Annotated in this window: 52 protein-coding genes and 1 pseudogene (2 of these 53 running past the window's edge); 29 read left to right on the forward strand and 24 right to left on the reverse strand. The window is 58.0% G+C overall.

Features of this window, described 5'->3' with window-relative positions; all coding sequences use genetic code 11:
- The 5 genes from miaB to lnt all read left to right on the forward strand — a co-directional run.
- On the forward strand, positions 1-929 hold the 3' portion of the coding sequence (gene miaB, locus NTD86_RS12265) for a tRNA (N6-isopentenyl adenosine(37)-C2)-methylthiotransferase MiaB (RefSeq protein ID WP_262202521.1). Its footprint begins 400 nt before the window's first position; only the last 929 of its 1,329 coding nucleotides appear in the window; its start codon lies off the left edge, out of view; the stop codon is at positions 927-929.
- Between the two features lie 172 nt (positions 930-1,101).
- Positions 1,102-2,124, forward strand: a complete 1,023-nt coding sequence (locus NTD86_RS12270) for a PhoH family protein (protein ID WP_262202524.1) — start codon at positions 1,102-1,104, stop codon at positions 2,122-2,124.
- Positions 2,117-2,578, forward strand: coding sequence for an rRNA maturation RNase YbeY (gene ybeY / locus NTD86_RS12275; protein WP_262202526.1), 462 nt, complete (start codon positions 2,117-2,119; stop codon positions 2,576-2,578). Before NTD86_RS12270 ends, ybeY begins: the two co-directional genes overlap by 8 nt.
- 38 nt (positions 2,579-2,616) lie before the next feature.
- The gene (locus tag NTD86_RS12280; protein WP_048367621.1) at positions 2,617-3,456 is read left to right on the forward strand and encodes an HlyC/CorC family transporter; all 840 of its coding nucleotides are present in this window, start codon (positions 2,617-2,619) and stop codon (positions 3,454-3,456) included.
- 21 nt (positions 3,457-3,477) lie between these two features.
- Positions 3,478-5,001 carry an apolipoprotein N-acyltransferase gene (lnt, locus tag NTD86_RS12285; protein ID WP_262202528.1) on the forward strand — a complete coding sequence of 508 codons (1,524 nt, stop codon included), beginning with the start codon at positions 3,478-3,480 and terminating at the stop codon, positions 4,999-5,001.
- A gap of 75 nt (positions 5,002-5,076) precedes the next feature.
- Here the strand turns inward: lnt and NTD86_RS12290 are convergent, their stop codons facing one another.
- Complete coding sequence (locus NTD86_RS12290; RefSeq protein ID WP_262202530.1) at positions 5,077-5,838, reverse strand: YdcF family protein; 762 nt, start codon at positions 5,836-5,838, stop codon at positions 5,077-5,079.
- A 144-nt stretch (positions 5,839-5,982) separates the two neighbouring features.
- Entirely contained in the window at positions 5,983-6,270 is a 288-nt protein-coding gene (locus NTD86_RS12295; protein ID WP_262202531.1) for a hypothetical protein, read from the reverse strand.
- A gap of 232 nt (positions 6,271-6,502) precedes the next feature.
- Between NTD86_RS12295 and leuS the strand changes: the two genes are divergently transcribed.
- The 5 genes from leuS (at position 6,503) to NTD86_RS12320 (ending at position 12,506) form a co-directional block, all read left to right on the forward strand.
- Complete coding sequence (leuS, locus tag NTD86_RS12300) at positions 6,503-9,109, forward strand: leucine--tRNA ligase (RefSeq protein WP_262202533.1); 2,607 nt, start codon at positions 6,503-6,505, stop codon at positions 9,107-9,109.
- Between the two features lie 89 nt (positions 9,110-9,198).
- A complete protein-coding gene (gene lptE / locus NTD86_RS12305) occupies positions 9,199-9,798 on the forward strand; it encodes an LPS assembly lipoprotein LptE (protein ID WP_262202536.1) in 600 nt (199 codons plus the stop codon).
- A gap of 49 nt (positions 9,799-9,847) precedes the next feature.
- Positions 9,848-10,885: a DNA polymerase III subunit delta gene (gene holA / locus NTD86_RS12310; protein ID WP_262202538.1), complete on the forward strand. Its 1,038-nt coding sequence runs from the start codon at positions 9,848-9,850 to the stop codon at positions 10,883-10,885.
- 98 nt (positions 10,886-10,983) lie between these two features.
- A complete protein-coding gene (gene arfA, locus NTD86_RS12315; RefSeq protein ID WP_003444166.1) occupies positions 10,984-11,133 on the forward strand; it encodes an alternative ribosome rescue factor ArfA in 150 nt (49 codons plus the stop codon).
- Positions 11,134-11,183: 50 nt separating this feature from the next.
- Positions 11,184-12,506 (forward strand): lytic murein transglycosylase, encoded by a 1,323-nt coding sequence (locus NTD86_RS12320; RefSeq protein ID WP_262202540.1) that lies wholly within the window; start codon positions 11,184-11,186, stop codon positions 12,504-12,506.
- A 75-nt stretch (positions 12,507-12,581) separates the two neighbouring features.
- On the opposite strand, the gene NTD86_RS12325 is transcribed toward NTD86_RS12320, so the two are convergent.
- From NTD86_RS12325 to NTD86_RS12385, 13 genes are all read right to left on the reverse strand, one after another.
- Positions 12,582-13,535: an LD-carboxypeptidase gene (locus NTD86_RS12325; RefSeq protein WP_262202542.1), complete on the reverse strand. Its 954-nt coding sequence runs from the start codon at positions 13,533-13,535 to the stop codon at positions 12,582-12,584.
- 4 nt (positions 13,536-13,539) lie between these two features.
- Positions 13,540-14,580 (reverse strand): lipoyl synthase, encoded by a 1,041-nt coding sequence (gene lipA / locus NTD86_RS12330; RefSeq protein ID WP_410016976.1) that lies wholly within the window; start codon positions 14,578-14,580, stop codon positions 13,540-13,542.
- Position 14,581: 1 nt separating this feature from the next.
- On the reverse strand, positions 14,582-15,235 hold the full coding sequence (gene lipB / locus NTD86_RS12335) for a lipoyl(octanoyl) transferase LipB (RefSeq protein ID WP_262202543.1): 654 nt from the start codon (positions 15,233-15,235) through the stop codon (positions 14,582-14,584).
- Positions 15,235-15,510, reverse strand: coding sequence for a DUF493 domain-containing protein (locus NTD86_RS12340; RefSeq protein ID WP_262202544.1), 276 nt, complete (start codon positions 15,508-15,510; stop codon positions 15,235-15,237). Before NTD86_RS12340 ends, lipB begins: the two co-directional genes overlap by 1 nt.
- An 80-nt stretch (positions 15,511-15,590) precedes the next feature.
- Positions 15,591-16,748: a D-alanyl-D-alanine carboxypeptidase family protein gene (locus NTD86_RS12345; protein ID WP_262202546.1), complete on the reverse strand. Its 1,158-nt coding sequence runs from the start codon at positions 16,746-16,748 to the stop codon at positions 15,591-15,593.
- Positions 16,749-16,834: 86 nt separating this feature from the next.
- Complete coding sequence (locus NTD86_RS12350; RefSeq protein ID WP_315974745.1) at positions 16,835-17,824, reverse strand: septal ring lytic transglycosylase RlpA family protein; 990 nt, start codon at positions 17,822-17,824, stop codon at positions 16,835-16,837.
- Entirely contained in the window at positions 17,824-18,834 is a 1,011-nt protein-coding gene (gene mltB / locus NTD86_RS12355) for a lytic murein transglycosylase B (RefSeq protein WP_262202548.1), read from the reverse strand. Before mltB ends, NTD86_RS12350 begins: the two co-directional genes overlap by 1 nt.
- A 17-nt stretch (positions 18,835-18,851) precedes the next feature.
- Positions 18,852-19,955 carry a rod shape-determining protein RodA gene (gene rodA, locus NTD86_RS12360; RefSeq protein WP_262202739.1) on the reverse strand — a complete coding sequence of 368 codons (1,104 nt, stop codon included), beginning with the start codon at positions 19,953-19,955 and terminating at the stop codon, positions 18,852-18,854.
- A gap of 31 nt (positions 19,956-19,986) precedes the next feature.
- A complete protein-coding gene (gene mrdA / locus NTD86_RS12365; RefSeq protein ID WP_262202550.1) occupies positions 19,987-21,882 on the reverse strand; it encodes a penicillin-binding protein 2 in 1,896 nt (631 codons plus the stop codon).
- Between the two features lie 15 nt (positions 21,883-21,897).
- Positions 21,898-22,365: a 23S rRNA (pseudouridine(1915)-N(3))-methyltransferase RlmH gene (rlmH, locus tag NTD86_RS12370; protein ID WP_003444191.1), complete on the reverse strand. Its 468-nt coding sequence runs from the start codon at positions 22,363-22,365 to the stop codon at positions 21,898-21,900.
- A 9-nt stretch (positions 22,366-22,374) separates the two neighbouring features.
- Entirely contained in the window at positions 22,375-22,869 is a 495-nt protein-coding gene (gene rsfS / locus NTD86_RS12375) for a ribosome silencing factor (protein WP_262202552.1), read from the reverse strand.
- 70 nt (positions 22,870-22,939) lie between these two features.
- Entirely contained in the window at positions 22,940-23,584 is a 645-nt protein-coding gene (gene nadD / locus NTD86_RS12380) for a nicotinate-nucleotide adenylyltransferase (protein ID WP_262202741.1), read from the reverse strand.
- Between the two features lie 46 nt (positions 23,585-23,630).
- Entirely contained in the window at positions 23,631-24,902 is a 1,272-nt protein-coding gene (locus NTD86_RS12385; protein ID WP_262202554.1) for a glutamate-5-semialdehyde dehydrogenase, read from the reverse strand.
- 176 nt (positions 24,903-25,078) lie between these two features.
- On the opposite strand from NTD86_RS12385, the gene NTD86_RS12390 reads away from it, so the two are divergent.
- Complete coding sequence (locus NTD86_RS12390) at positions 25,079-25,756, forward strand: DNA-3-methyladenine glycosylase (RefSeq protein ID WP_262202556.1); 678 nt, start codon at positions 25,079-25,081, stop codon at positions 25,754-25,756.
- A 104-nt stretch (positions 25,757-25,860) separates the two neighbouring features.
- Complete coding sequence (locus NTD86_RS12395) at positions 25,861-27,177, forward strand: bifunctional DedA family/phosphatase PAP2 family protein (protein ID WP_262202558.1); 1,317 nt, start codon at positions 25,861-25,863, stop codon at positions 27,175-27,177.
- Positions 27,178-27,232: 55 nt separating this feature from the next.
- Here the strand turns inward: NTD86_RS12395 and NTD86_RS12400 are convergent, their stop codons facing one another.
- The 3 genes from NTD86_RS12400 to NTD86_RS12410 are packed head-to-tail and all read right to left on the reverse strand — an operon-like array spanning position 27,233 to position 28,906.
- Complete coding sequence (locus tag NTD86_RS12400) at positions 27,233-27,823, reverse strand: LON peptidase substrate-binding domain-containing protein (RefSeq protein WP_262202560.1); 591 nt, start codon at positions 27,821-27,823, stop codon at positions 27,233-27,235.
- A gap of 10 nt (positions 27,824-27,833) precedes the next feature.
- Positions 27,834-28,550, reverse strand: coding sequence for an LrgB family protein (locus tag NTD86_RS12405; RefSeq protein WP_262202562.1), 717 nt, complete (start codon positions 28,548-28,550; stop codon positions 27,834-27,836).
- Positions 28,547-28,906 (reverse strand): CidA/LrgA family protein, encoded by a 360-nt coding sequence (locus tag NTD86_RS12410; protein ID WP_262202564.1) that lies wholly within the window; start codon positions 28,904-28,906, stop codon positions 28,547-28,549. Before NTD86_RS12410 ends, NTD86_RS12405 begins: the two co-directional genes overlap by 4 nt.
- Positions 28,907-29,092: 186 nt before the next feature.
- Between NTD86_RS12410 and NTD86_RS12415 the strand changes: the two genes are divergently transcribed.
- Together NTD86_RS12415 and NTD86_RS12420 are read left to right on the forward strand one after the other, a co-directional pair.
- Complete coding sequence (locus NTD86_RS12415; protein ID WP_262202566.1) at positions 29,093-30,775, forward strand: C13 family peptidase; 1,683 nt, start codon at positions 29,093-29,095, stop codon at positions 30,773-30,775.
- Positions 30,776-30,836: 61 nt separating this feature from the next.
- Entirely contained in the window at positions 30,837-31,478 is a 642-nt protein-coding gene (locus NTD86_RS12420) for an oxidoreductase (RefSeq protein WP_262202567.1), read from the forward strand.
- Between the two features lie 31 nt (positions 31,479-31,509).
- On the opposite strand, the gene NTD86_RS12425 is transcribed toward NTD86_RS12420, so the two are convergent.
- From NTD86_RS12425 to NTD86_RS12440, 4 genes are all read right to left on the reverse strand, one after another.
- Positions 31,510-31,797: a YceK/YidQ family lipoprotein gene (locus NTD86_RS12425; protein WP_262202569.1), complete on the reverse strand. Its 288-nt coding sequence runs from the start codon at positions 31,795-31,797 to the stop codon at positions 31,510-31,512.
- Positions 31,790-32,419: a flavin prenyltransferase UbiX gene (gene ubiX / locus NTD86_RS12430; protein ID WP_262202570.1), complete on the reverse strand. Its 630-nt coding sequence runs from the start codon at positions 32,417-32,419 to the stop codon at positions 31,790-31,792. Before ubiX ends, NTD86_RS12425 begins: the two co-directional genes overlap by 8 nt.
- Positions 32,416-33,765 (reverse strand): UDP-N-acetylmuramate:L-alanyl-gamma-D-glutamyl-meso-diaminopimelate ligase, encoded by a 1,350-nt coding sequence (gene mpl / locus NTD86_RS12435; protein ID WP_262202572.1) that lies wholly within the window; start codon positions 33,763-33,765, stop codon positions 32,416-32,418. Before mpl ends, ubiX begins: the two co-directional genes overlap by 4 nt.
- 138 nt (positions 33,766-33,903) lie before the next feature.
- Positions 33,904-35,811: a sigma-54-dependent Fis family transcriptional regulator gene (locus tag NTD86_RS12440; RefSeq protein WP_262202573.1), complete on the reverse strand. Its 1,908-nt coding sequence runs from the start codon at positions 35,809-35,811 to the stop codon at positions 33,904-33,906.
- 340 nt (positions 35,812-36,151) lie between these two features.
- Between NTD86_RS12440 and NTD86_RS12445 the strand changes: the two genes are divergently transcribed.
- The 11 genes from NTD86_RS12445 (at position 36,152) to NTD86_RS12495 (ending at position 50,853) form a co-directional block, all read left to right on the forward strand.
- Positions 36,152-37,672, forward strand: coding sequence for an aldehyde dehydrogenase family protein (locus tag NTD86_RS12445; protein ID WP_262202574.1), 1,521 nt, complete (start codon positions 36,152-36,154; stop codon positions 37,670-37,672).
- 150 nt (positions 37,673-37,822) lie between these two features.
- Positions 37,823-39,271, forward strand: coding sequence for an ethanolamine permease (eat, locus tag NTD86_RS12450; RefSeq protein ID WP_262202576.1), 1,449 nt, complete (start codon positions 37,823-37,825; stop codon positions 39,269-39,271).
- A gap of 52 nt (positions 39,272-39,323) precedes the next feature.
- The gene (locus NTD86_RS12455; RefSeq protein WP_262202578.1) at positions 39,324-40,724 is read left to right on the forward strand and encodes an ethanolamine ammonia-lyase subunit EutB; all 1,401 of its coding nucleotides are present in this window, start codon (positions 39,324-39,326) and stop codon (positions 40,722-40,724) included.
- A 2-nt stretch (positions 40,725-40,726) separates the two neighbouring features.
- On the forward strand, positions 40,727-41,536 hold the full coding sequence (gene eutC / locus NTD86_RS12460) for an ethanolamine ammonia-lyase subunit EutC (protein WP_262202580.1): 810 nt from the start codon (positions 40,727-40,729) through the stop codon (positions 41,534-41,536).
- A gap of 266 nt (positions 41,537-41,802) precedes the next feature.
- Positions 41,803-42,450 carry a DedA family protein gene (locus tag NTD86_RS12465; protein WP_262202582.1) on the forward strand — a complete coding sequence of 216 codons (648 nt, stop codon included), beginning with the start codon at positions 41,803-41,805 and terminating at the stop codon, positions 42,448-42,450.
- A gap of 12 nt (positions 42,451-42,462) precedes the next feature.
- Positions 42,463-43,275 (forward strand): zinc-dependent peptidase, encoded by an 813-nt coding sequence (locus tag NTD86_RS12470; RefSeq protein ID WP_262202583.1) that lies wholly within the window; start codon positions 42,463-42,465, stop codon positions 43,273-43,275.
- 102 nt (positions 43,276-43,377) lie between these two features.
- Positions 43,378-43,905, forward strand: a complete 528-nt coding sequence (gene ppa / locus NTD86_RS12475) for an inorganic diphosphatase (protein WP_262202584.1) — start codon at positions 43,378-43,380, stop codon at positions 43,903-43,905.
- Positions 43,906-44,139: 234 nt separating this feature from the next.
- Positions 44,140-44,895: a helix-turn-helix transcriptional regulator gene (locus NTD86_RS12480; RefSeq protein ID WP_262202586.1), complete on the forward strand. Its 756-nt coding sequence runs from the start codon at positions 44,140-44,142 to the stop codon at positions 44,893-44,895.
- 853 nt (positions 44,896-45,748) lie between these two features.
- On the forward strand, positions 45,749-46,705 hold the full coding sequence (locus NTD86_RS12485) for a DUF4007 family protein (RefSeq protein ID WP_262202588.1): 957 nt from the start codon (positions 45,749-45,751) through the stop codon (positions 46,703-46,705).
- Positions 46,698-50,024 carry an ATP-binding protein gene (locus NTD86_RS12490; protein ID WP_262202589.1) on the forward strand — a complete coding sequence of 1,109 codons (3,327 nt, stop codon included), beginning with the start codon at positions 46,698-46,700 and terminating at the stop codon, positions 50,022-50,024. Before NTD86_RS12485 ends, NTD86_RS12490 begins: the two co-directional genes overlap by 8 nt.
- On the forward strand, positions 50,017-50,853 hold the full coding sequence (locus NTD86_RS12495) for a phosphoadenosine phosphosulfate reductase family protein (protein ID WP_262202591.1): 837 nt from the start codon (positions 50,017-50,019) through the stop codon (positions 50,851-50,853). Before NTD86_RS12490 ends, NTD86_RS12495 begins: the two co-directional genes overlap by 8 nt.
- 88 nt (positions 50,854-50,941) lie before the next feature.
- On the opposite strand, the gene NTD86_RS12500 is transcribed toward NTD86_RS12495, so the two are convergent.
- Together NTD86_RS12500 and NTD86_RS12505 are read right to left on the reverse strand one after the other, a co-directional pair.
- The gene (locus NTD86_RS12500) at positions 50,942-53,200 is read right to left on the reverse strand and encodes a DNA sulfur modification protein DndB (RefSeq protein WP_262202592.1); all 2,259 of its coding nucleotides are present in this window, start codon (positions 53,198-53,200) and stop codon (positions 50,942-50,944) included.
- Between the two features lies 1 nt (position 53,201).
- On the reverse strand, positions 53,202-53,852 hold the full coding sequence (locus tag NTD86_RS12505; RefSeq protein ID WP_262202593.1) for a GIY-YIG nuclease family protein: 651 nt from the start codon (positions 53,850-53,852) through the stop codon (positions 53,202-53,204).
- Positions 53,853-54,733: 881 nt separating this feature from the next.
- Here NTD86_RS12505 and NTD86_RS12510 point away from each other — a divergent pair.
- The 4 genes and pseudogenes from NTD86_RS12510 to NTD86_RS12525 form a co-directional block, all read left to right on the forward strand.
- Positions 54,734-55,376: pseudogene (locus NTD86_RS12510) on the forward strand (IS3 family transposase); the annotation flags it as partial.
- Between the two features lie 64 nt (positions 55,377-55,440).
- A complete protein-coding gene (locus NTD86_RS12515; RefSeq protein ID WP_262202594.1) occupies positions 55,441-56,460 on the forward strand; it encodes a beta-ketoacyl-ACP synthase III in 1,020 nt (339 codons plus the stop codon).
- A complete protein-coding gene (locus NTD86_RS12520; protein ID WP_262202596.1) occupies positions 56,460-57,467 on the forward strand; it encodes an NAD-dependent epimerase/dehydratase family protein in 1,008 nt (335 codons plus the stop codon). The genes NTD86_RS12515 and NTD86_RS12520 overlap by 1 nt, the downstream gene beginning before the upstream one ends.
- Positions 57,464-57,671: the 5' portion of an MBL fold metallo-hydrolase gene (locus tag NTD86_RS12525; RefSeq protein ID WP_262202598.1), read on the forward strand. The gene runs 647 nt beyond the window's last position; 208 of the gene's 855 nt are visible here — the first part of the coding sequence; its start codon is at positions 57,464-57,466; the stop codon falls past the right edge of the window. Before NTD86_RS12520 ends, NTD86_RS12525 begins: the two co-directional genes overlap by 4 nt.

The raw sequence follows: 57,671 nt of genomic DNA on the forward strand, positions 1-57,671 counted from the left end.
AGAAATTCGACCACCTGCCAGAGCCGCGCATCGACGGCCCCAGCGCCTATGTGTCGGTGATGGAGGGGTGCAGCAAGTACTGCACGTTCTGCGTGGTGCCTTACACCCGCGGTGAAGAAGTCAGCCGCCCGTTCGACGACGTGCTCACAGAAGTGCTCCACCTGGCCGAAAACGGCGTGCGCGAAGTGACCTTGCTGGGCCAGAACGTGAACGGCTATCGCGGCCTGACCGAAGACGGCCGCCTGGCCGACCTCGCCGAGCTGATCCGCGTAGTTGCCGCCGTCGACGGTATCGACCGTATTCGCTACACCACCTCGCACCCGCTGGAGTTCTCGGACAGCCTGATCCAGGCCCACGCCGAAGTCCCAGAGCTGGTCAAACACCTGCATTTGCCGGTGCAGTCGGGTTCGGACCGCATTCTGTCGGCCATGAAGCGCAACCACACCGCGCTGGAGTACAAATCCAAGCTGCGCAAATTGCGCGCGGCGGTGCCGGGCATCTGCATCAGTTCGGACTTTATCGTCGGCTTCCCCGGTGAAACCGAGAAGGACTTCGAGCAAACCATGAAGCTGATCGAAGACGTCGGGTTCGACTTCTCGTATTCCTTTGTGTACAGCCAGCGTCCTGGCACGCCTGCCGCCGACCTGGTTGACGAGACACCAGAGGAGCGCAAAAAAGAGCGTCTGAACGCGCTGCAACACCGCCTGAACCAGCAAGGTTTTGAGATCAGCCGCCAAATGGTCGGCTCCACTCAGCGGATTCTGGTCACCGACTACTCGAAAAAAGACCCGGGCGAACTGCAAGGCCGCACCGAAAACAACCGTATTGTTAACTTCCGTTGCGACAACCCGCAGTTGATCGGGCAGTTTGCCGATGTTCACATCGATGCCGCCCAGCCGCATTCCCTGAGGGGTTCGCTGCTGAACTAACGCGGGCTTCTGCAGGCGCCAGCTTGTCTCGCGATCTTTTGATCGTTTAAAAGATCGCGAGACAAGCTCGCGCCTACAGAGGGTCAATCATTTATCGCGGCCCTTTCGCGCGTGACCTGCTAGCGTTATCCTTCAACTCATCTCAATTGCCTTAGGGCGGCTAAAAACGACCTTGAACGCACCCATCGAACCACATCGTTTTCTCCTCGAGCCTTTTGAGGCTCGCCGCTTCGCCAATCTGTGCGGACAATTCGACGAGCATTTGCGCTTGATCGAACAACGTCTGGGCATCGAAATCCGCAATCGCGGCAATCAATTCGAAATGATCGGCGACCCCAAACTGACTGCCTCTGCAGAAAACCTGCTGCGCCGCCTGTACCGCGAAACCAAGGCCACCGAGCTGTCGCCGGACATGGTGCATCTGTTCCTGCAAGAATCTGCCGCCTCGGATGACCTGGCCAACACCCCGGTGGCCGAAGCGAGCGTTTCGCTGCGCACCAAAAAGGGCATGATTCGCCCCCGCGGCATCAACCAGCAGCGCTACGTCAAAGAAATCCTCGGCAACGACATTAACTTCGGCATCGGCCCAGCCGGTACAGGTAAAACCTACCTGGCCGTGGCCTGTGCAGTTGACGCCCTGGAGCGCGAGCAGATCCGCCGCATCCTGCTGGTGCGTCCCGCCGTTGAAGCGGGCGAGAAGCTCGGCTTCCTGCCGGGTGACCTGTCGCAAAAGATCGACCCATATCTGCGCCCGCTGTACGACGCGCTGTACGAGATGCTGGGCTTTGAATACGTGGCCAAGCTGATTGAACGCCAGATCATTGAAGTGGCACCGCTGGCTTACATGCGCGGTCGCACACTCAATAACAGCTTCATCATCCTCGACGAAAGCCAGAACACCACGGTTGAGCAGATGAAGATGTTCCTGACCCGTATCGGCTTCGGCTCAACAGCCGTGATCACCGGCGATATCACCCAGATCGACCTGCCAAAAGGCACCAAGTCGGGGCTGAGCCATGTGATCGAGGTGCTCAAGGACGTGCCGGGCATCAGCTTTACTCACTTCTTGTCCAAGGACGTGGTCCGCCACCCGTTGGTGCAACGTATCGTTGAAGCCTACGGGCGCTACGAGCAGGAAGCCGCCGACAAGCTGGCCGCCCTGCCCGCCGCCAAGGACTACCGCCACGATGCTTGAGCTTGACCTGCAACGGGCGACCGACGCCGCAGCACCCAGCGACGCCCAGTTCCGTCAATGGTGCGAACTGGCGTTGCGCCAGCGCACGGCCGACTCGGAAATGACCATTCGTCTGGTCGACGAAACCGAAGGCCGTGAGCTCAATCACACTTGGCGCCATAAAGACTACGCCACCAACGTACTGTCTTTTCCGGCGGAAGTCCCTGACGAATTTCTCGATATCCCGCTACTGGGTGACCTGGTGATCTGTGTGTCTGTGGTCGAGCGCGAAGCCGCCGAACAAGGCAAGGCACTGGAAGCGCACTGGGCTCATCTGGTGATTCATGGCTGCTTGCATCTTCTGGGCTACGACCATATAGACGACGAAGAAGCCGAAGAGATGGAAGCGCTGGAACGAACGTTGCTTGCTGAACTGGGTCACCCTGACCCCTATGCAGACGACGAAACTGATTAACAACCACTGAAACAACCAAGGGATACGAGTAAATCGCTATGAGCGAAGACCGATCGAGCAACGGGCAAAAGTCATGGTTGGGTAAGCTGACCCAGGCCTTTGCCCATGAGCCGAAAAACCGCCAGGAGCTGCTTGAGCTGCTGCGCGAAGCACATCAGAACAAACTGTTGGACAGCGAAGCGCTGGCCATCGTCGAAGGCGCCATCCAGGTGGCTGACCTGCAAGTTCGGGACATCATGGTCCCGCGCTCGCAGATGATCAGCATCAAGGCGACCCAGACACCCCGCGAATTTCTCCCGGCGATCATCGACGCGGCGCACTCGCGCTACCCGGTGATCGGCGAAAGCCACGATGACGTCCTCGGCGTCCTGCTGGCCAAAGACCTCTTGCCGCTGATCCTTCAAGAGAACGGCGACAAGTTCAACATCAAGGATCTGCTGCGCCCAGCGACCTTCGTCCCTGAGTCCAAGCGCCTGAACGTGTTGTTGCGTGAATTCCGTGCCAACCATAACCACATGGCCATCGTCATTGACGAATACGGCGGCGTGGCCGGTCTGGTGACGATTGAAGACGTTCTGGAACAGATCGTCGGCGACATCGAAGATGAGCACGATGTCGAAGAAGACAGCTACATCAAGCCGCTGCCCAGCGGTGACTTCCTGATCAAGGCCCTGACGCCCATCGAGAACTTCAACGAGTTCTTTGACAGCGACTTCTCCGACGATGAGTTCGACACCGTAGGCGGGCTGGTCATGAGTGCGTTCGGGCACTTGCCAAAACGTAATGAAATCACTGAAATCGGCCCTTACCGCTTCCGCATCCTCAATGCTGACAGCCGCCGGATTCACTTGATCCGCTTAACGCCCATTGCCCGCTAAACCCTGACGCGAAGGATTGAAATGCGCTGGATAACCGCCCCCGGCTGGCCCGGTAACTTGCTGGCTGTGGTGGCCGGCGCACTGACAACCCTGGCGTTGGCACCGTTCGATATCTGGCCTCTGGCGCTGGTTGCCCTGGCCCTGTTCTATCTGGGGCTGCGCGACTTGTCCCCCAAACAGGCGCTGGGCCGTGGCTGGTGCTACGGCTTTGGTTTGTTTGGCGCAGGCACCAGCTGGATCTACTACAGCATTCATCATTTCGGCGGCGCGTCAGTTCTGCTGGCCGGCTTTCTCATGCTGCTGTTCACCGCGGCCATTGCCTGGTTCTTTGCCCTGCCCGCCTGGCTGTGGGCGCGCTGGATCCGCCGCAATGAAGCGCCGCTGGCCGACACGTTGGCGTTCGCTGCGCTATGGGTAGCCCAAGAAGCTTTTCGCGGCTGGTTCCTGACGGGCTTCCCGTGGCTTTATTCGGGTTACAGCCAGCTTGACGGCCCCCTGGCCGGGCTCGCCCCACTGGGCGGCATGTGGCTGATTTCGTTCACCCTGGCGCTCACCGCAGCACTGCTGTGCAACCTGCCGCGCCTGATCAAGACCCAGCGCAAAGCCTTTATCGGTGCTGCCGTGGTGCTGCTGGTCGGGCCCTGGTGCCTGGGCGCTGCGCTCAAGCATCACGCCTGGACCAGCCCGTCGGGTGATCCGCTGAGCGTGGCGGCCATGCAGGGTAACGTCGCACAAAGCATGAAATGGGACCCGGCAGAGCTCAATGCACAACTGGCGCTGTACCGTGACATGACCTTCAGCTCCAAGCGCGCCGACCTGATTGTATGGCCCGAAACGGCCATTCCAGTGCTCAAGGAGAACGCCGAAGGTTACTTGACGATGATGAGCCGGTTTGCCGCTGACCGGAAATCTGCGCTGATCACCGGCGTACCGATCCGCCAGGAAGTGCGCCACGAATCGCGTTACTTCAACGGCATTACCGCCGTGGGTGAAGGCGATGGCGTCTACCTGAAGCAAAAACTGGTGCCGTTTGGTGAGTACGTGCCGTTACAGGATGTACTGCGCGGCCTGATCGCATTTTTTGATTTGCCGATGTCGGACTTTGCCCGCGGACCTGCCGATCAACCGATGCTGCAGGCCAAGGGTTATCAGATTGCTCCACTGATTTGCTACGAAGTGGTGTACCCGGATTTCGTCGCTGGCCTGGCCGCGCAAAGCGATATCTTGCTGACAATCAGCAACGACACCTGGTTCGGCACCTCGATCGGCCCGCTGCAACATTTACAGATGGCGCAGATGCGTGCCCTCGAAGCGGGCCGCTGGATGATCCGCGCGACCAACAACGGCGTCACTGCGCTGATCAACCCATATGGGCAAATCACCACGCAAATCCCTCAGTTCGAGCGCGGGATCCTGTACGGAGACGTGGTGCCGATGCACGAGCTGACGCCGTATCTGCAATGGCGTTCCTGGCCGCTGGCTATTCTGTGCGCCCTGCTGATTGGCTGGGCCCTGATGACCAGCCGCATCGCCAAGACGGTGTAAACCACAAAAGCCCCCTCCTGTAGGAGCGAGCTTGCCTCGCGATCTTTTGATCTTTAAAAAGATCGCGAGGCACACTTAGCGATAAAACAACGGGTAGGCAATCTGCCCCACGGCTTCGTTGAGCAGTAACCCCGACTGCCAGACAGACTTGTACTCCGGCATCCAGCCACCCAGCGGCCGCGCATTGTCGGCACTCAAAAACCCGACAGGCGCAGGTACCACCTCGAACCCGGCTTTTTCAAAGCTCCACACCGAGCGCGGCATGTGCCACGCCTGGGTGACCACCACCACGCGCTTGATGCCCTGGGGCAACAAAATGTCAGCGGACATTTGCGCGTTTTCCCACGTGGTACGGCTGCGCTCTTCTTTCCAGCGCACCTCGACTCCCGAGTCATTACGCAATGAATCGGCCATGATCTGCGCCTCACTCGGCGGGGTGCCGAAATGCAGGCCACCGGTGACCAGCACCGGCAGGCCCGAAGCCTTGGCCAGTTGCGCCGCATAACGCTGGCGCTCCAAACCGATTCCCGTGGGCTGATCAGTGCCCCACGCCGGGTCGCCCCTCTCGCGTCCGGAGCCGAGCAGCACAATGGCATCCGCGCGCTCAGACAAACTCGACCACTCACTCGGTGCCAGCGCGGGTTCGCGCTCAATAGCCCGGGCGCTCCATTCCACCATCACCGGCAAGCTCATCAGCCATAGGCCGCCTAGCCCCACGGCAAACAATAACCCCGCCAAACGCGGACGCGAATGCCGTAGCCACCAGGCCAAGAGTAGAAACAGTAAAAGAATGCCGGGCGGCAAAAGCAGTTGTTTAACAAAATATCGAAAAGGCATCGAGCATCTCCCTGAATGCTCGAAGCCTAAGGGGGTTGAAGGGAGGCATCAACAGGGCTGGTTGAAACTTAATCACAGACCCTGCTACCTCAACCTGAAAACATGACGCACTCACTGTGGGCCCGATCTGAATCGTGTACTGGCCTACTTTCCCTTGACCCTGTCTTTGAGCCAGATGACCTTGGCTTTTTGAGGGGGTTGCTGCTCTGTACTGCTGCCTTGCAGGCGCTCATCTGCCTCACGCCCGATCCGGTTTAAATAAACGTTGATCAATTCCAACTCGGCACGACTCAAACCACGCAATTCCAACTCGGCAGGACGTTCGTTTCTCAGTTGCACTGCCGTCTTTGCTGAATCTAGAGCCACACTTAAACGATCAATCAGCCGCTCGAACACCTCCGAATTTATTGCTTTGCACTGCGACTCAACCATCCGTACACCTCATTAAGGAAGTTTCTTCCCCCCACCAACAGCGTAGCTGCGCTGATAAAACCAGCAGGCTGTAGCGACCAACGGAACGATGAGGCAATCAGGGTTTCCCTCGATAGAGTGGGGTCATGTATGCTACGGGACTTCCTGTAACCCCTGCTCCAACCTGACCGGGCATTAAAACGTCTGCGTGAGTTGAAGAGGATTAGGCCACCCTTTATCAGTACAAGTAGCCATGCACGAACAATATCAACCCCGTGAAATAGAAGCCGCCGCCCAATCATTCTGGGACAACCAAAAGTCCTTCGAAGTCAGCGAAGATCTAGGCAAGGAAACGTACTACTGCCTATCGATGTTCCCGTACCCAAGCGGCAAGCTACACATGGGGCACGTGCGCAACTACACCATCGGTGACGTGATCTCCCGTTACCAGCGCATGCTGGGCAAGAACGTCCTGCAACCGATGGGTTGGGATGCCTTCGGCATGCCTGCGGAAAACGCGGCCATGAAAAACAAGGTCGCCCCGGCCAAGTGGACCTACGAAAACATCGCCTACATGAAGAGCCAGTTGTGCAGCCTGGGTCTGGCGGTGGACTGGTCCCGCGAGATCACCACCTGCAAGCCTGACTACTACCGCTGGGAACAGTGGCTGTTCACTCGCCTGTTCGAAAAAGGCGTGATCTACCGTAAAAACGGTACCGTGAACTGGGACCCGGTCGACCAGACTGTTCTGGCCAACGAGCAAGTGATCGACGGCCGCGGCTGGCGTTCGGGTGCGCTGATCGAAAAGCGCGAAATCCCGATGTACTACTTCAAGATCACTGCCTACGCAGATGAGTTGCTGGAGAGCCTCGACGAGCTGGACGGCTGGCCGGAACAGGTCAAGACCATGCAACGCAACTGGATTGGCAAATCCCGTGGCATGGAAGTGCAGTTCCCCTACGACCAGGCTTCCATCGGCGAAGCGGGCGCACTCAAAGTTTTCACCACCCGTCCAGACACCTTGATGGGCGCCACTTATGTGGCCGTGGCAGCAGAGCACCCGCTGGCCACCCTGGCGGCGCAGAACAACCCTGAACTGCAAGCGTTCATCGCTGAATGCAAGGGCGGCAGCGTTGCTGAAGCCGACATGGCGACCCAAGAGAAAAAGGGCCTGCCCACCTCGCTGTTCGTTGAACACCCATTGACCGGTGAGAAGCTCCCGGTCTGGGTTGCCAACTATGTATTGATGCACTACGGCGACGGCGCGGTAATGGCAGTCCCGGCTCACGACGAGCGTGATTTCGAATTCGCGACCAAGTACAACCTGCCGATCAAGGCCGTTGTACGCACCAGCGCCGGCGATGAGACGCCTGCACCGTGGCAGGCCGCTTACGGCGAACACGGTACCCTGATCAACTCCGGTGAATTCGACGGGCTGGACTTCCAGGCCGCTTTCGATGCCATCGAAGCAGCCTTGGCCGCCAAGCAGTTGGGCCAGTCGCGCACCCAGTTCCGCCTGCGTGACTGGGGTATCAGCCGCCAACGCTACTGGGGCTGCCCGATCCCGATCGTGCACTGCGAAAGCTGTGGTGACGTGCCGGTTCCGGAAGACCAACTGCCAGTGGTATTGCCAGAAGACGTGGTACCCGATGGCGCCGGTTCGCCATTGGCGCGCATGCCTGAGTTCTACGAGTGCAGTTGCCCTAAATGTGGCGCGCCAGCCAAACGCGAAACCGACACGATGGACACCTTCGTCGAATCTTCGTGGTACTACGCCCGCTACGCCTCGCCGCACTTCGACGGTGGCTTGGTCGAGCGCAAGGCGGCAGACCACTGGTTACCGGTCGACCAGTACATCGGCGGTATCGAACACGCGATCCTGCACCTGCTGTACGCGCGTTTCTTCCACAAACTGATGCGGGACGAAGGTCTGGTCAGCTCCAACGAGCCGTTCAAGAACCTGCTGACCCAGGGCATGGTGGTCGCTGAAACTTACTTCCGTATGCTGGACAACGGTGGCAAGGACTACTTCAACCCGGATGATGTCGAAGTTGAACGTGACGCCAAGGCCAAGATCATCGGCGCCAAGCTGAAAACCGACGGCCTGCCGGTGGAAATCGGCGGCACGCAAAAAATGTCCAAGTCGCTGAACAACGGCGTCGATCCGCAGTACATGATCGAACAATACGGCGCCGATACCTGCCGTTTGTTCATGATGTTCGCTTCGCCGCCTGACGCCAGCCTGGAGTGGTCGGATGCCGGTGTCGAGGGTGCGCACCGCTTCCTCAAGCGCGTATGGCGTCTGGCCCACGCTCACGTTGGCCAAGGCCTGCCGGGCGCTTTGGACGTTGCCAGCCTGAATGACGAACAAAAAGTCATTCGCCGTGCGATTCACCAGGCGATCAAGCAAGCCAGCCAGGACGTCGGCCAGCATCACAAATTCAACACCGCCGTCGCCCAGGTGATGACGGTGATGAACGTGCTCGAAAAAGCTCCGCAAGCCACCGAACAGGACCGCGCTCTGCTGCAGGAAGGTCTTGAGACCGTTGCCTTGATTCTGGCGCCGATCACCCCACACATCAGCCACGTGCTGTGGAACCAGTTGGGTCACATCGAGCCGATCATCGACGCAGCCTGGCCAGCCCTGGATGAAAGCGCATTGGTGCAAGACACCCTGCAACTGGTCATCCAGGTCAACGGCAAACTGCGTGGTCAGATCGAAATGCCTGCGGCTGCCAGCCGTGAAGATGTTGAGGCGGCTGCCCGCACCAACGAAAACGTGCTGCGCTTTACCGAAGGCCTGACGATCCGCAAAGTGATCGTGGTACCGGGTAAATTGGTCAACATCGTCGCCAGCTAATTGGAACAGGCGCCCTGGCCCTGCCCGGGCGCCCACTCAAACCTTCCGGGTCGCAGCGTCGGCCCACCTGGTTTCAAGGGGAGCAACACATGATCAAACGCAACTTGCTGGTGATGGGTCTCGCTGTTCTGTTGAGCGCCTGCGGCTTCCAACTGCGCGGCACCGGCACCAATCAACTGACCCTCACCGAACTGGGTCTCAGCGCCCGTGATGCCTACGGCGAAACCGTTCGCAGCCTGCGTCAGGCGCTGGAAAACAGCGGTGTGAAAGTCACCGACAACGCACCTTACAAACTGGTCTTGAACAACGAGCAGGAAAGCCAGCGGGCTGCCAGCTACACCGGCACCGGCTCGACTGCCGAGTATGAGCTGACCAAAGTCTTGAACTACCAGATCAAGGGCCAAAACGATCTGGTGTTGCTCGAAAACAAGATTGAAGCCCACAAGTACTTCATGCAGGACACCGGCAACATCGCTGGCAGCACCCAGGAAGCGGCGCTGGTTCGCAAGGAAATGGACCGCGACCTGGTTCAGCAAGTCCTGCTGCGCCTGGAGCAGCTGACCCCGGCACGCCTGGCTGAACTGCAAGCCGTTGCAGACGAGAAGGCACGCGCAGAAGCGGCGGCCCTGGAAGCGCAACGCAAGGCTGAAGCCGAAACCCCTCAGCAGTCGCCACTCGAACTGCCATAACAGTAAGGGATACGGGGCGCTCAGGCGCCCCGTCATCTATCAAGCCCCTATGAAACTCGCCCCTGCTCAACTCGCCAAACACCTGCAAGGCAGCCTGTCGCCGATCTATGTCATCAGCGGCGATGACCCGCTGTTATGCCAGGAAGCCGCAGACGCCATCCGTACTGCTGCTCGCCAGCAAGGCTTTGATGAGCGCCAGGTCTTCAGCGCAGACGCCAGTTTTGACTGGGGCACGCTGCTGCAAGCGGGTGCCAGCATGTCGCTGTTTGCCCAACGGCGCCTGCTGGAACTGCGTCTGCCTTCGGGCAAGCCCGGTGATAAAGGCGCAGCGGCACTGATCGAATATTGCTCGCGCCCAGCCGAAGACACCCTGCTGTTGATCAGCCTGCCCAAGCTGGATGGCAGTGCGCAAAAAACCAAGTGGGGCAAGGCACTGATCGAAGGCCCAGAGACGCAGTTTCTGCAAATCTGGCCGGTTGACGCCAATCAATTGCCGCAATGGATTCGCCAGCGCCTCTCACAAGCAGGACTGGCCGCCAGCCAAGACGCCGTCGAACTGATCGCGGCTCGTGTCGAAGGCAACCTGCTGGCTGCCGCCCAAGAAGTCGAAAAGCTCAAGCTGATGGCCGAAGACGGCCAGATCACCGTCGAAACCGTGCAGGCCGCGGTGGCTGACAGCGCACGATTTGATGTGTTCGGGCTGGTTGATGCGGTGCTCAACGGCGAGTCAGCGCACGCCTTGCGCATGCTTGAAGGCCTGCGCGGCGAAGGCGTAGAGCCACCTGTGATTTTATGGGCATTGGCCCGTGAGTTGCGGGTGCTGGCCAACATTGCATTGCAATACAGCCAAGGCATCCCCCTGGATAAAGCCTTCAGCCAGGCGCGACCGCCGGTGTGGGACAAGCGTAAACCGCTCATGAGCAAGGCGCTGCAACGCTACTCCGCGCAACGCTGGGCGCAACTGCTGATGGATGCGCAACGCATTGACGCCCAGATCAAGGGCCAGGCCGCAGGGTCAGCCTGGAGCAGCCTGAGTCGATTAGCGTTGCTGATGTGTGGGCAACGTCTGAATTTACCCGCGGAATAATCCACAACGCGGTGGCTTACTGGACAACTCAAAAAAACTGGCCGATGATTTGCGCTCGTTCACATAGAGCCTTTTCTAACCCAGCGAGAGTTAACGCCATGAGCAAGCGCCCCAACAAGGCCAAGTCCATTGTTGCCCAACCCCTGTTCCGCAGCCGCCAGGAACGCCCCGCCAAGGGCAAAGGCAGCTACCGCCGCGAAGCCTTCCAGTCGAGAGACCGGGAGGCTTTTTACTTTCTGGCTGCCTGACAGCGGGGATGATAAGGTCTGCATCTGATTTGCATATCGTGGACCTGCGCATGCCTTTAAGTTCTTCACATCGTTGGCCAATGCGCCAACTGATAGCTGTATCCAGCGTCATCTTGCTAGTCGCCTGCGCAGAGAAACCTACCGCAGCCGATGCTCAGCCCCTGCCTGCCGCACCAACAGCGCCTGCCGCACCGGTGGTGATCAGCACCGCTGCCAGCACAGACATGCCCGATATCCAGCCCGCCCAGAGCTTCAGCGAATGGCTGGCCAATTTCCGCATCCAGGCACTGAATGCCGGGATCTCTCCAACGGTTTTCGATAACGCGTTCAACGGCATCACCCCCGACATGAGCGTGATCAAGGCCGACCGCAGCCAGCCTGAATTCAGCCGCCCGGTCTGGGAATACCTGGACGGCGCCCTGTCGCCTTTGCGTGTGCGCAACGGTCAGCGCCTGCTGGAGCAAAATGCGGAGCTGCTGACCCGCATCGAACAGCGTTACGGCGTCGATCGCCGGGCGCTGGTGTCGGTCTGGGGAATGGAAAGCAACTTCGGGACCTTCCAGGGCAACAAATCAGTGATTCGCTCGCTGGCCACCCTCGCCTACGAAGGTCGCCGTCCAGACTTCGCGCAAAGCCAACTGATCGCTGCACTGAAGATCATTCAGGAAGGCGATGTGACCCCCGACAAGATGCTCGGCTCCTGGGCAGGCGCCATGGGCCAAACCCAGTTCATCCCGACCACCTATGAAACCCACGCCGTGGATTTCGATGGCGACGGCCGTCGTGACATCTGGAACAGTTCAGCCGACGCCCTGGCTTCGACTGCCCACTACCTGCAAAGCTCTGGCTGGAAACAAGGTCAGCCGTGGGGCTTCGAGGTGCAATTGCCTGCCGGATTCGATTACGCACTGGCTGATGGCGCGGTGCGTAAAAGTGTCAATGAGTGGCGCAAGCTGGGGGTCACACTGCCGGCAGGTACCCAGGTGCCTGCGGGCTCCGAAGAGCTGAGCGCGACCTTGTTGCTGCCGGCGGGTTACCGCGGCCCGGCGTTCCTGGTACTGGACAACTTCCGCGCCATTCTGCGCTACAACAACTCGTCGTCGTATGCGCTGGCGGTCGGCTTACTGTCCCAGCGTTTCAATGGAGGCGGAGTTATTTTGGGCGAATGGCCAAAAGACGACCTGCCGTTGAGCCGCACCGAGCGCATCGAACTGCAGACCCTGCTGTCGCAGCGTAATTACGATGCGGGCAACCCGGACGGCATCATTGGCGCCAACACCCGCAAAGCGATCCGCAGCGCGCAGCAAGCGTTTGGATGGCCTGCTGACGGTTACCCTACGCATAGACTGCTTGAGCGTTTGCGCAGCCAATAACCCATTAATTTTGTAGGAGCTTGCCTCGCGATCTTTAAAGATCAAAAATCGCGAGGCAAGCTCGCTCCTACAGGGTCAGACTTGAGCCGTTACCACGGCCTGTTCAAGCACGAGCTGCTGCTTGTCAGCATCCAGACGCACCTGCGCGCCTATCGGCAAGGTGATGTTCGGGTCGCAATGGCCACTGCGCCAACCGGCCAGCACCGGAATGTTCAGCGGCCCCAGTTCTTGCTTGAGCAACTGTTCCAGCCGCTGGGTATCTACCCCGGCAAAATCCCCCACCAAGACCCCGCGTATGTGGCGCAACTTGCCCGCCAGGCGCAAATGGGTGAGCAAACGGTCGACCCGGTATAACGGCTCGTTCACGTCTTCGATCAACAGGATGATGCCCTGGTCATCCAGCTCAAACGCCGTGCCAAGGGTGGCGCAGATCATCGATAGATTGCCGCCCAGCAAGCGGCCACTGGCGCTGCCAGGCGCAACGGTGGTCAAGGGATAAGCCGCAGGATGCTCAAGCAACGCGGGCTGTTGCCCGCTGAGCATGCGAAACAGGGAGGATTCGGTCGGCGGCTGTTTATTGCCCAGCAGGTCCGCGTTGAGCATGGCCCCGTGGAAGGTCACAAAGCCCGCGTAACGGGTAATTGCCAAGTGCAGCGCGGTAATGTCGCTGTAACCGATAAATGGCTTGGGATGGCTGCGCAGCAGCTCAAAATCGATGCCGTCCAATAAACGCGGGGTGCCGTAACCACCACGGGTGCACAAGATCGCATCCACGCCATCATCAGCAAACGCATCGTGCAGGTCGCGTAAACGCACGGCATCTGAACCTGCCAGATAACCGTCTCTCTCCCAAACGCCTGGAAACACCTTGAGCTGATAGCCGCGGGCGTCCATCCATTGGGTAGCGCTTTGCAGATCGAGTTCTGAGGGGCCAGCCGGGGCGATCAGGCCGATCACCCCACCAGCAGGCAGCGCGGGCACCGCGCTGTGAACATTGAATGACACAGACGCGGTGAGCCGGCTATTCATGGTTTCAGGAGCCTACGAGGATGTCTTTAACCAGTTTGGCTTGCTCGTCAGCGTGGTACGAAGAACGCACCAGCGGGCCCGAAGCAACGTTTTTGAAGCCCATTTTGTAACCTTCTTCGGCGAACCAGGCGAAGGTGTCCGGGTGGACAAAACGCTGCACCGGCAGGTGACTGCGCGACGGTTGCAGGTACTGGCCCAAGGTCAGCATGTCGATGTCGTGTTCGCGCATGCGCTGCATCACTTCAATGACTTCGTCGTCAGTCTCGCCCAGGCCCAGCATCAAGCCAGACTTGGTGGGTACGTGCGGCATCATTTGCTTGAAGCGTTGCAGCAGGGTCAGCGACCACTGGTAGTCAGAACCCGGACGCGCAGCCTTGTACAGGCGCGGCACGGTTTCGAGGTTGTGGTTGAACACATCCGGTGGCTCGGCTGCAGTGATTTCCAGCGCGATGTCCATGCGGCCACGGTAGTCCGGAACCAGCGTCTCCAGCACGACGTTCGGCGAAAGACGACGGATTTCACGGATGCAGTCGGCAAAGTGCTGGGCACCGCCGTCACGCAGGTCGTCACGGTCTACCGAGGTGATCACTACGTATTTCAAGCGCAGGTCGGCGATGGCCACTGCGAGGTTTTCCGGCTCGTTGACGTCCAGTGGTTTTGGACGACCGTGGCCGACATCACAGAACGGGCAACGACGGGTGCAGATGTCACCCATGATCATGAACGTCGCCGTACCGCCCGAGAAACACTCGCCCAGGTTCGGGCAAGATGCTTCTTCACACACACTGTGCAGCTTGTGTTTACGCAGCAAGGCCTTGATGCGGTCGACTTCCGGCGACACCGGAATGCGCACGCGGATCCAGTCCGGCTTCTTCGGCAGTTCGGTGGTCGGAATGATTTTTACCGGGATACGCGCAACCTTTTCGGCACCGCGCAATTTAACGCCAGTCTCAACCTTGGAACGGGCCTCTTGCGCACGGGCCACACGTTCTGAGATATCCAGCGTCGGGATCAGGGTTTGAACAGCGTCTTGCGCAGTAGTCATATCAGTCGATTCCGCCCGTTAGGGTCGTCTGCTCAGCATAGTCGAGGTGTTTGACGAGCTGCGCACGCAGCTGGACACCTACCTCGGCAAATTCAATCGGCCCTGCATGGTCACGCAACTGGGTCATTGCCAGCCCCGCATAACCACAGGGGTTAATCCGTCGAAACGGTTCCAGGTCCATGTCCACATTCAGGGCCAGACCGTGGAAAGAGCAACCATTGCGAATGCGCAGGCCCAGGGATGCGATTTTCGCACCGTCGACATACACACCCGGGGCGTCAGCCTTGGCCGCTGCGGTGATGCCATACGTGGCCAGCAGATCGATCAGGCACTGCTCCATCCGGCTCACCAGTTCGCGTACGCCAAAGCCCAGACGGCGCACGTCGAGCAACAGGTAAGCGACCAGTTGGCCCGGGCCGTGATACGTCACTTGCCCGCCGCGGTCCGATTTGACCACCGGGATATCACCCGGCAACAACAGATGCTCGGCCTTGCCCGCCTGACCTTGGGTAAACACCGGCGGATGCTGCACCAGCCAGACTTCGTCTTGCGTGTCTGGTTTATGTCTGCGCTCGTCGGTGAAACGCTGCATCGCCAGCCAGGTGCGCTCGTAATCAAGCTGGCCCAGCTCGCGAATACCCAAGATCTGCGACATCACAGCACCATGTGCACGAAGCCCGTGGCTCGCAACTCGCTGTTGATGTTGTACAGCTGGTCCTGATCGGTCGCAACGATGTGCAACTGGATCGTGGTGTACTTGCCGTTGGTGCTTTGACGCTCGTCGACACGCTCATCATTGATCGTCGCGTGCTTTTTGACGATTGCCAGGATCTTGTCCTTGTTGCCAACACCCGTGTCACTGATCACCTTAACCGGATAATCAGTTTGAGGAAATTCGATCTTTGGCGCCTTTACTTCGGTATCGGTCATGGCGTATTGGCCTCGTAAGCCCGGAACTACAGAATGACCCCGGGCTCGATAAGCCCAGGGTCACGCAGGGGGGGGTGCAATCAGTTGAACAAGCCGTAGAAGAATAGACGGATGCTATCCCACACGCGGCGGAAAATACCACCTTCCTCGACCGGCTCAAGGGCGATCAGGTCGGCGCTGTGGATAACTTTGTCGTCCAGTTTGACTTCAACCTTGCCGATCACATCGCCTTTGGCGATAGGGGCCATCAACTGCGGGTTCATGGTCATGCTCGCAGCCAGCTTTTTCAATTGGCCTTTTGGCAGGGTCAGGCTCAGGTCATCGGCCAGACCGGCTTTAACCTGGTGCGTGGTGCCTTTCCAGACCGGAGCCTGAGCCAGCTCGGTGCCCTTCTGGTAGAAGGTCTGGGTTTCGAAGAAACGGAAGCCGTAAGTCAGCAGTTTCTGGGTTTCTGCCGCACGTGCCGCTTCGCTGTTGGTGCCAAACACCACGGCGATCAGACGCATGCCGTCACGTACTGCCGAAGACACCATGCAGTAGCCTGCTTCGTCGGTGTGACCGGTTTTCAGACCATCAACGGTCTTGTCACGCCACAGCAACAAGTTACGGTTAGGCTGCTTGATACCGTTCCAGAAGAACTCTTTCTGCGAGTAGATCGCGTAGTGAGTCGGGTCTTCGTGAATGATGGCACGGGCCAGCAACGACATGTCGTGAGCCGACGAGTAGTGATCCGGGTTCGGCAGACCTGTCGGGTTCATGAAGTGGCTGTTGGACATGCCCAGGTCGCCAGCGGTTTTGTTCATCATGTCAGCGAAAGCGTCTTCGCTGCCGGCGATGTGCTCGGACAGCGCAACGCTGGCGTCGTTACCCGACTGGATAATGATGCCGTGCAGCAGGTCGCTCACCGACACCTGGCTGCCTACCTTGATGAACATCCGCGAACCGCCGGTACGCCAGGCGTTTTCGCTGACGGTCACCGGGTCGTTCTCGCCGATCTGGCCGCGACGGATTTCCAGGGTCGCGATGTAAGCGGTCATCAGCTTGGTCAGGCTGGCTGGAGGCAGACGCTGGTCACCATTGTTCTCAACCAGCACGTTACCGCTGTTGGCATCCATCAGAACGTAGGATTTGGCGGCCAGCTGTGGCGGCGACGGCATCATCTCGGCTGCCCAGGCGGCAGGAGTGATGATCAGCGGTACAAGCAGGCACAGGCGTTTGGCAAAGGTGGTGATGTTCATCCGTCTCTCGAGTTTGCTAATGGAAACTTACCCTCGCGGGCAAAACTTTTTTGACAGCCGTTTGATGGGCTGTCGCGTGTTCAGTGTTACTGATCGGTCACAACGCTTGGCTGGCCCAGATTGGCCAGACGCACGCTGTTTTGCGTTTGTTGCACCTCACCTGCCGAGGCAATCGGCCCCATGCGCACGCGGTGAAGGGTTTGCTGATTGCGCACAATCGAGCTGATAAACACTGGGGCGCTGACCATGCCACTGAGTTTGGATCGAAGCAACTCGGCCGCATCAGGGTTGGCGAATGCACCCACTTGCAAATAGGTGCCCTGGCCCTTGTGCGCAACTGGAGGCGGAATGACATCAGACGCGTGCTGCTGGGGCGGCGGCGTCCATTGTTCAACCTTGGCCGTTGAAACCGTCGGGGCGGCTGCAGCTTGCGCCACTTGGGGCTCATTGAGCATTAAAGGTGCCGGACGGCCACGCGCTGCCCACCAGGCTTGCGGGTCAATCCCTTCAACCTTCACATGTGCAGTACCGGTTTCGGCATAGCCCAGCTTCTTGGCTGCAGCGTAAGACAAGTCAATGATGCGGTCCGAATAGAACGGGCCGCGGTCGTTGACCCGCAAAACTACGGTCCGACCGTTGTCCAGGTTGGTCACTTTGACGTAGCTGGGCAGCGGCAGGGTCTTGTGCGCGGCGCTCATGCCATACAGGTCATACACTTCGCCATTGGCGGTGTTTTGCCCGTGGAATTTGGTGCCGTACCAGGACGCCGTCCCCGACGCCACGTAGTTCTTGGACTCCTGGATCGGGAAATAGGTCTTGCCCAGCACGGTATACGGGTTGGCCTTGTACGGGCCGGTGTGCAGGGTCGGAGTCGCATCCGGGATACGCGACACGTCGACATCCCACCAGGGCGCGCCGTCTTTGTGCGCACGGTTGATGTCCAGGCCGGGCTTGGCACTGATGGTGCCCGCCGTTTGCGGGGCGCTGGTGCGGCTGCTCGAGCAGCTCACCATCAGCAGCGCGACAGCCGTGCAGGCCGCGATTTTCAGAGGTGTGCGGATCGCTAAAAACGGCATTACTTGTTGCCCCGAGCTTGAACCAGCAGGTCGGACAGTTGGTGCACTGCCATGGCATACATCACGCTACGGTTGTAACGCGTGATTGCATAAAAATTCTTCAGGCCCATCCAGTATTCAGGGCCATTTTCGCCTTCGAGACGAAACGCCGTGACCGGCATGTCGTCGCGCAGCGCATCATGACTCGACCAGCCCAGCGCTCGCAACTCCCCAACCGTTTTGACCGGCTCAATACCTTGCGTCAAGCCTTCATCCACCCGATCGCCCTGCACGTCGGCACGCGCCACCACCGGTTCGCCGGCCACCCAGCCATGACGCTTGAAGTAGCTGGCAACACTGCCAATGGCGTCGTCCGGATTGCTCCAGATATTGATGTGGCCATCATTGTCGAAGTCCACCGCATAAGCGCGAAAGCTGCTCGGCATGAACTGCGGCAAGCCCATCGCCCCGGCGTATGAGCCTTTTAGGCTCAGCGGGTCGACTTGCTCTTCACGGGCCAGCAACAGGAACTCGCGCAACTCCTTGCGGAAAAACTCGGCGCGCGGCGGGTAATCGAAACCCAGAGTCGAGAGCGCATCAATGACCCGGTAGTTGCCGGTATTGCGCCCGTAAAAGGTTTCGACGCCGATGATCGACACAATTACCTGGGCCGGTACGCCGTATTCCTTCTCGGCGCGTGCCAGTACCGCTTCGTGTTCACGCCAGAAGTCGACACCGCGGGCCACGCGGGCATCGGTGAGGAACATCGGGCGGTATTCCTTCCACTGCTTGACGCGCTCGGCCGGGCGCGAAATGGCATCCAGAATGCTCTGCTTGCGCTCGGCCTCACGAAAAACATCCATCAGCTGTTCGCCGGCAAACCCGTAGTCACGGGTCATCTCACCGACGAATTCAGCTACTTGGGGCGAGCCATCGTAGTCGCCGGCCACCGCGCTTTGCGCTGCCCCGAACAGGCCCAAAAAGCCCATCCACGACGCGTATCGAGCGGCCCAGCCACGCATTGCTTGCATTGAATTCTTCACCTTAATCAAACTTGTGCAATCCACTTTCGATGCGTGTGAATTGACATCAAAACCCCAAACGCTGACAGCAGCGTCACGAGCGAAGTTCCGCCGTAACTAATAAACGGCAATGGCACGCCCACCACCGGCAACAGCCCACTGACCATACCGATGTTGACGAAAACATAAACAAAAAAGGTCATGGTCAAACTGCCCGCCAGCAATTTGCCGAACAGGGTTTGCGCCTGGGCGGTAATCACCAGGCCGCGACCAATCAACAACAGGTAGATCAACAACAGCGCACAAATGCCCACCAGGCCGAATTCTTCGCCCATCACCGCGATAATGAAGTCAGTGTGGCTTTCGGGCAGAAAGTCCAGGTGCGACTGGGTGCCCAGCAGCCAACCCTTGCCGAATACGCCGCCCGAACCGATGGCCGCCTTGGACTGGATAATGTTCCAGCCGGTGCCCAGCGGGTCGCTCTCCGGATCAAGGAAGGTCAGGATCCGCTGCTTCTGGTAGTCGTGCATGATGAAAAACCACATGGCGATCGCGACCGGAATCGCCGCCGCCAGCACGCTGATGATCCAGCGCCAGCGCAGGCCGCCCATGAACAGCACGAACGCGCCCCCCGCCAACACCAGCAAGGCCGTGCCCAGGTCGGGCTGACGCACGATCAGGCCAAAGGGGATGCCAATCAGCAACAAACTGACCGCCACGTGCTTGAGCTGCGGCGGCAAGGTGCGCTTGGACAGGTACCAGGCAATGGTCGCCGGCATGAGGATTTTCATGAACTCCGAGGGCTGGAAGCGAATCACCCCCGGGATGTTGATCCAGCGCGTGGCGCCCATGGCGTTGTGGCCCATCACGTCCACCACCACCAGCAACATCACCCCGAGCAGGTAACAGACCGGCACCCAGCGCGCCATAAAGCGTGGCTCCAGTTGGGCGATGACAAACATCGACACCAGACCGATACCGAACGAGGTGGCCTGTTTGCTGAGCAGGTCCCAGCTTTTGCCACTGGCCGAATACAGCACAAACAAACTGCCCGCTGCGAGTGTCAGCAATAAAATCAGCAGCGGGCCGTCAATGTGCAGACGCTGAAGCAGCGTTGCACGGCGACGCATCACATCCTCACTGGAGAGGATGCGGTCAAAATTACTCATCATTGGCCGTAGCCTCCGCCTTTGAAACACTGGCGTACTCAGGTTTGAGTTTGCCGTCAGCATCCAGCAACCAGGCGTCCATCACCGCGCGCACCACTGGGGAGGCCACACGACTGCCGGCCTCACCGTTTTCAATCATGACCGAGACCGCGATCTGTGGATTGTTCGCCGGGGCAAACCCCACGAACAATGCGTGGTCACGGTGACGTTCCTGGACCTTGGAGCGGTCGTATTTTTCGCCTTGTTTGATCGCGACCACCTGGGCCGTGCCGCTCTTGCCCGCGATCAGGTACTGCGCGCCCACACCGGCGACCCGCGCCGTACCGCGTGCACCATGCACCACTTGCTGCATGGCGTGGTTGACCTTGCCCCAGTTGGACGGGTCACGCAGCACAATGTCAGGCATCGGGTTAGGGTCGACCGGCGGCACGCCTTCGATGGTCTTGGCCAGGTGCGGACGGTTCCACTTGCCCTTGCTGGCAATCAGCGCCGTGGCCTGGGCCAGTTGCAGCGGGGTCGACTGCATATAGCCCTGGCCGATCCCCAGAATCAGGGTTTCTCCCGGGAACCAGGCCTGGCGACGGGTGGCCCGCTTCCATTCGCGGGACGGCATCAGCCCGGCCGACTCTTCGAACATGTCGAGGGAGACCTTTTGCCCGATGCCGAACTGGTTCATGTAAGTCGACAGACGGTCGATACCCAGCTTGTGCGCCAAATCGTAAAAATAGGTGTCGTTGGAGCGCATGATCGCGCTGTCCAGATCGACGTAGCCATCACCGCTGCGGTTCCAGTTACGGTACTTGTGGTCGTAATTGGGCAATTGGTAGTAGCCAGGGTCATACACCCGTGAATTGGCGGTGACCACACCGCTGTCCAGCCCGGCAATCGCCACTGCAGGCTTGATGGTCGAGCCCGGCGGGTACAGGCCGCGCAAAATGCGATTGAACAGCGGACGGTCGATGGAGTCACGCAACTCGGCATAGGCCTTGAAGCCGATACCGGTCACGAACAGGTTAGGATCAAAACTAGGCTGGCTGACCATCGCCAGCACTTCACCGGTCATCGGGTTCAGTGCCACCACCGCGCCACGCCGACCGGCCAAGGCTTCTTCAGCCGCCTCTTGCAGTTTGATGTCGAGGCTGAGGACGATGTCCTTGCCAGGAATCGGGTCCGTACGCTTGAGCACCCGCAGCACACGGCCACGGGCGTTGGTTTCAACTTCCTCGTAACCCACCTGGCCGTGCAGCTCGGCTTCATAGAAGCGTTCGACGCCGGTTTTGCCAATGTGGTGGGTGCCGCTGTAGTTAACCCGGTCGAGGGACTTGATCTCTTTCTCGTTGATCCGCCCCACGTACCCCACCGAGTGCGCAAAATGCGCACCCTGCGGGTAATGGCGCACCAGTTGCGCGACCACTTCAACCCCAGGCAAACGGAACTGGTTCACGGCAATCCGGGCGATCTGCTCTTCATTGAGTTCGAACAGAATCGGCACCGGCTCAAAAGGCCGACGTCCCTGCTTGGTGCGTTTTTCAAAGAGGACGCGGTCTTCAGGCGTGAGTTGCAACACCTCAACGATGGTGTCGAGCACTTGCGGCCAGTCACCCGCACGCTCGCGGGTCATGGTCAGGCTGAAGCTGGGACGGTTGTCGGCTATCACCACGCCATTGCGGTCATAAATCAGGCCGCGGGTCGGTGGGATCGGCTGAACATGCACCCGGTTGTTCTCTGACAACGTGGAGTGATAGTCGTACTGCACCACTTGCAGGTAGTACAGCCGCGCTATCAGCACGCAGATCAGGGCAAGCACCAGCAATGCGCCGACCACGACACGGCTACGCACCAGGCGTGCGTCTTTTTCGTGGTCCTTGAGGCGAATTGGCTGGGTCATTGCGAAGGCGCTGAGCTACTTGTGATAAGGGTGCCCGGACAATACCGTCCAGGCGCGATACAACTGCTCACCGATCAGAATCCTTACCAACGGGTGCGGCAACGTCAACGGCGACAGCGACCAGCGCTGATCGGCGCGGGCGCAGACTTCCGGCGCCAGCCCTTCCGGGCCGCCTACCATAAAGTTCACCGTGCGCGAGTCGAGGCGCCAGCGGTCGAGTTCAACCGCCAGTTGCTCGGTACTCCAGGGCTTGCCATGCACTTCGAGGGTGACAATCCGCTCTCCGGGGCCGACCTTGGCCAGCATGGCCTCGCCTTCCTGACGGATGAACCGGGCCACGTCGGCATTTTTGCCACGGGTGTTGAGCGGTATTTCTACCAGCTCGAGCGCCAACTCGGATGGCAGACGCTTGGCATACTCGTGCCAACCTTCTTCCACCCATTTGGGCATACGCGAACCGACAGCGATCAAACGCAAGCGCACAGAGAACCCTTATTCCTGGTCTTTGTTGAGCTTGAGGAAGTGCTCGTGGCTGTTTTCCGGGCTGTGGTGAGCAGCGCTGGCCGAACGGCTTTGTTCTGCACCGGCCCACAGGCGCTCCAGGTCGTAGAACTGACGTGCGCTGGCAGTCATCATGTGCACGATCACGTCGTCCATATCCAGCAGGACCCAGTCGCTGTCGCCCTTGCCTTCTTCGCCCAACGGCTTGACGCCCTTGGCCTTGACGGCTTCACGGACCTTGTCGAGCATCGCGCCGATCTGACGGTTCGAGGTACCGGTGGCGATGATCATGAAGTCAGTGATGCTGTGCTTTTCACGCACGTCCAGGACCTGAATGTCCTGAGCCTTGACGTCTTCCAGGGCCGCAACGGCCACATTCACCAGCTCTTCACCGCTCAGTACGGCGCCGGTATGGGCTTCAACTGGCAACGGGGCGCTTTTGAAGGTGCCTTTGCGCTTTACTTTGCTTACATCTTTATCAGTCATATAAAACTCGTTTTGCTCGTATGTTCGGCTGCTTCAATACACGTTCAGTCGCGCCTTGAAACACGCCTTTTCAGTTCGACGCACGGTAAAGTCCGTGCGCATCGATGTAGGCCAGGACCGCGTCGGGCACCAGATAACGTACCGACTTACCGCTGGCCAGCAGTTGACGGATCTGGGTGGCGGATACCGCGAGCGGCGTCTGCCAGACGAATGCAATCTGTCCGCCGGGCCCCTTGAGGGCTAGCGGGTCGCTTACCGAGCGCGCTGCCAGCAGGTTGCGCAAGGCATCCGGCGGTTCGCTGTCGGCATCCGGGCGCTGAAGCACCAGGATGTGGCAATGCTGGAGCAACTCTTCCCAGCGGTGCCACATGGGCAGGCCGCAAAAAGCGTCCCAGCCCAGCAATAAAAACAACTGGTCATCCGCGGCCAGCTCGGCCCGCATCAGCTCCAGGGTGTCAATGGTGTAGGACGGTTTGTCCCGTTGCAGCTCCCGGGGGTCTACTACCAGCGTAGCGACTCCTGCGACGGCGCACTCAACCATCGCCAAACGGTCGAGCGCCGACACCTGCGGGGTGTCACGGTGCGGCGGCCTGGCGTTGGGGGTCAGGCGCAGCTCATCGAGCGCCATCATTTCCGCCACTTCGACCGCACTGCGCAAATGCCCGATGTGCACCGGGTCAAACGTGCCGCCCAGCACACCGATGCGCCGGGGCAACACATGACTGACCTGCACGTTCCCTACAGGGCCGTGGTCGCCCAAGTCAGCTCGGCTCCTGGCCGCGCAACTGGCCATCACCGACCACGATGTACTTCTCGCAGGTCAGGCCTTCGAGGCCGACCGGGCCGCGGGCGTGCAGCTTATCAGTAGAAATGCCGATTTCAGCACCCAATCCGTATTCAAATCCATCAGCGAAGCAGGTCGGAGCGTTGAGCATGACCGAACTGGAGTCGACTTCAGCCATGAAACGCCGGCTCTCACCCACATGCTCGGTAACGATCGAATCGGTGTGGTGCGAGCCGTAGTGATTGATGTGCTCAATCGCCTGGTCCAGCCCATCAACGATGCGGATCGACAAGATGGCCGCCAGGTACTCGGTGTGCCAGTCTTCTTCTGTCGCCGCAACCACGTCAATCAGCGCCTGGGTGCGTTCGCAGCCACGCAGTTCGACGCCCTTGGCGCGAAATTGTTCAGCCATGGCTGGCAGGAATTGCGCCGCCACAGCCTGGTCGACCAGCAGGGTTTCCATCGCGCCGCAAATACCATACCGGTAGGTTTTGGCATTGAAGGCAATACGCTGGGCCTTGGCCAGATCGGCATGGGCGCTGACATAGACGTGGCAAATACCGTCCAGGTGCTTGATGACCGGCACCCGCGCATCACGGCTCACGCGCTCGATCAAGCCCTTGCCGCCACGCGGCACGATCACGTCGACGTATTCAGGCATGGTGATCAAGGCCCCCACGGCGGCACGGTCAGTGACTTCAACCACTTGCACCACCGCCGGCGGCAGCCCGGCCTCGGCCAGACCTCGCTGGATACAGGTCGCAATCGCGCGGTTGGAGTGAATGGCCTCGGAGCCGCCGCGCAGGATAGTGGCGTTGCCGGACTTCAGACACAGGCTGGCCGCGTCGATGGTCACGTTCGGCCGCGACTCGTAGATGATCCCGACTACACCCAGGGGGACGCGCATTTTACCGACCTGAATCCCCGATGGACGGTAGCTCATGTCACGAATGGCACCGATGGGGTCCGGCAGACTGGCCACTTGGCGCAAGCCGACGATCATGCTGTCGATGCGTGCCGGGGTCAGCGCGAGGCGCTCCAGCATCGCGGGCTCGAGGCCGTTGGCCCGGCCGGCGGCCAGGTCCAGTTGGTTGGCGGCAGTCAGTTCCTCGCGGGCAGCGTCCAATGCGGACGCAGCACCTTGCAAGGCACGGTTTTTCTGCGCGGTGCTGGCACTGCCGATCACTCGGGAGGCTTCACGCGCAGCGCGACCCAGGCGGGTCATGTAGTCAAGAACGGACTCAGTCATGGTCTCAATGGTCTTGGCAGAGAGGAAAGCGGCCGATTATAGCGGTCCCGCCGTCTCACGCACAGCGGTGACAGGCGGATGGTCGAAATGGACGGCAAATAGCCTCTGTTCAGCCCGGATTAAGCACAACTTGCTATGATCTGTAACTTTTCTGCCATCTTACGACCGTCCCGACGATGCCTAACCAGCTGCCTGATGCCTTTTTCAACCGCGACGCCCAGCTTGTCGCGCGCGAACTGTTGGGCAAAGTCATTCGCCACCGCATCGACGGGGTGTGGCTGAGCGCCCGGATTATCGAGACTGAAGCCTATTACTGCGCCGAAAAAGGCAGCCATGCCTCGCTGGGCTACACAGAAAAACGTAAGGCTTTGTTTCTGGATGGTGGGCACATTTATATGTACTACGCCCGTGGCGGCGATTCGCTGAACTTCAGCGCCCAAGGCCCCGGCAACGCCGTGCTGATCAAATCGGCCTACCCCTGGGTCGACGAGCTGTCCGGCCCCACCAGCCTGGCGCTTATGCAGCTCAACAACCCCGATGCACAGGGCCGACCGCGCCCCGAGCAAAAGCTCTGCGCAGGGCAGACGCTGCTGTGCAAGGCACTGGGCCTGAAAGTACGCGAGTGGGACGCCAAGCGTTTCGATCGCGAACGATTGTGGGTAGATGACGTCAGAGAGCGACCGTCACATATCGTGCAGACCACCCGCCTGGGTATCCCTCACGGTCGTGACGAACATTTGATGTATCGCTTTGTCGACGCGGATTACGCCGCGTACTGCACCCGCAACCCGCTGCGTCGCGGGCAGGTTGAGGGGCAGGATTACCTCGTTTTAGAAAACACCGCCCTCTTGTAGAAGCGAGCTTGCCTCGCGATCTTTCAACAGATCTAAAGATCGCGAGGCAAGCTCGCTCCTACAAGGGTGTTGATCCTCTGCAAAAAACAAAAGGAAATTGAAACATGGGCCCATGGCTCGATAGCGTTACCAGTTGGCTCACCACCAACCCGCAATGGCTCGGGCTGGCGGTCTTTATCGTCGCGTGTCTGGAATGTCTGGCGATTGCCGGCATCATCATCCCGGGCACGGTGCTGTTATTTGCAATCGCAGTACTGGCCGGCAGTGGCGCCTTGTCACTGGGCCAGACCCTGCTGCTGGGCTTTTTGGGCGGCCTGCTGGGCGACGTTCTGTCTTACGCACTGGGCAGACGCTTCCACCAAAATATCCGCCGCTTGCCCTTGCTGCGTACCCACCCGCAATGGATGACCGGCGCAGAGAGTTACTTTCAACGCTACGGCATTGTCAGCCTGATCGTCGGTCGCTTCATTGGCCCGCTGCGCCCCATGCTGCCGATGGTTGCCGGGATGTGCGACATGCCAGTGCCGCGCTTTATCCTCGTCAGTCTGCTGGCGGGTGCTGGCTGGTCCATCGCGTACCTGTTGCCGGGCTGGGCTACCGGAGCGGCGATTCGCTTGCCGCTGCCTGAAGACTTCTGGCCTCAAGCCGCCATCGTTGCTGTCAGCATTGCCGCCCTGCTCGGGCTGAGCATCCACGCCAACGTGCGTCGCCAGCCCAAAGCCACGCTAATGATCGGCACCCTGAGCCTGGCACTGCTGATCGCGGTGTTCTTCGGCTATTCCCACATGACCGCGTTCGATCAGGGCATCAGCACCCTGTTGCAAGAGCATCGCAGCAGCACCATGGACACGCTGGCCGTGCTGGTGACGCAGATCGGCAACTTCCGCACGCAACTGCTGGCCGCGGCGCTGGTGTGTACGCTGCTGTTCTTCAACAAGCAATGGCGTGCCTTGATCTTCTTTGGCGGGGTCACGCTGTTCACCGCCATTGCCAACACCGCCACCAAGCACTTCTTCGCGCGCATGCGCCCTGAAGTGCTGCTCGACCCGCTGACCAGCTACAGCATGCCCAGCGGCCACAGTTCTGGCTCTTTTGCATTCTTTTTAGCCCTGGCGATTCTGGCGGGCCGTGAAAAACCGCAACGCATGCGCATTACCTGCGTGCTGATCGGCTGTTTGCTGGCCATGACCGTGGCCATGTCACGGATTTATCTGGGCGCTCACTGGCCAACGGACATCATGGCAGGCGCGTTCCTGGCCATCACCGCCAACGCCTTCGCCCTGGCCTTGACCCAGCGCTATATGGTGCTGGAGCCAGTCCCGGTCAAAGTCTGGTGGATGATCCTGCCGTCGTGCGCAGCGCTGTATGGCTTCTTCATGCTCAGCCACTTGTCCAAAGAATTGCTGCGCTACGCCTATTAAGGAGCCTGTAGAAGCGAGCTTGCCTCGCGATCTTTTGCCCCTTAAAGAACACCGTTCAATTAAGCATCTCGCCCTGCATCTCTTCGAGCAGGGCTTGAATGCCATCCAGACGCTGCTGCGGGTCGTCGACCTGCAGCAAGTCAATCTTGTCCTCTTCAGCAAAAGGCAGCAGGTACGCCAACTGGTTGGCCAATGACTGCTGACCCGTGACCTCGGTATTCATGTTCAACGCCGCGACCATCGGGTGCTCGGCCAACGTTTTGAGCAAGGCCAGGAGGTCTAGATCCTCTTCCTGCAAAGGTTGCTCCGGGATCTCATCCAGCCAGTCCACTTCGGCCACCAGCAGGTGGTCACGCTGCAACTCAGTGCTCAACACTTCAAAGCGCCGCCCGCCCTCAATGCGAATCCCCAGCAAGCCGTTTTCCTGTTTCTGGAAATCACTCACCCGCGCTTCACAGCCGATCCCGGCGATATCAGGTTCAGCGTCGCCGGTTTCACTGCCGTCCAGGATGCACACCACTCCAAACCCGGTGCCTTGCTTCATGCAACGGGCAATCATGTCCAGGTAACGGGCCTCAAACACTTGCAGGTCCAGTACGCAGCCCGGGAAGAGCACCGTACTCAAGGGGAACAATGGCAACTTCATACAACCCTCCTTACACCACGAGGGTCACGGCCAGCGGCAAAAATACCGCCGTGCCTACGCCCATTAAACTCATTGCCAATGCCGCAAAAGCACCTGCCTCTTCACCTTCGTGCAGGGCCACCGAAGTGCCCACTGCGTGGGCCGTCATGCCCAGCGCCATGCCGCGCGCCTCAGGGCTGTGGACCTTGAGCAAGTTCAACAGGGCCGGGCCGAAAATGGCCCCAATCACCCCAGTGATCAATACAAACACCGCCGCCAGTGCGGCAACGCCGCCGATCTGCTCCGCGACCAGCATGGCAATCGGTGAGGTCACCGACTTGGGCGCCAGGGTCATCAGCATCATGCGCTCAGCACCAAACCACCAGGCCAGCAGCACGCCCAATACGGTCGCCAACACCCCGCCTATCACCAGCGTAGTAAAAATAGGCCAGAACAGCTGGCGGATTCGCCGCAGATTCAAGTAAAGCGGCACCGCCAGCGCCACCGTCGCCGGGCCCAACAGGATGGTCAGGATTTCAGTACTTTTACGGTATTCGTCATAGGCCAGCCCGCAACTGACCAACACCCCGATCACCAACAGCATGCTGGCCAGCACCGGCTGCAGAAAGATCCAGCGCGTTTTCTCGTAACCGGCGAGTACCAGTTGATAAGCCCCCAGGGTAATGCCGATGCCAAACAACGGATGATGGATAACCGACTGCCAGGCGCCTTGCCACTCGACGCTCATGATCGCTCCTTGGCTGCCTGTGACTTGACCATGCGCTGCATCAATACGCCGACAAAGGCCATCGAGAGCAGCAGCGACAAGACCAATGCCCCGGCAATGGCCCAGAAATCAGCGGCAATGTCGGCGGCATAGACCATGACGCCCACCGCGGGCGGCACCAATAGCAGGGGCAAGTAACGCAACAGGCCTTTCGCCGCTTCATTCAAGGACTCGCTGACCTCGCCACACACCAGCAAGTACACCAGTAACAGCAACAGGCCGATAATCGGGCCGGGCAGTACCGCAATGAACAGGTGGTTGAGGGCGGTGCCCAGCAATTGAAACAGCACCAGCCAGGTCAGGCCGCGTAACAACATGTCATCTCTCCAGCGATCTGTTTGCGCGCCGCATTATAAGCATGACATGGCAAACCTCGCCCAAGCGCAGCAGAGTCCGCTACCACCTGTACTGAAAAACGGAATATCTGCGCATGTTTCATCTGCCCCTATAGACAGCTTTTTTTGCTTCGGCATACTCGGCAGCCTAACTATCCGGATCCCGCTATGCGCCCACTTGCTCCCCTTGCTTTAACCCTGCTTTTGACGGCCTGCGGTGATGGCGAATCGCTATTGCCGCCTGACGCACGCCTGCCCGACGGCGGCCGTTACCGGGGTGAAGTGGTCAATGGGTTGCTGCAAGGCCAGGGCCGTATCGACTACCCGAACGGCAGTTGGTACGCAGGCCAGTTCAAAAATGGCCAATGGCACGGCCAGGGCGAGTGGCACGGCAGCAGCGGCGAGGTCTATATCGGCTATTTCGAGCTGGGCCTGTTCAATGGGCAAGGCAGCCTGAGCACCCATAACAGCAGCTATGTGGGGGGCTTCAAGAACGGCCGACGCGAAGGTGAAGGCACGCTCAAAGAAGGCAGCATGAGCTATCGCGGCGAATTCCACGACGACGAATACTCGGGGCTCGGGCACCTGGAGCTGGACGACGGCAGCCAATATGTGGGCCAGTTCGCCAACGGCAAGCCCAACGGCGAAGGCAAGCGCAGCGATTCCACCGGCAATGAATTCAGCGGGCACTTCGTCAACGGCCAGCTCGAAGGCAACGGTACATTCAACAGTGCTGACGGCGACCAGTACGCCGGCGGCTTCAAAAATAACCAGTTGAACGGTAAAGGCCGCTATGAAAATGCCGACGGCGACGTCTGGATCGGCGATTTCAAAGACGGCGCGCTGTCGGGCAAGGGCGAGTTGATCGGCGTCGACGGCAGTCACTACCGCGGCATGTTCAACGAATGGCGCTTCAATGGCCCCGGCCATTTGAGCATGACCGATGGCAGCACCTACATTGGCGACTTTGCCGCCGACACGTACCAGGGCAACGGTACGCTGACCTCCAGTGACGGAACCGTCGAAAGCGGTTTTTGGATCAATGGCCAGCGGGTTCGCGACGCCAAAGGCGAGCTGCTGCCCGACTCGCTGGAACTGGGCCTGCTCAACCAGGGCGAGTTGCTGAACCAGGCGCTGCAGGCGGTCCCGCCCTCCACGCCAGCCATTGAGCTGTACAGCCTGGTCGTAGCGGGCGACGGCAAACAAAGCGTTTTCATGCGTGAAGCCGACTACGTGACTGACATGCTCGCCAGCCGTTTCGGCAGCCGTGGCCACATCACCCTGGTCAACCATCGCGACCACTTGATGGACCGCCCCATGGCCACCCGTGAAAACCTGCACCGCGCAGCCAAAACCCTGGCGGAGCGCACCGGGCCGGAAGACCTGGTGTTTATCTACCTGACCAGCCACGGCACCCAAGAGCATGAGCTGGTACTCGACCAGCCGCGCCTGGAGTTGGCTGACCTGCCCGCCGATGAACTCGCCGCCGCCCTCGAGCCGCTGAAAAACCGTGACAAGATCATCGTGATTTCATCCTGCTATTCGGGTGGTTTCATACCGGCGCTCAAAGATGACAGAACCCTGATCATGACCGCCTCTCGCGAGGACCGTGTGTCGTTTGGCTGCTCGGAAGAAGCCGATTTCACTTATTTCGGCAATGCCTTGTTCGCCCAGGCGCTGAACCAGACCGACGACCTGAAAAAAGCCTTCAAACTGGCCAAGGAGTCCATCGCAGAGCGTGAGCAGACTGATGGCTACGAAGCCTCTGAACCGCAAATGTGGGCTCCAAAAGGCGTGCTGAACCACTGGCAACGCCTGCGCCAGCAGCAAGCCAAACAGGCACTGCATTAAATCTGTTGAACAGCAAGCCCACAAAGAAGGACTAAGCTGAATGTATCAAGGGAGAACTCGCATGTACTTGACGCCTCAGCACATCTTGCTCGCGGGGGCCACCGGCCTGACCGGTGAGCTCTTGCTCGACCGCCTGCTCAACGAGCCCACCATCGAACGCGTACTAGCGCCTTCGCGCAAGCCGCTGGCCAAGCACCCGAAACTGGAAAACCCGGTGGGTGATCCTGTCGTGTTTTTGCCCCAACTCAGCGGCCCTGTCGATGTGGCCTTCTGTTGCCTGGGCACCACCATCAAGCAGGCAGGTTCGGAAGAAGCTTTCCGTGCCGTGGATCACGACATGGTCGTGGCCTTTGCCAAGCGCGCCCTGGACATGGGGGCCAAGCACCTGATCGTGATTAGCGCGATCGGCGCCGACCCCAAATCCTCGGTGTTCTATAGCCGGGTCAAAGGTGAGATGGAGCAATCATTGCGCGCCCAAGGCTGGCCGCAACTGACCATCGCCCGTCCTTCGCTATTGATCGGTGAGCGTCAGGAAGAACGCCCCGTAGAAAAAATCGCGGGCACGCTGTCCAAACTGATCCCGGGCAAATACCACGGTATTGAAGCCTGCGAACTGGCCCGCGCCGTATGGCGTCTGGCATTGGAAGAGCAGAGCGGCGTGCGGGTGGTTGAGTCGGATGAATTGCGCAAGCTGGGCAAGTAACCCGATGCGCCAAAGCCCTGAGCAGGGCTTTTCAAATACCGCCGCTGGCCTGAAACCCGATACCTATCACCGTCAACACGGACAACGGCAACAACAGCGTATCCAGCAATGCACTGGCCGGCAGGTCCAGCCCCGGATAGCTCGGGGCTTGTGCACCAAATCGCTCTGGCGCACAGCACCCGCCCTGCAGCGCATACCAATCCAGGCGCGTGCCTGAATACACAATCGGCGCGCCTGGCTTGGCGGCGTCCAGCGTTCGAACACTGGCACAACCGCCGAGCTGCAAAAGCATCAACACGCCCAGCAGCGTCTTATTCATCGCCGCCCACATGGTGCTCGCCCCAACGCGGGAGCATGTCTTGCGGGATGTTAAGCAGGTTGAGAATGCGCGCAACCATGAAGTCCACCAGGTCATCAATGGTCTGCGGCTGATGATAAAAGCCAGGGGATGCAGGCAGGATGATCGCGCCCATATTCGACAGTTTGAGCATGTTTTCCAGGTGGATACTGGAATACGGCGCCTCACGAGGCACCAGGATCAGTTGGCGACGCTCTTTGAGCGTCACATCCGCGGCCCGCTCAATCAGGTTATTGCAAGCCCCGGTAGCAATCGCTGACAAAGTGCCTGTGGAACACGGCACCACCACCATCGCCGCTGGCGCACCGGACCCTGAAGCCACCGGCGACATCCAGTCTTCCTTGCCATAAACACGAATCTGCCCAGCGGCGGCGCCTGTGTACTCGGTCAGAAAGGTCTGCATCGCCTGGGGCTTGGCCGGCAGGTTGACGTCAGTTTCTGTCGCCATGACTAGTTGCGCGGCCTTGGAAATCAGGAAGTGCACCTCGCGATCTTCCCGCACCAGACAATCAAGCAGGCGCAACGCGTAGGGCATGCCTGAGGCGCCGGTCACGGCCAGAGTAATGCGCTCCGGGCCGCTCATTGCAGCGCTTCCGCCAACTTGCCATGCAGGCCGCCGAAGCCGCCGTTGCTCATGATCACCACGTGGGTGCCCGGCTTGGCCTGGGCTTTGACGTCAGCAATGATGGCCTCCAGTGAATCGCAGACCCGCGTTGGCACTGGGCTCGATGCCACCGTCGCGGCCAGGTCCCAGCCCAGGTTCGGTGGCGCGTACCAGACCACGTGGTCGGCCAGGGTCACACTGCCCGGCAAGCCGTCGCGGTGAGCACCGAGCTTCATGGAGTTGGAGCGCGGCTCAATGACAGCGATCAGCGGTGCGTCGCCAATACGTTTACGCAAGCCATCCAGGGTGGTGGCAATCGCCGTCGGATGGTGAGCGAAATCGTCGTAAATGGTAATGCCGTGGACTTCGGCGACTTTTTCCATGCGACGTTTCACGCTTTTAAATGCACTCAAACCGTCGATTGCCATGCTCGGCACCACGCCCACATGGCGAGCCGCCGCCAGGGTCGCCAAGGCGTTGGCAACGTTGTGCTGGCCGGTCATGTCCCACTCAACCGTGCCCTGCACCACGCCTTCAAACAGCACTTCAAAGCGCGAACCGTCTTCGCTTAGCAGCCTGGCTTGCCACTGGCCGCCTTCGCCGGTGGTTTGCACTGGTGTCCAGCAGCCCATTTCGATCACACGCTGCAACGCTGGCTCAGTGGTCGGGTGTATTACCAGGCCTTCACTTGGGATGGTGCGCACCAAATGGTGGAATTGCCGCTCAATCGCTGGCAGATCCGGGAAGATGTCCGCGTGATCAAACTCAAGGTTGTTGAGGATCGCGGTGCGCGGGCGGTAGTGAACAAATTTTGAGCGTTTGTCGAAGAAGGCGCTGTCGTATTCATCGGCTTCCACCACGAAGAACGGCGTATCGCCCAAACGGGCCGACACGGCAAAGTTCTGTGGCACACCACCGATCAGGAAGCCCGGCGCCATGCCCGCGTGTTCCAGCACCCAGGCCAGCATGCTGCTGGTGGTGGTCTTGCCGTGCGTACCGGCCACGGCCAGCACCCAGCGCCCTTGCAGCACGTGATCGGCCAGCCATTGCGGGCCGGACACATACGGCAGGCCTTTATTGAGCACGTACTCAACCGCCGGGTTGCCCCGCGACAATGCATTGCCGATGACGATCAGATCCGGGGCTGGATCGAGCTGTTGCGGGTCGTAGCCTTGAGTCAATTCAATGCCTTGAGCTTGCAGCTGGGTGCTCATCGGCGGGTAGACGTTAGCGTCAGAACCGGTGACGTGATGGCCCAGTTCTTTGGCCAACACCGCCAGCGAACCCATGAAAGTGCCGCAAATACCAAGAATATGAATATGCATAGTCGACCTCGTAAATCATCGGCGAAGGGTAGGTTTTTAAGTAGCGAGCTGCAAGCGGCAAGCTTCAAGCGACAAGAAAAAGCCAGAGCGGTCGAGGTACCCGCCCTGGCTTAGCTCTACCCTGCTTTTACTTGCTGCTTACAGCTTGGCGCTTGCCGCTGCTTTAACCCCATGCTTGCGCAGCTTTCTATAGAGCGTATTGCGGCTGATACCCAATTGCGCGGCAGTTTGAGTCATGTGCCAGCGCTGTTGTTCCAATGCCGCCAGCAAGGCCAGTTTCTCGGCGTCTTCCAGTGGGCGGTCGGCGCCCGGTGTTGTCGGTTTGACCGGCACCTGACGAATGGCCACCGGCAATTCGTCGAACTCAATGACGCCGTCTTCGCACAGGGCGGCCAAGGTCCGCAGTACATTGCGCAGTTGCCGCACGTTGCCTGGCCATTGAAACTCCAGCAACGCCTGACGCGCCGTCGGGTTGATCGCAAGTGGCTGCCCATCCGCCTCCTGCGCCAGTAAAAAGTCCAGCAACTGCGACTTGTCAGTGCGATCGCGTAACGCCGGCAAGCCCACTTCCAGGCCATTGAGGCGGTAGTACAAGTCTTCACGGAAACTGCCATCCGCCACACGTTCCAGCAGCTGACGGTGGGTGGCACTGACAATCCTGACATCGACCGCTTGCGGCTCGCCGCCAATCGGTACGACGACGCGGTCCTCCAGCACTCTTAGTAGACGGGTTTGCAGCACCAGCGGCATGTCTCCGATTTCATCCAGAAACAACGTGCCACCATGGGCCTGTTGCAACTTGCCCTGCATCCCCTCTTTACGCGCCCCGGTAAAACTGCCGCCGCGATAGCCGAACAGCTCGCTTTCGATCAGGCTCTCGGGGATCGACGCACAGTTAAGCGCCACGAACGGTTTATCGGCTCGCTGGCTGGCTTGGTGCACAGCCTTGGCGAATGCTTCTTTGCCCGAGCCGGTTTCGCCGTTGATCAACAACGGCACGTCACGCTCAAACACCCGCAGCGCACGGCGGAAATCATTTTGCAGCGCCTCATCACCCAGGCAGATGCCGCCCAAGGGCGGGCGAACCGGCTCTGGGGCAGGCGCCACAAACACCGGCACCGAACGCGGCTGGCCGCGCAGCGCAGCAAACAAGCGACGGCCATCCCGGGTACGCAATGGCCAACTGGCGCTGGCGTGCGTGCTTGCGCGGGCGAACAGTTCATCACGGGCGCAATCGAACACGCTGTCCACGCCTTGCCCGAGCAAGTGGCTGCGCGTCTGCCCGAGCAGGTTCAGGCCGCTTTGATTAACCCCACAGATCACCCCGTCGCCATCAAACGCCAGCAACCCTTCACTGAACAGCCCTACCGATTCGGCCTGCACGTGAAAACGCAGCAACCATTGATGCTCGTATTGGCTGAGGAAGTAACTGCTTTCGATGGTTTTGGCCGACAGATTCACCAGCGCCATGGTGTGGAACTGGCTCTGACGCGAAGCTTCATGGCGTGCCGAAGACACGTCCAGCACGGCCAACAGTTCACCGTGCGGGTCAAATACAGGGCTCGCCGAACACGTCAGGCCGGTGTGGCGGCCGCGAAAATGCTCACCCTGATAAATACTCAGGGCCTGACGTTCTACCAGGCAGGTGCCGATGCCGTTGGTGCCTTCGCGGGCCTCGCTCCAGTCAGCGCCGAGCCACAACCCGGCATGCTCGAAGACTTTACGCTCCGTGGGCGCAGTGATGCAGTTGAGGATCACCCCGCGGGCATCGGTCAACAGCACCGCATGCCCGGCACCCGACAACTGCTGGTGCAGGCTGTTCATTTCATGCCCGGCGATGTGCAGCACCTGCTGCAAACGTTCGCGCCCTTCCAGGATACGACTGTGCTCAAGCACCGTGGGGGCGACGTTCTGCGCGGGGTCGAGGTGGTAGTCCTCCAGGCAGCGTTGCCAGGAGCGAAGGATGGAAGGGTCGCACCCCTGCGGGCGGCCCTGAATGACATTGATGACTTGTCGGGCGTGCCGATTTAAATCGGTACTGTGCATTTTTATTGTTCTCCGCTCTGTCACGACGATCTCACTGACAGACAAAAAACAACGCCTGCAACGAATGAGAACCAGTCCAAACCGAAGACCCAGCATCCTCTTGAGCACCGCTCATTGCAATCTCGAACTGACTCATCGGTCATGGGATGTGCCATTTTTGACACAAAATGTCCCGTATGTTGTACCAGCGCTGTCACACCCGCCCGTCCAACAAGCCCCTTTAACAGCACTCACCCCCCACGCCACAAGGGTTGCAACATATTGGCCCAGCCTTTGCTCCCTTATTGGGCAGCGCCATAGCGCGTCCTCCCATAAGCAAAATAAAGCCAGGAGACATTCCATGCGTTACGCACAACCCGGTACTGAAGGCTCGGTCATCACATTCAAGGGCCGCTACGGTAACTACATCGGCGGCGAATTCGTGGCACCGGTCAAAGGCCAGTACTTCACCAACACCTCGCCGGTCAACGGCAAGGCCATCGCAGAATTCCCCCGCTCCACTGCCGAAGACATCGAAAAAGCCCTGGATGCCGCCCACGCTGCCGCTGATGCCTGGGGCGCGACCTCTGTGCAGGCGCGCTCGCTGGTGCTGCTGAAAATCGCTGACCGCATTGAACAAAACCTCGAACTGCTGGCCGTGACCGAAACCTGGGACAACGGCAAAGCTGTGCGTGAAACCCTGAACGCCGACGTGCCGCTGGCAGCCGACCACTTCCGCTACTACGCCGGGTGCATTCGTGCACAAGAAGGCAGCGCGGCAGAGATTGATGGCAACACTGTGGCGTATCACATCCACGAGCCGCTGGGCGTGGTCGGCCAGATCATCCCGTGGAACTTCCCGCTGCTGATGGCCGCCTGGAAACTCGCCCCGGCGCTGGCCGCCGGTAACTGCATCGTGCTCAAACCGGCCGAGCAAACCCCACTGAGCATCACCGTGCTGATGGAGCTGATCGGCGATCTGCTGCCACCGGGCGTGCTGAACGTGGTGCAAGGTTTCGGCAAGGAAGCGGGCGAAGCACTGGCCACCAGCAAGCGCATCGCCAAAATCGCCTTCACCGGCTCGACGCCAGTGGGCTCGCACATCATGAAATGCGCGGCCGAGAACATCATCCCGTCGACCGTAGAGCTGGGCGGCAAGTCTCCGAACATTTTCTTCGCGGACATCATGCAGGCCGAGCCGACCTTTATTGAGAAGGCTGCCGAAGGTCTGGTGCTGGCGTTCTTCAACCAGGGCGAAGTGTGTACCTGCCCGTCACGCGCCCTGATTCAGGAGTCGATCTACGACGACTTCATGAAAGTTGTCATGAAGAAAGTCGAGTCGATCAAGCGTGGCGACCCACTGGACACTGACACCATGGTCGGCGCCCAGGCGTCCGAGCAGCAATTCGACAAGATCCTGTCCTACCTGGAGATCGCTAAAAAAGAAGGTGCAGAACTGCTGACCGGCGGCCAGGTGGCCAAGCTCGAAGGCGACCTGTCGACCGGCTATTACATCCAGCCGACCCTGCTCAAGGGCACCAACAAAATGCGCGTGTTCCAGGAAGAAATCTTTGGCCCGGTGGTCAGTATCACCACCTTCAAGGATGAAGCCGAAGCGCTGGCGATTGCCAACGACACCGAGTTCGGCCTGGGTGCCGGCTTGTGGACCCGCGACATCAACCGCGCCTACCGCGTAGGCCGTGCCATCAAGGCCGGTCGCGTGTGGACCAACTGCTACCACCTGTACCCGGCGCACGCCGCGTTCGGCGGCTACAAAAAGTCCGGTGTCGGCCGTGAAACCCACAAGATGATGCTCGATCATTATCAGCAGACCAAAAACCTGCTGGTGAGCTACGACATCAACCCGCTGGGCTTCTTTTAACCGCCCTACCCTGTAGGAGCGAGTTTGCCTCGCGATCTTTTAAAAGGTCAAAAGATCGCAAGGCAAGCTCTCCTGCAATCGGGCCCTTGGCCCAGCTCTTGCTTTGCTCCCTGTCAAATCTTCCCAACAATAAAGAACAGGTGAACGGAAATGCCTAGCGAACACAATGCTGCTCCGGCAGCCAACTCCTCCGTCGACTTTGAGAAAGTCGGCACAGACTACTTTCAACAACGTGAACTGAAAAAAGGCGCTGCAGGCTGGGTCCTGCTGGTAGGCCTGGGCGTGGCGTATGTGATTTCCGGCGACTACGCCGGCTGGAACTTCGGCCTGGCCCAAGGCGGCTGGGGCGGTATGTTTATCGCCACCTTGCTGATGGCCACCATGTACTTGTGCATGTGCTTTTCGCTCGCCGAACTGTCGTCGATGATCCCAACCGCAGGCGGCGGATACGGCTTTGCCCGCAGCGCGTTCGGGCCGTGGGGCGGGTTTCTGACCGGCACCGCGATCCTCATTGAATACGCCATCGCCCCCGCCGCCATTGCGGTGTTTATCGGGGCGTATTGCGAGTCGCTGTTTGGCGTCGGCGGCTGGATGATCTATCTGGCCTTCTACATCATTTTTATTGGCATCCACATCTTCGGCGTCGGTGAAGCCCTCAAGCTGATGTTCATCATTACCGCCGTGGCCGCGATTGCGCTGGGCGTGTTCCTGGTGTCGATGGTGCCGCACTTCAGTGTGGCCAACTTGCTGGACATTCCAGCCACCGAGGCCAAAGGCGCCAGCGCGTTCCTGCCCTTCGGCTACGTCGGCGTGTGGGCGGCGATCCCGTATGCGATCTGGTTTTTCCTCGCAGTCGAAGGCGTGCCGCTGGCTGCCGAAGAAACCAAAAACCCCAAGCGCGACCTGCCCCGCGGCCTGATCGGCGCCATGCTGGTGCTCTTGAGCTTTGCCCTGCTGATCCTGGTGATCGGCCCGGGTGGCGCTGGCGCCCATCATTTGATGGCTTCCGGCAACCCGCTGGTTGAAGCGCTGAGCAAAGCCTATGGCGGCTCGACCTGGATGGGCGGCTTCGTCAATCTGGTCGGTCTGGCGGGCTTGATCGCCAGCTTCTTCTCGATTATCTACGCTTACTCGCGTCAGATCTTTGCCCTGTCTCGTGCAGGCTATTTGCCGCGCAAACTGTCTGAAACCAACAAGAGCAAAGCCCCGGTACTGGCCTTGATCATCCCCGGCATCATCGGCTTTGGCCTGTCCCTGACCGGTCAGGGCGATCTGCTGATTCTGGTGGCGGTGTTCGGTGCCACCATCTCTTATGTATTGATGATGGCCGCGCACATCACCCTGCGCATTCGTCGCCCCAAAATGGAGCGTCCGTACCGTACACCGGGCGGTATTGTCACCTCAGGCACCGCTTTGGTGCTCGCTTGCGTCGCGGTGGTGGCCGGGTTCCTGGTCGATCCACGCGTGGTGATTGGCGCGGCGGTGATCTATGGCGTATTAATTGCCTACTTTGCTTTTTACAGTCGACACCACTTGGTGGCCGGTACGCCGGAAGAGGAATTCGCAGCCATTCAACAGGCTGAGCAATCCTTGCACTAGTCGCTGAGAAACCCGCCAGACGCACAGCGTCTGGCGTTAAGGAGCACCTTGTATGGCAACTTTTTCTCACGCGGTGGGTACACAGACTTACCGCTTTGACAGCCTCAAAGACGTCATGGCCAAAGCCAGCCCGGCCCGTTCCGGGGATTTTCTGGCCGGCGTGGCGGCGCAAAATGACGGCGAACGCGTGGCCGCACAAATGGCCCTGGCGGACATCCCGCTGTCGTACTTTCTGCAAGAAGCACTGATCCCTTACGAATCCGACGAAGTGACGCGGCTGATCATCGACAGCCACGATCCGCTGGCCTTCGCCACGGTCAGCCACCTGACCGTGGGCGGCTTTCGTGACTGGTTGCTCAGTGACGCTGCCGATGAACACAGTTTGCGCGCCCTGGCTCCCGGCCTCACCCCGGAGATGGTCGCCGCGGTGTCGAAGATCATGCGCGTGCAGGATTTGATTCTGGTGTCCCAGAAGATCCGCGTGGTAACCCGCTTTCGCGGCACCCTGGGTTTGCGCGGGCGCCTGTCCACCCGCCTGCAACCCAACCACCCCACTGACGACCCGGCGGGGATTGCCGCAAGCATTCTCGATGGGCTGTTGTACGGTAATGGCGATGCAATGATCGGCATCAACCCGGCCACCGACAGCATCGCTTCGATCTGCGACCTGCTGAACATGCTCGACGCGATCATCCAGCGCTATGACATCCCGACCCAATCGTGCGTGCTGACCCACGTCACCACCTCCATTGAGGCGATCAACCGGGGCGTGCCGCTGGACCTGGTGTTTCAGTCGATTGCCGGCACCGAGGCGGCCAACGCCAGCTTCGGGATTAACCTGAATGTGCTGCAGGAAGGTTACGAAGCCGGTTTGAGCCTCAATCGCGGCACGTTGGGCAACAACTTGATGTATTTCGAGACCGGCCAAGGCAGTGCCCTGTCGGCCAACGCGCATTTCGGAGTAGACCAACAAACCTGCGAAACCCGCGCCTATGCAGTCGCGCGGCACTTCAAGCCATTTTTGGTCAACACCGTGGTCGGCTTTATCGGCCCCGAGTACCTGTACAACGGCAAGCAGATCATCCGCGCCGGGCTCGAAGACCACTTCTGCGGCAAGTTGCTGGGCGTGCCGATGGGCTGTGACATTTGCTACACCAACCACGCCGAAGCCGATCAGGACGACATGGACAACCTGCTGACGCTGCTGGGCGTGGCCGGGATCAACTTCATCATGGGCATTCCGGGGTCGGACGACATCATGCTCAACTATCAGACCACGTCCTTTCATGACGCGCTCTATGCCCGAAAAACCCTGGGCCTCAAGCCTGCGCCCGAGTTCGAACATTGGCTGAGCAAGATCGGAATATTTACCCAGAACGACGGCCGGATTGAGTTTGGTCATCAACTGCCACCCGCCTTCCGCCAGGCACTGGCTCATTTGGGAGGGCGCTGAACATGGCCACAACACCCACTGACAGCCAAAACCCATGGCTGGAACTGCGCCGCCTGACCCCGGCGCGTATTGCTCTGGGCCGCACCGGCACCAGCCTGCCGACCCAGGCGCAACTGGACTTTCAATTCGCTCACGCCCAGGCGCGGGACGCGGTGCACTTGCCGTTCGATCATGCGGGGCTGAGCGACCAATTTGCTGAGCTGGGCCGTGACAGCCTGCTGGTGCACAGCGCCGCCAGTGATCGCCACAGCTACCTGCAGCGGCCCGATCTGGGGCGAAAGCTCAATGACGCCTCGGCGCAGCAGCTGCGCGACTACGCGCAGGCCAACACAGGCGGCTTCGACGTCGCGCTGGTGGTGGCCGATGGGTTGTCGGCGCTGGCGGTGCATCGCCATACCGTACCGTTTTTGACCCGCATGCAAGAGCACTTCACCACTGAAGGCTGGAGCGTCTCGCCGGTCGTGTTGGTGGAGCAAGGGCGAGTGGCGGTCGCCGATGAGATCGGTGAACTGCTGGGCGCCAAAATGGTGGTGATGCTAATCGGTGAACGCCCGGGCCTCAGCTCGCCGGACAGTCTGGGGCTGTACTTCACCTACGGGCCGAAGGTTGGTTTGACCGACGCTTATCGCAACTGCATCTCTAACGTGCGGCTTGAAGGGTTGAGCTACGGGATGGCCGCTCATCGGCTGGCGTACCTGATGCGCGAAGCCTGTCGGCGCCAGTTGTCGGGAGTCAACCTAAAGGACGAAGCGCAAGTTCAGACCCTGGACGTGACCGCGCCCAACGAGAACTTCCTGCTAAAAGACGCGTAATCACGTGACAATCCTGCTGTAGGAGCGGCCGAAGGCTGCGATCTTTTGCCCCATAAAAATCAAAAGATCGCGAGACAAGCTCGCTCCTACAGATTGATTCGATAAGAATTAATACACGCTTGGCTACAAACTCAAGCAGCACAATTCGCATCAATCCGTATAATCCCCCCCAAACCGAAATGTACGAAAAAACTACATTCGCTGTAGTTAACTACCTACCCCTCGCACAGACCTGCTGAGCCGGGTCATCAACACAGGTGCCTTACATGGATTTCAACCCTATCGACATTATCCTGCACCTCGATGTGTACCTGGACATGCTGGTAAGAAACTACGGCGTATGGATCTACGCCATCCTGTTTCTGGTGATCTTTTGTGAAACCGGTCTGGTTGTCATGCCGTTCCTGCCGGGTGATTCGTTGCTTTTCATCGCTGGCGCGGTCGCCGCGGGCGGGGGTATGGACCCTGTGTTGCTGGGCGCACTGCTGATGCTGGCCGCGATATTGGGGGACAGTACCAACTACATCATTGGACGAACGGCAGGCGAACGCTTGTTCAGTAATCCGGACTCAAAAATTTTCCGTCGCGACTACCTGCAAAAAACCCATGATTTCTACGAGCGTCATGGCGGTAAAACCGTGACCATGGCGCGCTTCCTGCCGATCTTCCGTACCTTCGCGCCGTTCGTGGCCGGTGTGGCGCGCATGTTCTACCCGCGCTTCTTCATGTTCAGCGTGTTCGGGACCATCCTGTGGGTCGGCGGTCTGGTCACCCTGGGTTACTTCTTCGGCAACGTACCGTTCATCAAGACCAACCTGTCGTTGCTGGTGGTGGGCATCATCGTGCTGTCGCTGGTACCCATGATCATCGGTGTGATTCGCAGCCGCCTGGGTCGTAGCCCTTCTAAAGCGTGATGGAGAACGCCTATGTGGTCGCTGAGTGAATGGAGACGCCAGCGGATTCTGGCGCAACACCCGGTGGCGGAGGATGTCTGGCATGACGTCCGCCAACACCTGAGTATTCTCGACGGGCTGGACGACGCGCAGGACAAGTGGCTGCGCGAAAGCAGCGTGGTGTTCCTCAAGCAAAAGCACCTGACGCCCATGCCCGGCGTCGAACTCACCGAAGAAGGCCAACTGCGGCTGGCCGCCCAAGCCCAGTTGCCGCTGCTCAATCTCGGTGATCTGGACTGGTATCAGGGCTTTCATGAGATCGTCCTGTACCCCGACGACTTCATCAGCCCCCAGCGTCATCGCGACCCTAGCGGTGTCGAGCACGTCTGGGAAGGCCATCACAGCGGTGAAGCCTGGCAACACGGGGCGGTAATTCTAGCCTGGCCGGGCGTACTGGCCAGCGGGCATTGGGAAGCCTACAACCTGGTGATCCACGAACTGGCGCATAAGCTCGACATGCTTAACGGCGCCGCCAACGGCATGCCGCCGCTGCACAGCAACATGCAGGTCAGTGACTGGACCAAAGACATGCAGCAAGCCTTCGACCACCTCAATCACTACCTGGACCACCACAACCCGGACCACGCGCCCATCGACCCGTACGCCGCTGAAAACCCGGCCGAGTTTTTTGCGGTCACCAGCGAGTACTTCTTCAGCGCACCCGACCTGCTGTACCACGTGTATCCGCTGGTCTATAAGCAGCTCAGCCTGTTTTATCGGCAGGACACCCTGGCCCGGTTACGCACGCTACAGAGTGAACACCCTGATTACCGTGCACATCACTGATACCGCCAGACGTGACGTGGTTGCAGGAATACGCCTATAATCGCCGCCACTTTTTGGCCACATCGGCCAAGCAAACTGGCCTACACACGGGGGCACCGCCCAATGAGCTACAGCAAGATTCCGGCTGGCAAAGACCTGCCGAATGACATCTACGTCGCCATCGAGATTCCGGCTAACCACGCGCCGATCAAATATGAAATCGACAAAGACAGCGATTGCCTGTTCGTTGACCGCTTCATGGCGACCCCGATGTTCTACCCAGCCAACTACGGCTTCATTCCGAACACTCTGGCTGACGACGGTGACCCGCTCGACGTTCTGGTGGTAACCCCTTACCCAGTGGCTCCAGGTTCGGTTATCCGTGCTCGTCCAGTCGGCATCCTGCACATGACTGACGATGGCGGCGGCGACGCCAAAGTACTGGCCGTACCTCACGACAAGCTGTCCCAGCTGTACGTTGACGTGAAAGAGTACACCGACCTGCCACCACTGCTGATCCAGCAGATCCAGCACTTCTTCGAGAACTACAAAGACCTCGAAAAAGGCAAGTGGGTGAAGATCGAAGGCTGGGGTGACGCAGAAGCCGCCCGCGCCGAGATCACCAAATCGGTTGCTGCCTACAAAGGCTAAGTGCCCATCGGCTGGCGTACCTGGCCTGTCTGAAGCACTCAAAACCCCGGCTCGCCGGGGTTTTTTTTGGCCTAAATAAACACGAATAAACGCATCCTGTTCATGCCTGTGGAATAAGAGCAGGATGGGGGTGAGAAATATCTTTTTAACTCTAAGAAGAGTCTTTTTCTCTCTGTTTTTTTTGAACGTATAGTTTATTTAAACGAGGCTACCTTCTCCGTAAAATCCGCTGTCATGAATACATCCGGCGATCGCCTCAGAACTCTCCTGCGGGAGTGTCATTTATCCGCTTCGGACTTCGCCGCCAACCGCCGCGTTACGCCGCAGCACGTCAACAATTGGTTCAAGCGTGGAATACCCATGGCCCGGCTGGACGAAATCGCTGAGCTATTGTGCGTAAACAGCCGATGGCTGCGCACGGGCGAAGGCATCAAACACCCAGGCACCCCAATAATCAGCCAGGCTGCGCTCAAGTCATGTCCGGATTTGACCACTCCCCCTGGCAGCACCCTGAACACTAGCAGCGACGTCGACGTTGATGTCCCGTTCTACAACGAAGTCCTGAGCAACAGTGGCTCCAGACCCACCCGTGTCGCACACATCCCCAACCATCAAGTGCGACTCAATACGACCATCTTGCAGGCCAGGGATGTCAGCCCTGAAGAGGCCATAAGCGCACCGATGATCGGCAACAGCATGGCGCCACGTATCGAAGACGGCTCAACCCTCGCCATCGACAGCAGCCTGACCCACATCGTCGACGGCGAAATCTATGCCCTTGAGCACGACGGCATGCTGCGCATCCGATACGTCTATCGCCAGCCCAACCAGGGAGTGCGATTGCGCAGCCACAACCACGAAGAGTACCCGGACGAACTCTACGATGCGGCGCAAATACAGGAACAACGCATACGCATACTGGGCTGGGTATTCTGGTGGTCCACCCTGAACAAACGCCGCCCGCCCGAGCCCTACAAACTGGCGGAATAGAGCCTCATTGAGTCAAAGGGCCAAGCTGAAAAAGGAATTTTCGCTGGGAAATGCAAGCGATTCCCAGTATGCTGCGCCCCACTCACGCAACCCCTTGCCCAGGCAAGCCGGATTGCAGGGCACGCAGCAAAAAACTGCCACGCCCCCACCAGACGCAACGTCTTGGTGCTCCCGATTTGAAGGCGAGTACGGTTTGCCAAAAACAAACCAAACCCGCCCCCGAGAAGCCGGCCACAAGCCGGCTTTTTAATTGTCCGAAATAACCCTGTACCGTCCGAAAGTCCTGCCAATACCCTGTCTATTACGGACCTTTAAAGCACTCGCTGTCCAATGCCATTTGACCTCAGCCGACGATGAAGTGGGGGGACAGGTGGGGGGACAAGCGGACGACAGGGGAATCAAATGGGTAAGCTGAATCCGAAACAAGTTGAAAACCTGACCGAACCCGGCACCTATGAGGATGGCGCCCCCACCCAAGCAATGGATTGGTATGCCCTTCAAAGCATGTGGCTTAGAGCGAAGCTGCCTCAGCAGGGCTTGGTCGCCCCCCCTATACAACAATTCAACCAACAAGTCCCATCAGCTCGACGATTAGCTATCGCACGCCTAACCGAGTAAATCGAATCACCACCCCGAAAAAATTCATACCACACGCCAAGGCAATAGTCAACCGAATTCTTGCAACCCACAGCCAGCATAGCCATAACGCAATCCTTGCGCTGACCAGAAAGCGCGCGACCAAAAGTACTGTAAATATACACAGATCGTCCTTGCCTATGCCTTCCTCGTTCCCTAGAATCGACTACAAACTTGAACTGGTGATTGTCACCAGTCTGGCCAAGACTCAAAAAAAATGCGAACCCCAAAAAATAAATTTAGTCAAGCTCAATTCTCTGGACATGAGACCTTCCCACTACGCCAGATGTGGCTAAAAAAAGCATTTGACCAAGTGGTTTGGCACGACGACGGAGCTATTTCCCCGGTCCGCAAGGGGAAGGTCTCCAAAGCCACGTTCACAGATGAAAACGCCATTGCAATATTCGGCGTAGGAAAAAACATGGTCAGTTCGATTCGACACTGGGCGCTAGCATGCGACGTTCTGTGTGAATCTGAAGCTGATCCTAGTAGTTTTGAAGTTCCTGAAATAGCAGTAGACATTTTTCATGATGATGGATTAGATCCATACGCTGAAAACCCTTCAACTGCGTGGTACGCCCATTGGTGCCTTGCTGGTCAAGGCGCTCGCTCAACCACTTGGCGATGGTTATTTAATCACGTAACGATGCCAACATTCACACGTCAAGAGCTAGAAGCACCTCTAGAAGACTTCGCGCGTAAACTTACCCCAAATAAGCGCATCTCTCCCTCCACTCTCGCGCGTGATCTAGAAACCTGTCTCCGCAGCTACGCCCCGCGTCTCGCAGGCGGCTCCCCCGAGGACTTTGCAGAGCCATTGCTTGGTGAATTAGGACTGTTGCAAGAGGTGCACAAAGGCCAATACGCATTTCGCAGAGGACCCAAAACGTCACTGCATAACGGACTGTTTGCTTACGCCCTGCTCACTTTTTGGGAAACTGCTGCAGAAGGCCTAAGCTCCATGGCGTTCGAAACTATCGCCTATGCAGAGGGATCACCTGGCCGAGTGTTCAAGCTGGACGAAGACTCAGTAGCCGAGCGATTGATAGCCTTAAGTGACCTCACTGACGGGTATTTGGCATGGACCGATACCGCAGGCCTGCGCCAGGTACACAAACAATCTGGCGACTCAGCTGAGTGGCGCCGCGAACTAATTCGAAAAGCATATGACTGACGAACGCACACAACTCTCTGAAAGAGTGCGGATATCCCGCCACTACCAACGCTCAATTCGCTTAGATGCCGACCTTGGCCGCGAGGATGCGCTAGCTGGCTATATATGCCACACCACAGCGACCACTATTCTGCGAAGCATGTCCAAGCAACTGGCGGAAACGAATCAACGCTCATTTACTTGGACTGGCCCATTCGGAGGCGGAAAATCCTCTCTGGCAGTCACCCTAGCAAGCGCACTCCATCACGATAGCGCCATACGAGAGCGAGCGAGAGAAGCCCTAAAAGTCGAGGTAATACCCCACTTTGACCGGGCATTCGCTGCAAGCGAAGGCTGGCTTATTGTCCCCTTAGTAGGCAAGCGCTCTAGCGTAGTTTTCGAGCTGAATGCTGCACTTCGTAAAGCTAAAGGGAAAAGCGTCGACAACCGTAAAATCTCCGCATCTAGCCTCATCAACGATTTGGTACAAACTGCTGAAGATCGGTCGCAAGACGGAGTTATGGTCATCCTGGATGAAATGGGCAAATTTCTCGAAGCTTCGGCTTTGGGGAATGGCGATGATGTTTACTTCTTTCAAGAGCTTGCCGAAGCCGCCGCGAGATCCAACGGAAAATTGGTGATCATAGGCGTACTACACCAGTCCTTCGCTCAATACGGCGCACGCCTTGGTAACGACACTCGTGATGAATGGGCAAAAGTTCAAGGTCGCTATGTAGATCTACCGTTCGTCGCTGCTAGCGACGAAGTTGTCGAACTCATTGGACGCGCTATCGAGTCAGATTATCGTCCCGAGTGGGTGCGGAAAGCATCGGCTGCTATCGCCGACTCTATCCGGTTACGCCGACCAGCAGTGGGAAGCATCTTCGCCGAATCCCTAGCAAACTGCTGGCCCCTCCATCCTGCAATGGCAGCATTGCTCGGCCCCATATCCAAACGACAATTCGGGCAAAACGAACGCAGCACATTTGGGTTCCTGGCCTCTGTAGAGCCGTATGGCTTCAATTCATACTTAAAAGCCACACCTCTTCAGTCCGCAACCTGGTATCGCCCCGACGACTATTGGGACTACCTTCGCTCGAATCTAGAGCCTGCAATCCTTGCATCTCCCGATGGACACCGCTGGTCACAAGCAGTGGAAGCAGTCGAGCGAACAGAAGCGAAAACCAGTAATACGTTACTTGTGGCGCTGATCAAGAACATCGCGATTATTGATTTATTCCGCAACGGATCTGGACTAGCAGCTGACATGCCTGTCCTACAAGCAATCTTCTTTCAGACTCCAACTGCAGAGGTCGAGAAGGCTCTTGAGGAGCTTTCGCGCATGCGCGTAGCTCTCTTTAAAAAGCACATTGGTGCTTGGTCAGTATTCGAAGGTAGCGATTTCGACATCGACTCAGCCATTACACAAACCCTCGCCTCTTCTCCAGGTGTCGACTACAACCACCTAGCTCACTTGATGGGCTTGCATCCAGTAGTAGCCAAGCGACACTATCATGAGACAGGCTCAATGCGCTGGATGAATATTTCTCTGAGCCGATTAGAAGAAACTGAGCGTCTGGCTAAGAAATATGTCCCAAGCAAAGGTGAGTTTGGACTTCTTGCTCTGGTTTTACCTGGTAGCAATGTAAGTCAAAAAACAGCATTGCGTCGAGCCCAAGAATGCTCTCAGCGCCAACCTTGGCCTTTTCTTGTTGGAGTCCCACGGAACTATGCGAGGATCGAAACGCTCGGCGCAGAGCTTGTTGCACTAGAAGCGGTTAAAGATCGTCACGAACTGCAGGGTGATGCAGTAGCCCGCCGCGAAGTCCATGCCCGCTTAGCCTCTGTAAGAGCGAACTTGACGGAGCAACTCCAAGCAGCCACTACAAACGCCCAATGGTTCGATGGTAGCGATGACCCTATTGACTTAGGAACACGCCTCTCACCCATTGCTTCTGATCTAGCTGACGAGCTCTATCCAAGCTCACCACTGGTCTGGAGTGAACTTGCTAATCGCGACAATCTCTCGAGTAATAGCGTTAAGGCACGCCGTGATTTAATGCATCTCATGCTTGATCACGAAGCCTCCGAAAACTTCAACATTGAAGGCTTTCCCGCTGAGCGAGGACTTTACGAAACCGTGCTTAGAAGCACAGACTTGCACCGTCAAGACACCGATGGACACTGGCGCTTCCTTCCACCTGAAGAAAACGATGATGCTCGAATTAGCAAATTATGGAGCACAACTAGAGCGCTCTTTAGTGACTCCTCAGTGCGCGTCAAAGCATCCGACATCTCAGATCTTTGGAGCAAACCGCCATTCGGTATGAAAGCCGGCATAAAACCTATCATTTTTACTGCATTCCTACTCGCTCACAAATCGAATGTTGCAGTTTACAAAGATGGGGTATTTATTCCTCGCCTAACCGACGCGGATATCGATGAATACCTTCAAGATGCGGGTCGCTTTTCGCTTCGCTGGGTCATTATCGACGAAGAAAAAACATATATTCTGAAAGGCATTGCAGAAGTCCTTGCCGATGTAGGGCAAAGCGCGAGCGCTCGCGACCCACTAGAAGCGGCCCGCGGCCTAGTTGCATTAGTATTTAACCTTCCAATCTGGACGCAACGCACACATCAGGTGAGCGAAAAAGCACGAGCCATTCGTGACACTTTACTCAAAGCGAAGGACCCACATAAAGTTCTGTTTGTTGATTTGGTTGCTCTGCTAAATACTGATGACGGCAAAGCTTACGTCAAAGCTCTTCGCAGTCCAATAATCGAGCTAGCTGGCGCTTATGAGACTATGCTTCGTCGCGCAGGAGCTTCTATGCTTGAAGCACTTGATGCTCCTGGAGATAAGCTTGAACGTCTACGCGCCCGTGCTGAGGCAGTCTCGGGAATAACCGGAGATCTTCGCCAAGATTCTTTTGCCACCCGACTGGCAAAGTATGACGGGACGATCGAAAGTATAGAAGGAATTTTGAGCCTTGCGGCCAACAAACCACCTCGCGATTGGATAGATCGTGACATCGACTCGGCAATGCTTGAAATATCGAAAGTCGCTCTTCGCTTTCGACAAGCCGAAGCCTTCGTGTCAGTAAAGGGACGACAGCCCAACAGCGAAGCATTCGCGGTTGTAATTGGGTCCGGATCAGAAACCAAAGTAATTTCTCGCTCCTTCGCGATTACTGACCGGCATCGTAAAGCTGTAGAATCCAAAGCGGAGGAAATTGCTAGTCAGTTACGCGAGCAAGGACTTGAAACCGAAGTACTACTCGCAATTTTAGCTAAAGCAGGTATGCAACTAGCTGCTGAAGAGGAAGAAAGTCATGGGTGAGCGCCACGTACTCGGGTTATCCGGAGGAAAGGACAGTGCAGCTTTAGCCGTATATATGCGCCAAACTCACCCAGAACTGGACATAGAGTATTTTTTTACAGACACAGGTAAAGAGCTACCTGAGGTCTACGAGTTTCTGGGCCGGCTCGAAGGTTATTTGGGACGACCTATAGAACGTCTTAATCCACGTCGCGACTTTGATTTCTGGCTGCGCGAGTACAATCATTTTCTTCCTTCGCCCCAGACACGCTGGTGCACACGGATGCTGAAACTCAAGCCATTCGAACAATGGATAAAACCGATGCTTGCCTCGGGAGACAAAGTGACATCCTACGTCGCTATTCGCGCCGATGAGGAATATCGCGAGGGATATTCATCTAAACAAAATAACCTGATCGTCACGCTACCATTTCGCGAAGCGGGAATCGATAAAGCAGGTGTAATGGACATCCTAGAATCTTCAGGTGTGGGCTACCCAAAATATTACGAATGGCGCTCGCGCAGCGGATGCACCTTCTGCTTCTTCCAACAAAAAATTGAATGGGTCCACCTCAAGGAGCGCCATCCTGAAGCCTTCGAAGAAGCAAAGGCCTTGGAAAAGGACGCGCTGGAGCACGGATCTCCTTTTACGTGGTCTGCAGGCGAGTCTCTGGTAGATTTAGAAAAGCCAGAGAGAGTAGCGCAAATTACGGCAGACTTTGAACTTCGCAAAGCACGCACCCGCGCAAACACCCCAATCAACCCATTGCGCCCGATAGACGTCGTAAATATTGATGATATCTACGGAGAAGACGAGGGCGGGGGCTCTTGTTTGATTTGCCACAAATAAGCATCGTTACTTAGTTTTTTCAGCATATAACACCTCATCGGGAAGGCCTGATGAGGTGTCTATTTTCAGCCTGCTACTCTTCTCTTATCTACTCCACTTCTTCGGCGTCAGCATCGTCAGAAGAGCCATCTCCGCCTCCAGGCGCTGGATCAAACATTAGGATAGGTAAGGTTACCTTCTTCCTTACAACACCATTAAGAAACTCTTGATAGCTTGCCTTGGCCTTATCACGAATGGCTGCACGAGCATCGTCTGCAAGATCAACATCAGCAATGCGATGCTCATCGCAATACTCTGCGACCTGACGTCGCATCAAAGACTGCGCAACTGCTTGACGACAGTGATCCCGATCTTGATCAACGAGCCCCTTAACCCCCTCATCCGTCGACCTCCAAAGCTCCAATATCAAATACCGATACTTAGGCCACTCAGCGGGCTGCAATTCTCCAGGAAGCACAACTTTTCGAAATGTAGGACCACCTAAAACAAGCTTTACACTTTCCTCATCGACGCTCAATTCGCCCTCAAAAACCCTAATCAGCGACTTAAGATCTTCGAGCGTTTTTGGACATAAAAACGAATTTAGCGCATCAATGTACTCTGTCAGCAACTCAGGAGTAGATTTATCTATGCTACCGAAAACACGCTCAATCGCTTCTACATAGGTGCATACGACTGATGTTTGAAAAGCGACTGTCGAAAAAACATTCTCGTACAAGCGATCGATGGCATCACGCAACGGCTTCACGACTTCCCCGTCAATGATTACCTTCTTCTCGACTTTGGGTGTCAGACTGTTTAGAAAGAAGAGTGCGCGACTCACTTTCATTTCCTCAACACGCGCCTTCCGGCTACTCATGACAGCATTGACGCGCTCTAAGGCCTCCCGAATTTCAGGGGTGTCCCAATTTAGCTCGTTATCTCCCACACGGCGCGCCAACCCTTCTCGGAAAGCGTCAAATGTTCGAACAGTAGCTTGGCCGTCGAAAAGCATCTTCTCCAGTTCTGCATCACGTTTTTCAACTAGCGCATGGTTGAGCTTAATGGTTGCCCGAGCAAATGCATCGAATGGATGCACTGCGGAAAGGAAACTGTCAATTATCGGGGTGTATAACTCCGACCATCTCTTACGGACAATATCTTTTATCTCGTCCGAGTAGTTGGATTTATTATTGATCTCCCTCTGTTCCTGAGTGAGTTCATCTTTGAGACCTAGGCGCTCATAGGCCAAATCAAGCTTCTTTTTGGGAGCCCCTACCTTACCTCGACTTTCAATGCCGTGAGCGTGGTAGCCCATGAGAAGATGGTCAGTTAGATGATAAAGATGACTTACACCGGTAAAAGCAACATCGCTTGCAATTTTTACACGATCTCGCTCTTGGTCGAGTTCGACATTCCAAATACGAAGAGCAGTGGCATCTTTTACGTCTAATCCCTTTATGTGAGAAAGCGTCGCGCGGAGGCACTCTGCTACGATATCCTGGTCGTTCAGAAGCTTGTTACGTGAGTCCGAAACACTCTTAGCCGTCTTATTCAGAGTCAAAAACACTCGACGAGCGGCACGCACTACGTCCATGTCTATATCATCACTTAACGAGCCATCCAACTCGGGAAAAGTGCAAATGAGCACTGGTAGCTGAAGTGAACTGAGGTCATAAGATCTGATTTCTTTGTCAGGCCAAACTTTGTAGTAGCGTTCATACGGGCTACGCGTAGCCTCTGCCCATCCACCTGTAAGATTGCGATAGAGTGCCAGTAGGGCCATCGCGCGATGTTGCCCATCAACTATGGCGAGAGTGCAGTTATCACGCGCAAGACGCAGCTGTGCACCCTCGGACAAGGGCGTGTCGCCACGTAGATTTTGGAAAAATTGAAACTGCTCCTCTCCCTTGGCTCCAGCAGTTATGCGTTGCTCCTTGATACCCTGGTGATCTTTAGAGTCTTCACACGTTCGTTCCACCTTACGGTAGTACTGTGCAGGAACTCGGCTGTTAGGTTTTAGCGGCAAGGCCACAGCCACGATTGGAGGGAAGAGCTTGATGAGACCAGAAGTAGACGTATCAAGCAGGTAAGGAATAAGCTCCAACGAAACTCGCGAGTCTTCAATATCTCGCTGCATAATTTCGTCAAAATCAAGTTGCTTCAAATCAAAGACTTCACGCACAGGAGCAAGCATGCTTAGCAGCTTTGCCTGACCTTGCTTTTCTGACAAGGTGACGTGAGTCAAGAGGTATCGAACCTCTACTCCGGCGCTCCTGCCATCTTCCGTGCTCACCCGAAACGTACCGATGGTTCCATCAAGGTGCACATCAAGCGCACTTGTACCTCCACTGATAAGCGTTGCCATGTCAGTTCCTTCCAAAGATCGGATAGTTGATTCGATTGAGAATATTTTCTAGGTCGTTGTGCTCGCCGGTGTCCACTCTCACCTCGGAAATGTGAACAAAAAGGTTCGTGGGATCAAAATTTCGAGCAACCACCTGATTGGCAAAACCTGCTTCTGCGACGATATCCCTACTTCCACCACCGTGAAGGTCTCTCAACTCAACAATCTTGTTGCGATGCTGCTTCAGGCGGGAGCGCAAATTCTTGGCCATACCGATATATAGCGGCGCAGTAAACCAAGGAGCAACATTTTTTAGTACGTCAGCAATGACGCGAAAGCGATCGGGGTCTGCTGCAAGCCGCTCAATCAACGAGTCCGACTTAGATGGTTCATGCACCACCTCACCAAAGAACTTCGGCTTAAGCTGTCCCCGCATCGTTACCTGATAAGGTGTTTCTTGGTAAGGACCAAAAATGAATGTGTTCAATGCAGCTTCAACCGCTGCACGGGCCTGGGCGTCTCCCTCTAGCTGAGCCGCAGTTACCTTCTTGATAACAGCCTCAATATCAGCTTTAGAAATTACAAGCTTGGAGTACCAAGCGTAAACACCTGGTACCTCTGGAGCTTGATCTATCTCTGACCAAGCAAAGGCTTGTCCAGCTTCTATCCTCATTTACACACCTATTGTTGGGCGGATCGGTGGAGGTATCCACGCCTAATGGCTGCAGCACCTGCCCTCGATATTGAGAAACGACCGGGTCCTAATTTCCATCCAGCGCTAGATGCGACTCAACCCCCTGCACCTATAAAGGTGGGCATCAGGGTAATCGATCTTGATCGAGGTGACCATGAAGTAATCCTCCATCCAGCCCTGCCGTTCGCACGATTGACTGACACCCTGAATTTGCCCCCTATATACTGGACACCAACCCTCAGCTAAATTGATGCCTCTGCAAACGAAGCCCTGTGCCGCACCGTTACCGTGTAGGCTGTGCACCGTGGTGCTCTGTATGTGACACCATATCGATTTTCAACACTCCCTAGCTTCAAATCGCGGGCATTCACAGCGATATCCGGTCGGGCTGACGACCCAGTCGATGTCCGATAAACTCGTTTCGCCGAACAGCCAATCGCGAGCGCCCCATACCAAAATAACCAGGTTCGCTAGCCACTCCCGGCAACAAGGGTAAGAGCACAATCTATTTTCGCGAGCGGTCAATCTCCACGGTATCTTTCAGAGCTTTCGCCTCCATAGTTTCCTACTCAATCCGTTGCAGCTCGCGGATATGTCTGAGCATTGTTTTCCGCTCGGGCACCGACACCTACTCACGGAGGGTGCATGCAGGATCAAACTGGGGGGACAAATGGGGGGATAGAACATGAAAAATATTATAATATCGTTTAAAATCAATAGCTTAATCACACAACAAAACCGGCCACAAGCCGGCTTTTTAATTGTCCGAAATAATCCTGTACCGTCCGAAAGTCCTGCCAATACCCTGTCTATTACGGGCCTTTAAAGCACTCGCTTTCCAATGCCATTTGACCTCAGCCGACGATGATCAGCACGCTGAGCTGCATCGTCTGCAAGCCGAACTCAAGCGCCCCCCTAAGAGCGAGGCATCTTCCAAAGGCCGCCGCGTACTTTGCCAAGCAATACGGTTACAGTCCGGCTTTATCAAGCAGCATGCGTGCGATTATTAGACTCGACGGATTTGCCTATCGCTGAAAGTCCATCCCTGAGGTTATTACGCCTGGCTGTCTGAACCGCAATCTTCTCGCGCCAAAGAAGCCCAGCGACTGCTGGGTTTGATCAAGCATTCCTGACTGGAGAGCGGCGATGTTTATGGCTATCGCAACGTCCACGAAGATCTGCGCGAAGCCGGTGAGGATTGTGGTCGGCATCGTATGGAGAGGCTGATGCGCCTTGAAGGTTTGCGCTCTCAGACAGGGTATCGACGCCGCCGAGGCAAATACGGCCGTAAGCCAGAAGTCGCCTCACCAATTTACTGAAGCGCCCCAGCTTCTGAAACGGTAACGGATCAAGCGGAAAACTTACACCACTCGGGAAGATGCTAGTAGCGATGTGTTCGATCACATCGAGATGTTCTAAAACGCAAAACGCCACCATGGTTTCAACAATCAGCTGTCAACGGTAGAGTTCGGGCAGCGTTACGCAATGAACTTACAACGTTATTACAGAATCCTGGACAACTCACTCTCTGGGTCGCAAATGCCCATCCTCTCCAACCGGAACTTGAATGCATACTTCACAGCTGCTGCCACCTGCCTCTAGACCTGTGGCCATTTTAGGTTCCGGGCATGCCCTACCCGAGCGAATTGTCACCAGCGCCGAACTGGACACCACGCTAGGTCTGGTGGAGGGCAGTGTGGCGCTTATCAGCGGTGTGGTCCAACGACATGTCGCCAGCTGCACCGAAACCGCCGCCAGCCTCGGCGCCATTGCGGCGCGCCACGCTTTACGCGCGGCAGGCCTTGAACTGGATCAGATCGACCTGGTCGTCTGCGCCAGCGGCACCATGGACCAAGGCATGCCGTGCAACGCCGCCTTGCTGCACCGCGAACTGGGACTAGGTCACTCCGGTATTCCTGCCATGGATATCAACGCCAGTTGCCTGGGCTTCATCACGGCCGTCGACACTCTGTCGTGGCCGCTGATTGCCGGGCGCTACCAGCGCATTCTGCTGGTCTGTTCGGATATCGCTTCGTGCGGGCTGGACTGGCAAGATGTGGAGGTCTGCGGAATTTTCGGCGACGGCGCGGCCGCCGTGGTGCTGGGCGCCAGCGATGGCGGGCCAAAGATACTTGCCTCCAGCCTCAAGACATTTTCCGATGGCGCGCACCTGTGCCAGATACCTGCCGGTGGCTCGCGCTTTCACCCGCGCCGTATCGACACCGCGTTCGAACCGCTGACCAGCTTTTCGATGCACGGCAAAAGCGTCTTCCGCCTTGCAGCCAAGCATCTGCCCACGCTAATGGATGAGCTGTTGTGCCAGGCCGGGCTGACGCAGACACAGATCGATTGGGTCATCCCCCATCAGGCGAGCCAGCAGGCGATGCAACATGCGACCAAGCGACTGGGCTTGCGACGGGAAAAGGTTGTCGACATCTTTGCCCGACACGGCAATCAGGTCGCCGCTTCGCTACCCACTGCACTGGACATCGCCATCCGCGACCAGCGCATCCAGCGCGGGCAACGGCTAATGCTGATCGGCACCGGCGCGGGTCTGTCGCTTGGCGGCATGGTCCTGGAGTACTGATGAGGATTCTAGTCACCGGCGGCACCGGGTTCATTGGCCGGCACATTGTCTGGCGACTGGCGGCCAAAGGCTTCGAGGTGCAGTTCAGCGGCCGCAACGCCGTGGCGGCAGCCGAGGTTATTCGCCACAGCCCGGCCTCTGTGCGCTGGATCTCGCTGGAACACGGTACGCCTGCGGCCACCTCTACGCTGATCAACGCTACGCGAGGTTGCACCGCCATTGTCCATTGCGCGGCACTGTCCTCACCGTGGGGGACGCCGCAGGCATTCGCCCAGGCCAACCTGGACTCCATCGACGAAGTGCTCCAGGCCTACCACGCCAACACGGTGAAACGCTTGGTGCACCTGTCGACACCAAGCCTGTACTTCGCCTTCCGCGATCGTCTCGGCATCCGCGAAGACGAACCACTGCCAGCACCGGTCAACGAGTACGCCCGTAGCAAGGCGCTGGCCGAAACACGGGTGCATGCGGCCGGGCTCTGCGAAGCGGTGATCCTGCGTCCGCGCGCGGTGTTTGGCCCGTGGGATGGGACGCTGATGCCACGCCTGCTGCGCGTCATGCGGCGTGGACCGATCCCGCTAATGCGCGGCGGCCGGGCGCAACTTGACCTGACCTGCATCGACAATCTAGTGCACGCGGTGGAGTTGAGCCTGACCCAACCGCTGCCGCGAGCCGTTTGCACCTACAACATCAGCAACGGCACGCCGCTGGCTTTCGAAGACTTACTGCACCGCATCGCCGAGCAATTCCGTCTGAAACTGCACACGCGGCGCGTGCCGTGGCCGCTGGTGGACGCGGTTGCACGGGCGCTGGAAACCAGCGCTCGTCTGCGTGGCGGCGATGAGCCTTTGCTGACCCGCTATGGCGTGGGCGTGCTAGCGTTTAGCCAAACACTTGATCTCAGCGCCATCAGTAACGAACTGGGCTACCGCCCCGTGATAACACAAGACGAAGGCATTCGCCTGCACGCGCAGTGGTGGCTCGCCCAACAAGGAGCGCAAGCATGAGCCGGACAGTCAGCCTCAACGTGTTGCGCGCCGGTTGGTGCCTGCATCTGGAATGCATGGCCGATCATGGCGGGCGATGGGCACCTACACGTTTTCCGGCTCTGTGTGGCCTCGTTCGCCATCCCGATGCAGGGTGGGTGCTGTACGACACCGGCTACTCCGAACACTTTTTTAAAGCGACCCAGGCGCTGCCCGAACGCCTCT

The organism is Pseudomonas sp. 7P_10.2_Bac1 (assembly GCF_025465935.1).
Lineage (GTDB): Bacteria > Pseudomonadota > Gammaproteobacteria > Pseudomonadales > Pseudomonadaceae > Aquipseudomonas.

Excerpts from the sequence above, each read along its gene's own strand:
- ybeY (WP_262202526.1), top strand. The coding sequence starts at position 2,117 with ATGCTTGAGCTTGACCTGCAACGGGCGACCGACGCCGCAGCACCCAGC.
- NTD86_RS12280 (WP_048367621.1), top strand. The coding sequence starts at position 2,617 with ATGAGCGAAGACCGATCGAGCAACGGGCAAAAGTCATGGTTGGGTAAG.
- lnt (WP_262202528.1), top strand. The coding sequence starts at position 3,478 with ATGCGCTGGATAACCGCCCCCGGCTGGCCCGGTAACTTGCTGGCTGTG.
- NTD86_RS12290 (WP_262202530.1), bottom strand. The coding sequence starts at position 5,838 with ATGCCTTTTCGATATTTTGTTAAACAACTGCTTTTGCCGCCCGGCATT.
- NTD86_RS12295 (WP_262202531.1), bottom strand. The coding sequence starts at position 6,270 with ATGGTTGAGTCGCAGTGCAAAGCAATAAATTCGGAGGTGTTCGAGCGG.
- leuS (WP_262202533.1), top strand. The coding sequence starts at position 6,503 with ATGCACGAACAATATCAACCCCGTGAAATAGAAGCCGCCGCCCAATCA.
- lptE (WP_262202536.1), top strand. The coding sequence starts at position 9,199 with ATGATCAAACGCAACTTGCTGGTGATGGGTCTCGCTGTTCTGTTGAGC.
- holA (WP_262202538.1), top strand. The coding sequence starts at position 9,848 with ATGAAACTCGCCCCTGCTCAACTCGCCAAACACCTGCAAGGCAGCCTG.
- arfA (WP_003444166.1), top strand. The coding sequence starts at position 10,984 with ATGAGCAAGCGCCCCAACAAGGCCAAGTCCATTGTTGCCCAACCCCTG.
- NTD86_RS12320 (WP_262202540.1), top strand. The coding sequence starts at position 11,184 with ATGCCTTTAAGTTCTTCACATCGTTGGCCAATGCGCCAACTGATAGCT.
- NTD86_RS12325 (WP_262202542.1), bottom strand. The coding sequence starts at position 13,535 with ATGAATAGCCGGCTCACCGCGTCTGTGTCATTCAATGTTCACAGCGCG.
- lipA (WP_410016976.1), bottom strand. The coding sequence starts at position 14,580 with ATGACTACTGCGCAAGACGCTGTTCAAACCCTGATCCCGACGCTGGAT.
- lipB (WP_262202543.1), bottom strand. The coding sequence starts at position 15,235 with ATGTCGCAGATCTTGGGTATTCGCGAGCTGGGCCAGCTTGATTACGAG.
- NTD86_RS12340 (WP_262202544.1), bottom strand. The coding sequence starts at position 15,510 with ATGACCGATACCGAAGTAAAGGCGCCAAAGATCGAATTTCCTCAAACT.
- NTD86_RS12345 (WP_262202546.1), bottom strand. The coding sequence starts at position 16,748 with ATGAACATCACCACCTTTGCCAAACGCCTGTGCCTGCTTGTACCGCTG.
- NTD86_RS12350 (WP_315974745.1), bottom strand. The coding sequence starts at position 17,824 with ATGCCGTTTTTAGCGATCCGCACACCTCTGAAAATCGCGGCCTGCACG.
- mltB (WP_262202548.1), bottom strand. The coding sequence starts at position 18,834 with ATGCAAGCAATGCGTGGCTGGGCCGCTCGATACGCGTCGTGGATGGGC.
- rodA (WP_262202739.1), bottom strand. The coding sequence starts at position 19,955 with ATGCGTCGCCGTGCAACGCTGCTTCAGCGTCTGCACATTGACGGCCCG.
- mrdA (WP_262202550.1), bottom strand. The coding sequence starts at position 21,882 with ATGACCCAGCCAATTCGCCTCAAGGACCACGAAAAAGACGCACGCCTG.
- rsfS (WP_262202552.1), bottom strand. The coding sequence starts at position 22,869 with ATGACTGATAAAGATGTAAGCAAAGTAAAGCGCAAAGGCACCTTCAAA.
- NTD86_RS12385 (WP_262202554.1), bottom strand. The coding sequence starts at position 24,902 with ATGACTGAGTCCGTTCTTGACTACATGACCCGCCTGGGTCGCGCTGCG.
- NTD86_RS12390 (WP_262202556.1), top strand. The coding sequence starts at position 25,079 with ATGCCTAACCAGCTGCCTGATGCCTTTTTCAACCGCGACGCCCAGCTT.
- NTD86_RS12395 (WP_262202558.1), top strand. The coding sequence starts at position 25,861 with ATGGGCCCATGGCTCGATAGCGTTACCAGTTGGCTCACCACCAACCCG.
- NTD86_RS12400 (WP_262202560.1), bottom strand. The coding sequence starts at position 27,823 with ATGAAGTTGCCATTGTTCCCCTTGAGTACGGTGCTCTTCCCGGGCTGC.
- NTD86_RS12405 (WP_262202562.1), bottom strand. The coding sequence starts at position 28,550 with ATGAGCGTCGAGTGGCAAGGCGCCTGGCAGTCGGTTATCCATCATCCG.
- NTD86_RS12410 (WP_262202564.1), bottom strand. The coding sequence starts at position 28,906 with ATGTTGTTACGCGGCCTGACCTGGCTGGTGCTGTTTCAATTGCTGGGC.
- NTD86_RS12415 (WP_262202566.1), top strand. The coding sequence starts at position 29,093 with ATGCGCCCACTTGCTCCCCTTGCTTTAACCCTGCTTTTGACGGCCTGC.
- NTD86_RS12420 (WP_262202567.1), top strand. The coding sequence starts at position 30,837 with ATGTACTTGACGCCTCAGCACATCTTGCTCGCGGGGGCCACCGGCCTG.
- NTD86_RS12425 (WP_262202569.1), bottom strand. The coding sequence starts at position 31,797 with ATGAATAAGACGCTGCTGGGCGTGTTGATGCTTTTGCAGCTCGGCGGT.
- ubiX (WP_262202570.1), bottom strand. The coding sequence starts at position 32,419 with ATGAGCGGCCCGGAGCGCATTACTCTGGCCGTGACCGGCGCCTCAGGC.
- mpl (WP_262202572.1), bottom strand. The coding sequence starts at position 33,765 with ATGCATATTCATATTCTTGGTATTTGCGGCACTTTCATGGGTTCGCTG.
- NTD86_RS12440 (WP_262202573.1), bottom strand. The coding sequence starts at position 35,811 with ATGCACAGTACCGATTTAAATCGGCACGCCCGACAAGTCATCAATGTC.
- NTD86_RS12445 (WP_262202574.1), top strand. The coding sequence starts at position 36,152 with ATGCGTTACGCACAACCCGGTACTGAAGGCTCGGTCATCACATTCAAG.
- eat (WP_262202576.1), top strand. The coding sequence starts at position 37,823 with ATGCCTAGCGAACACAATGCTGCTCCGGCAGCCAACTCCTCCGTCGAC.
- NTD86_RS12455 (WP_262202578.1), top strand. The coding sequence starts at position 39,324 with ATGGCAACTTTTTCTCACGCGGTGGGTACACAGACTTACCGCTTTGAC.
- eutC (WP_262202580.1), top strand. The coding sequence starts at position 40,727 with ATGGCCACAACACCCACTGACAGCCAAAACCCATGGCTGGAACTGCGC.
- NTD86_RS12465 (WP_262202582.1), top strand. The coding sequence starts at position 41,803 with ATGGATTTCAACCCTATCGACATTATCCTGCACCTCGATGTGTACCTG.
- NTD86_RS12470 (WP_262202583.1), top strand. The coding sequence starts at position 42,463 with ATGTGGTCGCTGAGTGAATGGAGACGCCAGCGGATTCTGGCGCAACAC.
- ppa (WP_262202584.1), top strand. The coding sequence starts at position 43,378 with ATGAGCTACAGCAAGATTCCGGCTGGCAAAGACCTGCCGAATGACATC.
- NTD86_RS12480 (WP_262202586.1), top strand. The coding sequence starts at position 44,140 with ATGAATACATCCGGCGATCGCCTCAGAACTCTCCTGCGGGAGTGTCAT.
- NTD86_RS12485 (WP_262202588.1), top strand. The coding sequence starts at position 45,749 with ATGCGAACCCCAAAAAATAAATTTAGTCAAGCTCAATTCTCTGGACAT.
- NTD86_RS12490 (WP_262202589.1), top strand. The coding sequence starts at position 46,698 with ATGACTGACGAACGCACACAACTCTCTGAAAGAGTGCGGATATCCCGC.
- NTD86_RS12495 (WP_262202591.1), top strand. The coding sequence starts at position 50,017 with ATGGGTGAGCGCCACGTACTCGGGTTATCCGGAGGAAAGGACAGTGCA.
- NTD86_RS12500 (WP_262202592.1), bottom strand. The coding sequence starts at position 53,200 with ATGGCAACGCTTATCAGTGGAGGTACAAGTGCGCTTGATGTGCACCTT.
- NTD86_RS12505 (WP_262202593.1), bottom strand. The coding sequence starts at position 53,852 with ATGAGGATAGAAGCTGGACAAGCCTTTGCTTGGTCAGAGATAGATCAA.
- NTD86_RS12515 (WP_262202594.1), top strand. The coding sequence starts at position 55,441 with ATGCATACTTCACAGCTGCTGCCACCTGCCTCTAGACCTGTGGCCATT.
- NTD86_RS12520 (WP_262202596.1), top strand. The coding sequence starts at position 56,460 with ATGAGGATTCTAGTCACCGGCGGCACCGGGTTCATTGGCCGGCACATT.